At 69.3% G+C, this 55,680-nt stretch carries 52 protein-coding genes (1 of these 52 only partly in view); 33 read left to right on the forward strand and 19 right to left on the reverse strand.

Annotated features, from left to right (window positions below):
* Window positions 1–236: 236 nt before the first annotated feature.
* Complete coding sequence (locus tag C8P66_RS11520) at window positions 237–1,847, reverse strand: ABC transporter substrate-binding protein (RefSeq protein ID WP_111398549.1); 1,611 nt, start codon at window positions 1,845–1,847, stop codon at window positions 237–239.
* 155 nt (window positions 1,848–2,002) lie between these two features.
* Here C8P66_RS11520 and C8P66_RS11525 point away from each other — a divergent pair, with 155 nt between their 5' ends.
* Complete coding sequence (locus C8P66_RS11525; RefSeq protein ID WP_111398418.1) at window positions 2,003–3,190, forward strand: M20 family metallopeptidase; 1,188 nt, start codon at window positions 2,003–2,005, stop codon at window positions 3,188–3,190.
* A 68-nt stretch (window positions 3,191–3,258) separates the two neighbouring features.
* Entirely contained in the window at window positions 3,259–5,217 is a 1,959-nt protein-coding gene (gene parE / locus C8P66_RS11530; protein WP_111398419.1) for a DNA topoisomerase IV subunit B, read from the forward strand.
* Window positions 5,218–5,232: 15 nt separating this feature from the next.
* Here parE and C8P66_RS11535 read toward each other — a convergent pair whose 3' ends face one another.
* Entirely contained in the window at window positions 5,233–5,451 is a 219-nt protein-coding gene (locus C8P66_RS11535; RefSeq protein WP_111398420.1) for a hypothetical protein, read from the reverse strand.
* A gap of 101 nt (window positions 5,452–5,552) precedes the next feature.
* Here C8P66_RS11535 and C8P66_RS11540 point away from each other — a divergent pair, with 101 nt between their 5' ends.
* Complete coding sequence (locus C8P66_RS11540; RefSeq protein WP_111398421.1) at window positions 5,553–6,125, forward strand: HD domain-containing protein; 573 nt, start codon at window positions 5,553–5,555, stop codon at window positions 6,123–6,125.
* Between the two features lie 68 nt (window positions 6,126–6,193).
* Here the strand turns inward: C8P66_RS11540 and C8P66_RS11545 are convergent, their stop codons facing one another.
* Genes C8P66_RS11545 through C8P66_RS11555 form a run of 3 tightly spaced genes read right to left on the reverse strand, consistent with a single transcriptional unit; the run spans window position 6,194 to window position 9,139 of the window.
* Window positions 6,194–7,681, reverse strand: a complete 1,488-nt coding sequence (locus C8P66_RS11545; RefSeq protein WP_111398422.1) for a tripartite tricarboxylate transporter permease — start codon at window positions 7,679–7,681, stop codon at window positions 6,194–6,196.
* Between the two features lie 4 nt (window positions 7,682–7,685).
* Window positions 7,686–8,171 carry a tripartite tricarboxylate transporter TctB family protein gene (locus C8P66_RS11550; RefSeq protein WP_245903446.1) on the reverse strand — a complete coding sequence of 162 codons (486 nt, stop codon included), beginning with the start codon at window positions 8,169–8,171 and terminating at the stop codon, window positions 7,686–7,688.
* Window positions 8,168–9,139 carry a Bug family tripartite tricarboxylate transporter substrate binding protein gene (locus C8P66_RS11555; protein ID WP_245903448.1) on the reverse strand — a complete coding sequence of 324 codons (972 nt, stop codon included), beginning with the start codon at window positions 9,137–9,139 and terminating at the stop codon, window positions 8,168–8,170. The genes C8P66_RS11550 and C8P66_RS11555 overlap by 4 nt, the downstream gene beginning before the upstream one ends.
* A 155-nt stretch (window positions 9,140–9,294) precedes the next feature.
* On the opposite strand from C8P66_RS11555, the gene C8P66_RS11560 reads away from it, so the two are divergent.
* Genes C8P66_RS11560 through C8P66_RS11570 form a run of 3 tightly spaced genes read left to right on the forward strand, consistent with a single transcriptional unit; the run spans window position 9,295 to window position 12,211 of the window.
* Window positions 9,295–10,770, forward strand: a complete 1,476-nt coding sequence (locus C8P66_RS11560; RefSeq protein WP_111398423.1) for a hypothetical protein — start codon at window positions 9,295–9,297, stop codon at window positions 10,768–10,770.
* A complete protein-coding gene (locus C8P66_RS11565) occupies window positions 10,767–11,588 on the forward strand; it encodes an EF-hand domain-containing protein (protein ID WP_111398424.1) in 822 nt (273 codons plus the stop codon). Before C8P66_RS11560 ends, C8P66_RS11565 begins: the two co-directional genes overlap by 4 nt.
* Entirely contained in the window at window positions 11,588–12,211 is a 624-nt protein-coding gene (locus C8P66_RS11570) for a NeuD/PglB/VioB family sugar acetyltransferase (protein WP_111398425.1), read from the forward strand. Before C8P66_RS11565 ends, C8P66_RS11570 begins: the two co-directional genes overlap by 1 nt.
* Here the strand turns inward: C8P66_RS11570 and C8P66_RS11575 are convergent.
* The 6 genes from C8P66_RS11575 to C8P66_RS11600 form a co-directional block, all read right to left on the reverse strand.
* Window positions 12,204–12,572, reverse strand: coding sequence for a hypothetical protein (locus tag C8P66_RS11575; protein ID WP_111398426.1), 369 nt, complete (start codon window positions 12,570–12,572; stop codon window positions 12,204–12,206). The two genes, C8P66_RS11570 and C8P66_RS11575, sit on opposite strands and share 8 nt — an antisense overlap.
* 39 nt (window positions 12,573–12,611) lie before the next feature.
* A complete protein-coding gene (locus tag C8P66_RS11580) occupies window positions 12,612–14,486 on the reverse strand; it encodes a potassium transporter Kup (RefSeq protein WP_111398427.1) in 1,875 nt (624 codons plus the stop codon).
* A 91-nt stretch (window positions 14,487–14,577) separates the two neighbouring features.
* Entirely contained in the window at window positions 14,578–15,366 is a 789-nt protein-coding gene (locus C8P66_RS11585) for an amino acid ABC transporter ATP-binding protein (protein ID WP_111398428.1), read from the reverse strand.
* Between the two features lie 16 nt (window positions 15,367–15,382).
* Window positions 15,383–16,504, reverse strand: a complete 1,122-nt coding sequence (locus tag C8P66_RS11590; RefSeq protein WP_111398429.1) for an amino acid ABC transporter permease — start codon at window positions 16,502–16,504, stop codon at window positions 15,383–15,385.
* Window positions 16,505–16,508: 4 nt separating this feature from the next.
* Window positions 16,509–17,708, reverse strand: a complete 1,200-nt coding sequence (locus C8P66_RS11595; RefSeq protein WP_111398430.1) for an amino acid ABC transporter permease — start codon at window positions 17,706–17,708, stop codon at window positions 16,509–16,511.
* A 97-nt stretch (window positions 17,709–17,805) separates the two neighbouring features.
* Window positions 17,806–18,843 carry an amino acid ABC transporter substrate-binding protein gene (locus C8P66_RS11600; RefSeq protein WP_111398431.1) on the reverse strand — a complete coding sequence of 346 codons (1,038 nt, stop codon included), beginning with the start codon at window positions 18,841–18,843 and terminating at the stop codon, window positions 17,806–17,808.
* Between the two features lie 217 nt (window positions 18,844–19,060).
* Here C8P66_RS11600 and lhpI point away from each other — a divergent pair, with 217 nt between their 5' ends.
* From lhpI to C8P66_RS11625, 6 genes are all read left to right on the forward strand, one after another.
* Window positions 19,061–19,996, forward strand: coding sequence for a bifunctional Delta(1)-pyrroline-2-carboxylate/Delta(1)-piperideine-2-carboxylate reductase (lhpI, locus tag C8P66_RS11605; protein WP_111398432.1), 936 nt, complete (start codon window positions 19,061–19,063; stop codon window positions 19,994–19,996).
* Window positions 19,997–20,281: 285 nt separating this feature from the next.
* On the forward strand, window positions 20,282–21,301 hold the full coding sequence (locus tag C8P66_RS11610) for a putative 2-aminoethylphosphonate ABC transporter substrate-binding protein (protein WP_111398433.1): 1,020 nt from the start codon (window positions 20,282–20,284) through the stop codon (window positions 21,299–21,301).
* A complete protein-coding gene (locus C8P66_RS11615) occupies window positions 21,301–22,410 on the forward strand; it encodes a putative 2-aminoethylphosphonate ABC transporter ATP-binding protein (RefSeq protein WP_111398434.1) in 1,110 nt (369 codons plus the stop codon). Before C8P66_RS11610 ends, C8P66_RS11615 begins: the two co-directional genes overlap by 1 nt.
* Window positions 22,403–24,127 (forward strand): putative 2-aminoethylphosphonate ABC transporter permease subunit, encoded by a 1,725-nt coding sequence (locus C8P66_RS11620; protein WP_245903449.1) that lies wholly within the window; start codon window positions 22,403–22,405, stop codon window positions 24,125–24,127. Before C8P66_RS11615 ends, C8P66_RS11620 begins: the two co-directional genes overlap by 8 nt.
* Window positions 24,128–24,140: 13 nt before the next feature.
* Window positions 24,141–24,278 (forward strand): hypothetical protein, encoded by a 138-nt coding sequence (locus tag C8P66_RS23860; RefSeq protein WP_158537217.1) that lies wholly within the window; start codon window positions 24,141–24,143, stop codon window positions 24,276–24,278.
* A gap of 49 nt (window positions 24,279–24,327) precedes the next feature.
* On the forward strand, window positions 24,328–25,569 hold the full coding sequence (locus tag C8P66_RS11625; protein WP_111398552.1) for a class I SAM-dependent methyltransferase: 1,242 nt from the start codon (window positions 24,328–24,330) through the stop codon (window positions 25,567–25,569).
* 137 nt (window positions 25,570–25,706) lie between these two features.
* Here the strand turns inward: C8P66_RS11625 and C8P66_RS11630 are convergent, their stop codons facing one another.
* Complete coding sequence (locus C8P66_RS11630) at window positions 25,707–26,108, reverse strand: DUF3775 domain-containing protein (RefSeq protein ID WP_111398436.1); 402 nt, start codon at window positions 26,106–26,108, stop codon at window positions 25,707–25,709.
* A 121-nt stretch (window positions 26,109–26,229) separates the two neighbouring features.
* On the opposite strand from C8P66_RS11630, the gene C8P66_RS11635 reads away from it, so the two are divergent.
* Entirely contained in the window at window positions 26,230–26,592 is a 363-nt protein-coding gene (locus C8P66_RS11635; RefSeq protein WP_146422824.1) for a hypothetical protein, read from the forward strand.
* 10 nt (window positions 26,593–26,602) lie between these two features.
* On the opposite strand, the gene C8P66_RS11640 is transcribed toward C8P66_RS11635, so the two are convergent.
* Window positions 26,603–27,412 carry a substrate-binding periplasmic protein gene (locus tag C8P66_RS11640; RefSeq protein WP_158537218.1) on the reverse strand — a complete coding sequence of 270 codons (810 nt, stop codon included), beginning with the start codon at window positions 27,410–27,412 and terminating at the stop codon, window positions 26,603–26,605.
* A gap of 70 nt (window positions 27,413–27,482) precedes the next feature.
* Between C8P66_RS11640 and C8P66_RS11645 the strand changes: the two genes are divergently transcribed.
* The 4 genes from C8P66_RS11645 to C8P66_RS11655 all read left to right on the forward strand — a co-directional run bounded on the left by C8P66_RS11645 (window position 27,483) and on the right by C8P66_RS11655 (window position 32,326).
* Window positions 27,483–30,101 (forward strand): hybrid sensor histidine kinase/response regulator, encoded by a 2,619-nt coding sequence (locus C8P66_RS11645; RefSeq protein WP_158537219.1) that lies wholly within the window; start codon window positions 27,483–27,485, stop codon window positions 30,099–30,101.
* Window positions 30,102–30,244: 143 nt separating this feature from the next.
* Window positions 30,245–31,111: a fatty acid desaturase gene (locus C8P66_RS11650; protein ID WP_158537220.1), complete on the forward strand. Its 867-nt coding sequence runs from the start codon at window positions 30,245–30,247 to the stop codon at window positions 31,109–31,111.
* 65 nt (window positions 31,112–31,176) lie between these two features.
* Window positions 31,177–31,329 carry a hypothetical protein gene (locus C8P66_RS23995; protein ID WP_170141573.1) on the forward strand — a complete coding sequence of 51 codons (153 nt, stop codon included), beginning with the start codon at window positions 31,177–31,179 and terminating at the stop codon, window positions 31,327–31,329.
* A gap of 1 nt (window position 31,330) precedes the next feature.
* A complete protein-coding gene (locus tag C8P66_RS11655; protein WP_211314122.1) occupies window positions 31,331–32,326 on the forward strand; it encodes an alpha/beta fold hydrolase in 996 nt (331 codons plus the stop codon).
* Here the strand turns inward: C8P66_RS11655 and C8P66_RS11660 are convergent, their stop codons facing one another.
* Window positions 32,327–33,034, reverse strand: coding sequence for a CatB-related O-acetyltransferase (locus C8P66_RS11660; protein ID WP_111398441.1), 708 nt, complete (start codon window positions 33,032–33,034; stop codon window positions 32,327–32,329).
* Window positions 33,035–33,465: 431 nt separating this feature from the next.
* On the opposite strand from C8P66_RS11660, the gene C8P66_RS11665 reads away from it, so the two are divergent.
* The 6 genes from C8P66_RS11665 to C8P66_RS11690 all read left to right on the forward strand — a co-directional run bounded on the left by C8P66_RS11665 (window position 33,466) and on the right by C8P66_RS11690 (window position 37,710).
* Window positions 33,466–34,338 carry an amidohydrolase family protein gene (locus C8P66_RS11665; protein WP_111398442.1) on the forward strand — a complete coding sequence of 291 codons (873 nt, stop codon included), beginning with the start codon at window positions 33,466–33,468 and terminating at the stop codon, window positions 34,336–34,338.
* A 98-nt stretch (window positions 34,339–34,436) separates the two neighbouring features.
* Window positions 34,437–35,363, forward strand: a complete 927-nt coding sequence (locus C8P66_RS11670) for a tetratricopeptide repeat protein (RefSeq protein WP_111398443.1) — start codon at window positions 34,437–34,439, stop codon at window positions 35,361–35,363.
* A 71-nt stretch (window positions 35,364–35,434) separates the two neighbouring features.
* Window positions 35,435–36,094, forward strand: coding sequence for an LON peptidase substrate-binding domain-containing protein (locus tag C8P66_RS11675; protein ID WP_111398444.1), 660 nt, complete (start codon window positions 35,435–35,437; stop codon window positions 36,092–36,094).
* Window positions 36,095–36,110: 16 nt separating this feature from the next.
* Complete coding sequence (locus C8P66_RS11680) at window positions 36,111–36,311, forward strand: Trm112 family protein (RefSeq protein ID WP_111398445.1); 201 nt, start codon at window positions 36,111–36,113, stop codon at window positions 36,309–36,311.
* Window positions 36,311–36,679 carry a gamma-butyrobetaine hydroxylase-like domain-containing protein gene (locus tag C8P66_RS11685; protein ID WP_111398446.1) on the forward strand — a complete coding sequence of 123 codons (369 nt, stop codon included), beginning with the start codon at window positions 36,311–36,313 and terminating at the stop codon, window positions 36,677–36,679. The genes C8P66_RS11680 and C8P66_RS11685 overlap by 1 nt, the downstream gene beginning before the upstream one ends.
* Before the next feature lie 20 nt (window positions 36,680–36,699).
* On the forward strand, window positions 36,700–37,710 hold the full coding sequence (locus tag C8P66_RS11690; RefSeq protein ID WP_111398447.1) for a S1C family serine protease: 1,011 nt from the start codon (window positions 36,700–36,702) through the stop codon (window positions 37,708–37,710).
* A gap of 3 nt (window positions 37,711–37,713) precedes the next feature.
* Here the strand turns inward: C8P66_RS11690 and C8P66_RS11695 are convergent, their stop codons facing one another.
* Both C8P66_RS11695 and fsa read right to left on the reverse strand, forming a co-directional pair.
* Window positions 37,714–38,886 carry a multidrug effflux MFS transporter gene (locus tag C8P66_RS11695; protein ID WP_111398448.1) on the reverse strand — a complete coding sequence of 391 codons (1,173 nt, stop codon included), beginning with the start codon at window positions 38,884–38,886 and terminating at the stop codon, window positions 37,714–37,716.
* Entirely contained in the window at window positions 38,883–39,539 is a 657-nt protein-coding gene (fsa, locus tag C8P66_RS11700; protein WP_111398449.1) for a fructose-6-phosphate aldolase, read from the reverse strand. The genes C8P66_RS11695 and fsa overlap by 4 nt, the downstream gene beginning before the upstream one ends.
* Before the next feature lie 40 nt (window positions 39,540–39,579).
* Here fsa and C8P66_RS11705 point away from each other — a divergent pair, with 40 nt between their 5' ends.
* Genes C8P66_RS11705 through C8P66_RS11715 form a run of 3 tightly spaced genes read left to right on the forward strand, consistent with a single transcriptional unit; the run spans window position 39,580 to window position 44,073 of the window.
* The gene (locus tag C8P66_RS11705) at window positions 39,580–41,814 is read left to right on the forward strand and encodes a primosomal protein N' (protein ID WP_111398450.1); all 2,235 of its coding nucleotides are present in this window, start codon (window positions 39,580–39,582) and stop codon (window positions 41,812–41,814) included.
* A 46-nt stretch (window positions 41,815–41,860) separates the two neighbouring features.
* Complete coding sequence (locus C8P66_RS11710) at window positions 41,861–42,829, forward strand: D-2-hydroxyacid dehydrogenase (RefSeq protein WP_111398451.1); 969 nt, start codon at window positions 41,861–41,863, stop codon at window positions 42,827–42,829.
* Window positions 42,830–42,831: 2 nt separating this feature from the next.
* Complete coding sequence (locus C8P66_RS11715) at window positions 42,832–44,073, forward strand: selenocysteine synthase (RefSeq protein ID WP_111398452.1); 1,242 nt, start codon at window positions 42,832–42,834, stop codon at window positions 44,071–44,073.
* Here C8P66_RS11715 and C8P66_RS11720 read toward each other — a convergent pair.
* Complete coding sequence (locus C8P66_RS11720; protein WP_111398453.1) at window positions 44,013–45,440, reverse strand: M20 family metallopeptidase; 1,428 nt, start codon at window positions 45,438–45,440, stop codon at window positions 44,013–44,015. The genes C8P66_RS11715 and C8P66_RS11720 overlap by 61 nt on opposite strands.
* A 109-nt stretch (window positions 45,441–45,549) precedes the next feature.
* Here C8P66_RS11720 and C8P66_RS11725 point away from each other — a divergent pair, with 109 nt between their 5' ends.
* Genes C8P66_RS11725 through C8P66_RS11745 form a run of 5 tightly spaced genes read left to right on the forward strand, consistent with a single transcriptional unit; the run spans window position 45,550 to window position 50,600 of the window.
* The gene (locus tag C8P66_RS11725; protein ID WP_111398454.1) at window positions 45,550–47,142 is read left to right on the forward strand and encodes an ABC transporter substrate-binding protein; all 1,593 of its coding nucleotides are present in this window, start codon (window positions 45,550–45,552) and stop codon (window positions 47,140–47,142) included.
* Entirely contained in the window at window positions 47,139–48,149 is a 1,011-nt protein-coding gene (locus C8P66_RS11730; RefSeq protein WP_111398455.1) for an ABC transporter permease, read from the forward strand. Before C8P66_RS11725 ends, C8P66_RS11730 begins: the two co-directional genes overlap by 4 nt.
* Window positions 48,146–49,039: a nickel transporter permease gene (gene nikC, locus C8P66_RS11735; RefSeq protein ID WP_111398456.1), complete on the forward strand. Its 894-nt coding sequence runs from the start codon at window positions 48,146–48,148 to the stop codon at window positions 49,037–49,039. The genes C8P66_RS11730 and nikC overlap by 4 nt, the downstream gene beginning before the upstream one ends.
* Window positions 49,036–49,872 carry an ABC transporter ATP-binding protein gene (locus C8P66_RS11740; RefSeq protein WP_111398457.1) on the forward strand — a complete coding sequence of 279 codons (837 nt, stop codon included), beginning with the start codon at window positions 49,036–49,038 and terminating at the stop codon, window positions 49,870–49,872. Before nikC ends, C8P66_RS11740 begins: the two co-directional genes overlap by 4 nt.
* On the forward strand, window positions 49,869–50,600 hold the full coding sequence (locus C8P66_RS11745; protein WP_111398458.1) for an ABC transporter ATP-binding protein: 732 nt from the start codon (window positions 49,869–49,871) through the stop codon (window positions 50,598–50,600). The genes C8P66_RS11740 and C8P66_RS11745 overlap by 4 nt, the downstream gene beginning before the upstream one ends.
* Window positions 50,601–50,603: 3 nt before the next feature.
* Here the strand turns inward: C8P66_RS11745 and C8P66_RS11750 are convergent, their stop codons facing one another.
* Window positions 50,604–52,307, reverse strand: a complete 1,704-nt coding sequence (locus C8P66_RS11750) for a DEAD/DEAH box helicase (RefSeq protein WP_111398459.1) — start codon at window positions 52,305–52,307, stop codon at window positions 50,604–50,606.
* A 251-nt stretch (window positions 52,308–52,558) separates the two neighbouring features.
* The gene (locus tag C8P66_RS11755) at window positions 52,559–53,017 is read right to left on the reverse strand and encodes a MarR family winged helix-turn-helix transcriptional regulator (RefSeq protein WP_158537221.1); all 459 of its coding nucleotides are present in this window, start codon (window positions 53,015–53,017) and stop codon (window positions 52,559–52,561) included.
* A 171-nt stretch (window positions 53,018–53,188) separates the two neighbouring features.
* Between C8P66_RS11755 and C8P66_RS11760 the strand changes: the two genes are divergently transcribed.
* Together C8P66_RS11760 and mmsB are read left to right on the forward strand one after the other, a co-directional pair.
* Window positions 53,189–54,793, forward strand: a complete 1,605-nt coding sequence (locus C8P66_RS11760; protein WP_111398461.1) for an alkaline phosphatase D family protein — start codon at window positions 53,189–53,191, stop codon at window positions 54,791–54,793.
* A gap of 39 nt (window positions 54,794–54,832) precedes the next feature.
* Window positions 54,833–55,680: the 5' portion of a 3-hydroxyisobutyrate dehydrogenase gene (mmsB, locus tag C8P66_RS11765; RefSeq protein WP_111398462.1), read on the forward strand. 22 nt of this gene lie beyond the right edge of the window; only the first 848 of its 870 coding nucleotides appear in the window; it begins with the start codon at window positions 54,833–54,835; its stop codon lies off the right edge, out of view.

The following is a 55,680-nucleotide window of genomic DNA, read 5'->3' on the forward strand; positions in this document are numbered from 1 at the left end:
AAACACCTGCTGCGCAAGGCCGCCGCGCGCACCAGCGACGCCGTCTGCGCTACCATCGGCACTCTCCTCGACACCTACACACCCGCGGAATGCACCAACTATTTCACCCATTCAGGATACAATCGAACCTAAACGCATCCCGCTCTAGCCTATGCCGGTGCCACGACGGGGGGTCTGGGGCCTCAGGCCCCAGCGGGGTGCCAAAAAGCGCCTGGGGGCGGCGCCCCTGGCCTTTTTCACCCCCAGTTGCGCGCCGAGAAATCCATCCCGAACGACTTGGACGCCCGCCAGGGCAATTCCTTGCGCTTGCCCGTGAAGTTCGCGGTCTGGAACAGCACCGTATAGGCGGGGTCTTCCCGTTCGGTCAGCGTCAGCAGCCGGCGGAAGGTGGCGCGGCGGCGCTCCAGGTCGGTTTCGACCTGCATCGCGTCCAGCAGCTTGGGCGCCTCGTCATTCTGCCATTGCCCGCTGGCCCAGGTCTGCCCGCCGGGGCCATAGACCGACATCGGCGCCACCGGATCGTTGAAGGTCGCGGTATTGGAATTGTCGCAGAGCCCGCGCCCGGGGAAGCGCCCGAGGATCTGGCCCCAGTTCTCCTTCATCTCGATCTGCACATTCAGCCCGGCCTGGCGCCAGCCTTCCAGCAGGATCTGCGACGATGCCACCTGCGCGGTGTAGTAGTTGTTCAGCAGTTGGTAGGGGATCGCCTCGCCGCGGTAATTGGCTTCGGCCAGCAGCCGGCGGGCTTCGGCGACATCGAAGCGCGGCGCCTCCCAGTCGCCTAGGTACATGTCGCCATAGACCTCCCATTGCAGCCCCTTCGGCACCTGGGTGCGGCCGCCCCAGAGACTGTCCACGATCGACTGGCGGTCGATGGAATGGGACATGGCGCGGCGCACCAGCGGGTTGGCGAGGACGGGATGGGTCTTGTCCCAGACGATCAGCCGGTTGTTGTTGATCGGCCCGCCGACGACCTCATGGCGGGGGCTGCGTTCGATGCCCTGGATCTGGTCCGGCGGCAGGTCGCAGATGAAGTCCCAGTCGCCCGCCAGCAGCCCGGCGACGCGGGCGGCGACATCCGGCACCTCGACGAAGCGGATGCGGCGCAGCGGCGGGCGGCCGCCCCAGTATTGGTCATGGGCTTCCAGCACCAGATCCTGGCCGGGGCGGAAGGACACCACGCGATAGGGCCCGGTCCCGACCGGCTTGCGCGCCCAGTCGAGCCAGCTCTCCGCCTGGGCGAAGGCCGCGCGGGAGAAGATGGCGCCGGTGGTGCGGGTCAGCCGGCCTTCCAGCGTGACATCGGGGACGGCGTTGACGAAGCGGACGGTGTGGCGGTCCACCACCTCCATGCGCTCGAAATTCGGGTAATGGGCGCGGCTGATGGCCACGGCCTCGGGCGGCGGGGTCTTGCCGCCGGAGCCCGCGGTGGTGGAGACGAAAAGCCCGCGATTGTCGGTCGGCAGCCCAGTCCACATGCGCTCCTTGCCGAAGGTGAAGGCGACGTCTTCCGCCTCCATGGTGCGGCCGTCGTGCATCACGACAGTCTCGCGCAACGTCAGCTCCAGGGTCTTGGCATCGATGCGGCGCCAGGCGGTGGCGAGGACGGGTTCGGCCCGCTGCGTGTCCAGCCAGTCGATCCCGATCAATGGCTCGGAGAAGACCGGCATGATGCGGAAACCAACGTTGGATTGCTCGCGCATCGGCTCCAGCGTGCCGGAGATGCTGACGATCTGCACCGCGACGGTGATGCTGGGCCTGGTATCGGGCGCGGCATTCTGGGCGATGGCGAAGTGCGGCAGCGCCGCCGCGCCCGCGGTGCCGAGGAGAAGATTGCGTCGAAGCATGCAGGCAAACCCCATCGAGAATACGGGGCCTCTTCTGGAACCTGCATGTGTGGTGCGGATGACGGGGGCGTGACGAATCCCTTTCAATGCCCCCGCCTTCCCAAGGGCGGCATGAGGTGCGAGGTCTTGCGCTGCCCCCCAGAGGAGTCTCCGGCATGACCGCATCCGCCCCCGAAGCCGCCATCACCGCCTGGCTCGCCACGCAACAGGAGGCGATGCTCGCGCTGTTGGAGCGCATGGTGAACACCGATGGCGGCTCCTACGACAAGGCCGGCGTCGATGCGGTCGGCGCCATCGTGCAGGGCTTCTGCGCCGAGCACGGCATTCCGGTCGAGACGGTGCCCGGCACGCTCTATGGCGACTGCCTGCGCGCCACCGTTGCCGGCGGGCATGCGCTGGCCGCCGGCAACCAGCAGCGGAACATCGTGATGATGGGCCATCGCGACACCGTCTTCCCCAAGGGCGAGCCCAGCCGCCGCCCCTTCGCCATCGCCGATGGCATGGCGAGCGGCCCCGGCGTCTGCGACATGAAGGCGGGGCTGGTGATGAACCTCTTCGTCCTCGCCGCCTTCCAGAAATTCGGCGGCGCCCCCGGCCCGCTGGTGGGGCTGTTCACCGGCGATGAGGAGATCGGCTCGCCCGAGGGCCGCGCGGTGATCGAGGCCGAGGCCTGCGGCGCCCGCGTCGTCTTCAACAGCGAGCCCGGGCGGCCGACCGGGGCGGTGGTGACGGGGCGCAAGGGTGGCGTCTTCATGATCATGGACATCGAGGGCCGCGCCGCCCATTCGGGGGGCAACTTCGAGGCCGGCATCAGCGCCATCGGCGAACTGGCCCAAAAAATCATCGCGATCCATGCGCTGACCGATCTCAAGCGGGGCATCACGCTGAACGTCGGGCTGGTGTCCGGGGGGCAGAGCGTGAACACGGTGGCGCCCTCGGCCCAGGGCCAGATCGACCTGCGTTACATCCACCCCGAGGACCGGGCGGAGATCGTCGGCAAGATCGAGGCGATCGTCGCCCAATCCTTCGTCCCCGGCACCAGGGCAAAGCTCGCCATCCGCGGCGAATTCCTGCCGCTGACCCAGAGTCCGGCCGCCGCGAAGCTGTTCGAAATCTACAAGACGGCGGCAAGCGAGAGCGGCTTCACCCCCACCGGCGAGTTTTCCGGCGGCTGCGCCGACAGCGGCTTCACCGCCGCCCAAGGGGCGCCGACGATCTGCGCGGTCGGCCCGGTCGGCGGCAAGGCGCATAGCCCGGACGAGTTCCTGGTGGTGGCCAGCTTCGTCCCCCGCGCCCAGGCCGCGGCGCGGGCGATCTTCCGCCTCGACTCGGCGGGGCTGTAGCCGGATGCGCCGGGTCGCGGCTATGGTGCCCGGCCGCGACCGGAACATCTTATGAACACGGACCATCCATGAGCGACCTTTTTGCCCGCCAGGCCACCGCCGAGGCTGCCTATTCCGCCAAGGACATCGAGGTCCTGGAAGGGCTGGAACCCGTCCGCCGCCGCCCTGGCATGTACATCGGCGGCGTGGATGAGAATGCGCTCCATCACCTCGCCGCCGAGATCATCGACAATGCGATGGATGAGGCCGTCGCCGGCCACGCCAGCCGCATCGAGGTGACCTTGGAGGCGAACAACTGGCTCACCGTCCGCGACAATGGCCGCGGCATCCCGACCGACCCGCACCCGAAATTCCCCAAGCAGTCGGCGCTGGAGGTGATCCTCACCACGCTGCATTCGGGCGGCAAATTCTCGGGCAAGGCCTATGCGACCTCGGGCGGGTTGCATGGCGTGGGGTCGAGCGTGGTGAACGCGCTGTCGGAGCGGATGGAGGTGGAGGTTGCTCGCGAGCGCACCCTCTTCACGATGGTGTTCGCCCGCGGCAAGCCGGTGGGCGCGCTGGTCAATGCCGGGCCGGTGCAGAACCGCCGCGGCACCACCATCCGGTTCCGGCCCGACGAGCAGATCTTCGGGACGCAGCAGTTCAAGCCGGCGCGGCTGTTCCGCTTCTGCCGCTCCAAGGCCTATCTATATAAGGGTGTGACCATCCGCTGGGCCTGCGCCGAGCCGGATGCCGAAACCCCCGCCCAGGCCGATCTGCATTTCCCCGGCGGGCTGTCGGATTATCTGGCCGGGGCGGTCGAAGGCCGCCGCGCCGTGGTGCCGGCCCCCTGGGCGGGCGAGGCCAATTTCTCCGACGGCCAGGGCCGGGCCGAATGGGCGATGACCTGGCTGGACCAGGGCGAGGGGTTCCTGTCCCTCTACGCCAACACCATCCCGACGCCGCAGGGCGGCACGCATGAGGCGGGGCTGCGCGCGGCGTTGGTGAAGGGCCTGCGCGCCTATGGCGAGCTGAAGAAAGACAAGCGCGCCGCCACCATCACCGCCGAGGATGTGTTCGGCGGCCTCGCGGGGATGCTCTCGGTCTTCCTGCGCGACCCGCAGTTCCAGGGGCAGACCAAGGACAAGCTGACCAATGCGGATGCCACCCGCCAGGTGGAATCAGCACTTCGCGACCGCTTCGACCATTGGCTGACCGGCGATCCGGCCTCGGCCGACAATCTCCTGGCCTATGCGATCGAGCGCGCCGAGGACCGCATCCGCCGTCGCGAGCAGAAGGAAACCCCGCGCAAGACCGCGACGCGCAAACTGCGGCTGCCGGGCAAGCTCGCGGATTGCGCCAAGGAGGGGATCGAGGGCACCGAGCTGTTCCTGGTCGAGGGCGACAGCGCCGGCGGCAGCGCCAAGCAGGCGCGCGACCGCGAGACCCAGGCCGTGCTGCCGCTGCGGGGCAAGATCCTGAACGTTGCTTCGGCGACGGTCGAGAAGCTGCGGCAGAACCAGGAGCTGAAGGATCTGATCGAGGCACTGGGCTGCGGGGTCGGCGATCGCTTCGACATCGCCCGGCTGCGGTACGGGCGCGTGGTGATCATGACCGACGCCGATGTGGATGGGGCGCATATCGCCGCTTTGCTGATGACCTTCTTCTACCGGGAGTTGCCGGAGCTGGTGAAGCAGGGCCGGGTGTTCCTGGCGCAGCCGCCGCTCTACCGGCTGCAGTCGGGTGGCAAGTCGGTCTATGCGATGAATGACGCGGATCGGGAACGGCTGATGAAATCGGCCTTCAAACCGAGCCAGAAGGTGGAGGTGAGCCGGTTCAAGGGCCTCGGCGAGATGCCGGCTGCCACGCTCAAGGAAACCACCATGGACCGCGCCCGCCGCAGCCTGTTGCAGGTGGTGTTGCCGCCGGAGGACCGCGCCCGGACCAATGAGCTGGTGGAATCCCTGATGGGCCGCAAGCCGGAGCTGCGCTTCCGCTTCATTCAGGAGAATGCCGCGAGCATGGATGCCGAGGCGGTGGACGCCTAAAATACAACTGTAATGCTAGCGGTCCGCCAGCAGCGTCTGCCCGGCCGGGGTGACCAGGACGCGGCCGCCGGCGTCGATCCGCACCAGCCCGGGAACCAGCGCATCTTCCCAGATCGTCAGCCTGGGGCAGGAGCTGCGCCAGCCCTCCATCACCGCGTCATAGTCGCGCGGGGCGGCGGCGAGCCAGCCGAGGAACTGGCGGGTCAGGTGATCGGCAGCGGTGGACGCGGACATGATCGGCCTCCGGGTCGGGGCGCCAATTTTGCCCCTGGCATCGGCACGCGCCAAGAACGAAGTGTAGCCGACTGTTCCACCCTCAGCCGAATCGGGCAGCCATGCCGTCCCAGACCTTCCTTGCCGTGTTGCAGGCCGCCAGCTTCGCGGCCCGCGTCCATACCACGCATCGCCGCAAGGGCACGGCGGCCGAGCCCTATGTGAACCATGTGCTGGAGGTGGCGCAGATCCTGGCCGAACATGGCGCGCCGGAGGAGGCGATCATCGCGGCACTGCTGCACGACACGGTCGAGGACAGCGACGCGGACCCCGATCCGATCACCCATGAGCGCCTGGTCGCGGAATTCGGCCCGACCGTGGCCGAGCTGGTGGCCGAGGTCACGGACGACAAATCCCTGCCCAAGGAGGCCCGCAAGGCGCTGCAGATCCGCCATGCCCCCAAGGCGTCGGACCCGGCGAAGATGCTGAAGCTGGCCGACAAGATCTCCAACCTGCGGGCCGTCACCGCCCATCCCCCGGCCGGGTGGCCGCATGGGCGGCTGGTGGAATACGTCGGCTGGGCCGGGCGCGTCGCCGAGGGGCTGCGCGGCGTCAACCCGGGGCTGGAGGCGCTGTTCGATGCGACCTACCGGCAGGCGCTGGTCTCACTTGCCGAGGCAAGCCGCCCCGGCTGAGAGGTTTGACCATCGGCGTCCGCTGCGGCTGGACAAAGCTCGTGCCGTTCGAGGCGCGAGGCTGAAATCTACCGCCGCACCAGCCCCCAGATCCGCGGCCCAACCAGCGCCAGCACCGCGATGGCAAGCAGCGTCGCGGAGGCAGGACGGGTGAGGAAGGTCGTCCAGTCGCCCTGGCTGATGACCAACGCCTGCCGCATCGCCTGTTCCGCCATCGGCCCCAGGATCATGCCGATCACCACCGGCGCGGTCGGGAAGTCGAATCGTCGCATGAACATCGCGATGATGCCGATGCCGTAGAGCAGCACAAGGTCGGTGACGCTGTTGCTGATGCCATAGGTGCCGATGGTCGCGAAGACGAGGATGCCGGCGTAAAGCTGCGGCGTCGGCACCTTCAGGATCTGCACCCAGAGCCCGACCAGCGGCAGGTTCAGCACCACCAGCATGACATTGGCGATGAACAGGCTGGCGATCAGCGTCCAGACCAGATCCGCCTGCTGCACGAACAGCATCGGCCCCGGCTGGATGCCATAGGATTGGAAGGCGCTCAGCATGATCGCCGCGGTCGCCGAGGTCGGCAGGCCGAGCGTCAGCATCGGCACCAGCACGCCGGCGGCGGCGGCATTGTTCGCGGCCTCCGGCCCCGCCACGCCCTCGATCGCGCCGGTGGTGCCGAATTCATGCGCGAACTCCGGCTTCACCAGCTTCCGCTCGGCGTAATAGGACAGCATGGTCGGCATCTCGGTGCCGCCCGCCGGCAGCACGCCGAAGGGAAAGCCGAGGCCCGCGCCGCGCATCCAGGGCCAGAAGCTGCGTTTCCAATCGGCCTTGGACAGCATGATGCTGCCGACCGGCTGGATCACCTGCTCGCCCACGACATGGCGCCAGGCGAGGTAGAGCGTCTCGCCCACCGCGAAGAGCCCGACCGCGACCAGCACGACATTCACCCCGTCCAGCACCTCGGTCACGCCGAAGGTCAGGCGCGGCTGGCCGGATTGCAGGTCGATGCCCACCAGCCCCAGCATCAGCCCGAAGGCCAGCGAGGTCAGCCCCCGCAGCGCCGAGCCGCCCAGCACCGCCGAGACGGTCACGAAGCACAGCACCATCAGACAGAAGTATTCGGCCGGCCCCAGCCGCAGCGCGTATTCGACGATGACCGGCCCGAGGAAGGTGATCCCCAAGGTGCCGATGGTGCCCGCGAAGAAGGAGCCGATGGCGGCGGTCGCCAGCGCCGGCCCGGCGCGGCCGCTCTTGGCCATCTTGGCGCCTTCGAGCGAGGTGATGATGGAGCCCGACTCGCCCGGCGTGTTCAGCAGGATCGAGGTGGTGCTGCCGCCATACATCGCGCCGTAGAACACGCCGCAGAACAGGATGAAGGCGCCGGTCGCACTCACCTGGTAGGTGATCGGCAACAGCAGCGCGATGGTCAGCGCCGGCCCGATCCCCGGCAGCACGCCGATCGCGGTGCCGAGGAAACAGCCCAGGATCGCCCAGCCGAGATTGGCGAAGCTCAATGCATGGGCGAAGCCGCCCATCAGATTGTTGAAGCTGTCCATGGCGCTACAGCACCCCTTCGAGGATGCCGGCGCCGATGTTCACCCCCAGCAGCCGGTCGAACATCATGAAGGCGGCGATGCAGACCGCGGCCCCGATCAACAGATCCCGCAGCGGCCGACGGCTGCCGAAGGCGGCGGCGACCAGCACGAACTGCGCCGTCGCCGCGATGACGAAGCCGAGCCATTCGATCAGCGCCAGATTGGCGAGCAGCCCGGCGAAGAGCAGCCCCAGCGCCCGCCAATTGGTCGGCGCCGGGTTCTGCATGTCCTCAAGCGTATGGCTCCAGCCGCCGCGCAGTGCCGCGAGGCAGAGACCCACCCCCAACGCGAGCATCAGCACCGCGACGAGGTAGGGCACGAAGCTCGGCCCGACCTGCCCGTAGAGCGGGGAGGCCGGCACCACCATCGCCTGCCACATCGCCAGGATGCCGAGACCGAGCACAAACACCGCCGCGCCCAGATCGGCGCGGGCGGATGGGCGCAAGGTCACGTGACGAGCCCGACCTCGCGCAGCACGGCCAGGGTATCGGTCTCGTCCTTGCGCAGGAAGTCGGCGAAGGCCTCGTCCTTGAGGAAGGCATCGTCCCAGCCGCGGGTGGTCATGATGTCCTGCCACTGCGGCGAGGCATGCAGCGTGGTCAAATAATCGACCAGCGCCGCCCGCTGCGCGGGGTTGATGCCGGGCGCGCCGAACACGCCGCGCCAATTGCCGATGACGACGTCGATGCCGCTTTCCTTCAAGGTCGGCACGCCATCCAGGCTGCGGGTGTCGCCGGTGGTCGCCAGGGCGCGCAGGCGGCCGGCCTTCACCTGTTCGGAGAATTCGGACACGCCGGAGATGCCGGCCTTGACCTGGGCGCCAAGCAGCGCCGCCTGGGCCGGCCCGCCGCCCGCGAAGGCGACGTAGGAGGCATCCCGCGCCGAACGCCCGACCGTCTTCAACATCAGCCCGAGGGTGATGTGGTCGATGCCGCCGGCGCTGCCGCCGCAGGTCGCGACCGCGCCGGGGTTGGCGCGATAGGCCGCCATCAGCCCGGCGATGTCACGGAACTCGGAGGAGGCGGGCACCACGATGATGCCCGGCTCCGTCGTCATCCGGGCGAGCGGGGTCACATCCTTCAACCCGACCGGGGCGCGGTTGGCGAGCACGGCGCCGACCATCACGGCGCCGCCAATGAACAGCGCATCCGCCCGCCCGCGCTTCTGGCTGACGAAGCGCGGCAGGCCGACGGTGCCGCCGGCGCCGCCGACATTCTCGAACTGGAAGGTGCCGACCAGCCCGGCGGCGCGGGAAGCCTGCTCCATGGCACGGCCGAGGCCGTCCCAACCGCCGCCGGGACCGGCGGGCACGAAGACGCTGAGGCTGGGGAACAGCTCGGCAGCCGTGGCGGGGCGGCCAAGGGCGATTGCCGCGGGGGCGGCGAGGGAGGCGGCAAGCAGCGTGCGACGGCGCATCATGGGGGCTGAACCTTATCCTCGGGAGCGGCACAACCAGCCGCATTGTTGTCAGGATATGCGCCGCTCCGGCCGCGCCGCAAAGCCCCTCGCATCGCGTCTTGCACGGCGCTTTGCCTTGCCGCACATGCTGCGCCCGCACACTGGATTTCCGCACCATGTCCCACCCCGCCCGACGCCTGCCGCCGTGGCTTTTCCTGGCCGTGGCGCTGCTCCTGCCTGCCCTGGCCCTGGCCCAGCCAGCCAGCCGCGCCGTGGGGGAGCGGGAGGCGGTGATCGCCAATGAAACCGGGCTTGGGATACGCGAACTCTACGTGCGGCCGGCGAATGGGGCCGACCCCGGGCCGGAGCGGCTGAGCAACGAGGTGGTGCTTCCCGGCACCAGCTTCCGCGCCCGGCTTGGGCGCCAGGCCAATTGCAGCTTCGATATCCGTGCCGTGTTCATGGACAACAGCGTGGTCGAGCGCCGCGCGGTCGATCTCTGCCGCAATTCCCGCGTCATCTATGGCGACCCGAGCGCGCCGCTGCGCGAGGCGATGATCACGAACTTCACCGACCTCTCGATCCAGTACCTTTACGCCGCCCCGCCCGGTGCGGCCGACCGTGGCCCCGACCGGCTGGGCAATGAGGTGATCGGCGCCGGTGACAGCTTCCGCATGCGGCTTGGCCGCCGGCGCGACTGCATCTTCGACATGGTCGCGGTCTTCGAGGATGAGACCGAGGAGCAGCGCGACCGGCAGGACCTCTGCCGCAGCCAGCGCGTCAGCTTCGGCGACCCGAGCGTGCCGCTGCGCGAGGTGACCATCAGCAACGAGGGGCAGGCGGCGATCCAGCGCCTCTTCGCTTCGCCGCCGGAAGCCGGGCAGCCCGGCCCCGACCGGCTGGTCGAGGGCGAGTTGGCACCCGGCGACTCCTACCGCATCCGCATCCGCGGCCGCGCCTGCGTGGTGGATATCCGCGCCGAATACGATGGCTATGACGCCGAGACCCAGACCGCCGTCGACATCTGCGCGATCAGCCGCGTCGCCTTCGACGGCAGCCTGCGGCCGCGCCGGGAGGCGCGGCCGATCACCCTGGTCAACCGCCATGGCGCGACGGTGCGGGAGGCCTATGTCTCGCTGACCGCCGCCGAGGACTGGGGCGAGGACCGCTTGGGCGAAACCGTGCTGGAACGGGGCCGGCGCCTGCCCTTCACCATCGCCGCGGACTGCCAGGTCGATATCCGCGTCGTCTTCGCCAATGGCGCCGCCGAGGAGCGGCGCGAGGTGGATATCTGCACCAACCCCGTGGTGGTGCTTCGCCCGGGCTGGACGGTCGCCGAGACGCTGGATGCCGATGTGGCCGAACCCGCCACCGCGCCCCCTGCCCCGCTGCCGCCGCCCACCCCCGGCAGCATCCGCATCCGGAACCAAAGCAGCGTGCCGATGGTGCAGCTGTTCACCGATGCCCCCGGCACCCCGCGCGGGCCGGACCGGCTGGGCGCCACCGTCCTCGGCGCCGGCGAGACGCTGGACTTCCACCCTCCTGAGGGTGTCGGTTGCCTCGCGGACCTGTTCGCGGTCTTCCGCGATGGGCAGGAGGTGGCGCGCCCCGCGCTCGACCTCTGCGCCGGCCAGGAGGTGAGCCTGCCATGATCCGAGCCCTTGTCGCGGCGATGCTGGTCTCCGTCCCAGCACTGGCCCAGGGCACGCCCGAGGCGCTGCGCGGCTCCTGGTTCGGCCCGGACTGCGCCGCCCCGCGCAGCATGCTGCACATCACCGCCCGGGCTGCGGCGACGCTGCCACTGGAGGGGGCGGCGGCGCTGCTGCGCTTCATCGCCATCGACGAGGCGGGCGGCTGGACCATCGGCAGCGGTGAGGGCGCGACACCCCCCCGCCTCGCGCTGCGGCCGGCGGGCGAGGGGCTCGAGACCGTCGAGCCCAGCCGCAAGACCCGTGACGACCGCCTGCCGGGCGGTGCGCCGGTGACGATTTGGCACCGCTGCCCCACGCCGCCCGGCAGCTTCGCGATCCTGCATGGCGAGGGTCTGGCCTTCATGGGCACGCTGGAGCGGATCGAGGCGGGCTGCGGCGGCCCGGCTGAGCCCTGCCTCGCCGCCCTGCTCGCGGCCGGGGACCTGACCGGCGACGGGCTTTTGAGCTCGGCCGAGGTCGCGCGACTGCTGCGTGGTGCGGCCTGGGTGGTGGCGGCCCAGGGCGGCGCCGATACCCAGACCCTGGCGATGACCAATGGCGCCGCCGGCCTCGGCGGATTGCTGGCGGCGCGGCTGCTGGTGGAGAGCCTGGATTACGACGGCGACGGCCGGATCTCGGCCGCCGAGCTGCGGCAGGACCGCGCGCCCCTGCCGAGCGGCGCGGGCGATGCCGCGGGCCGCCCCATCCCCACCGAGGGGATGACCGAGGGCGCGGGGCTGCTGCTGCGCGGCGTGATGGAGGGGGTGGTCTCGCGCTGATGGTGCGGCTGGTCCTGGTCGGCGCCGGCGGTCATGCGCGGGTGGTGCTGGAGTTGCTGCGCGCCGCGGGGTGGTTCGAGGTCGTGGGCGTCATCGATGCCCGGCCCGATGCCGCCCCCATCGGCGGCCTGCCGATCCTGGGCGGCGAGGAGGTGCTGCCGCGTCTGCGGGCCGAGGGCATCGCCCAGGCGCTGATCGCCATCGGCGACAATGTGGCGCGGGACCGGCTGGGCACGCGGCTCGCGGCCCTGGGCTTCTCGTTTCCGGTCGCGGTGCATCCCGCGGCGCTGGTCGCGCCCAGCGCCCGGCTGGGGGCGGGGGTGGTCGTCATGGCGCGGGCGGTGGTCGGCACCGATGCGACGGTCGAGGACCTGGCCATCATCAATACCGGCGCGATCCTGGAGCATGACGGGCGCGTGGGCCGCGCCGCGCATCTGGCCCCCGGATCGATCCTGGCCGGCGGCGTGCGCATCGGGGCGCGGACCCTGGTCGGCGTGGGCGCGGCACTCTGCCCCGGGGTTGCGATCGGCGCCGATGCGGTGGTGGGCGCCGGGGCGGCGGTGGTCGCGGATGTGCCGCAGGGCGCCCGGGTCGGGGGCGTGCCGGCGCGGCGGATCAGTTGACGGCGACAATCCGCCAGGCGGTGTCCCGCCCGCTGCGTCCGGTAAGGGTCAGGATTTCGCCCGGGCGCCAGCGGCCGTCGTAGCGGATGAGGGCGGCGAGCGGCGCGTCATCCGCCCCGGCCCCATCTTCATCCTGGAAGTGGATGCGCCAGCCGGACTCTTCATCGTATTGCACATCGCCCACCTCCACCGGATCGCCGGGGCGGTAGCGGCGCGCGGGCCAGGGGGTGGGGTCGGCGGCCCAGGCGGCGGGGTCCGGCCGGCCGTCGCGGTCCAGCGCCAGATCAAGCTCGAACCGGTGATCCGGGCTTCCCTGCGGATGCTGCGGCCCGGAGGCCAGGACCAAGGTGACGGTCGGCAAGGCGGCAACTCCTTCATCCAGCGCGCGGCCGTCGAACCTTCAGATGGCGACGCGCACGCCGAGCTCCACCACGCGATCGGACGGTATCCGGAAGAACTCGGTGGCGGGCACGGCGTTGCGGCTGAGCACCGAGAAAACCCATTGGCGCCACCGCGGCATCTTCGGCACCACCGCCGCCACCAAGGTTTCGCGGCCGAGGAAGTAGGACGCCTGCATGGCCTCGAAATCCACACCTTCCTCGCGCAGCGTCTCCAGTTCGCGCGGAATATTGGGGCTTTCCTGGAAGCCATAGTGCAGCATGACGCGATGGATGCCGGGGGCAAGCTCGGCCACCTCGCGCCGGACCACCGCCTCGGGCACGTCCTCGTTGATGACGGTGACGAAGAGCACCCGCTCGTGCAGCACCTTGTTGTGCTTGAGGTTGTGCAGCAGCGCATTCGGCACGTAATCGGCCTGCCCCGTCATGAAGACCGCGATGCCGGGCACCCGTATGATGGATTTGGACTGCGGCAGACGCGCGAGGAAGGATTTCAGCGGCAGGCTGTCCTGGCGGAAGCGGGCGAACAGCAGATCCCGCCCGCGCTTCCATGTCGTCATCATCGTGAACAGCAGCGCGCCGAGGACCAAGGGCACCCAGCCGCCATCGGGGATCTTCAGCACGTTGGAGATGAAGAAGGCCGCATCCAGCGCGCACAGCGGCACGAACACCGCAAGAACCAGCGGCCAGGACCAGCCGAAGGTGCGGCGGAACACCAGCGTCGCCAGGATTGAGGTGCAGATGAAGGTGCCGGTCACCGCGATGCCATAGGCGGCGGCCAGGTTGTCGCTGGTGCGGAAGGCGCCGACCAGGACCAGCACGCCGACCAGCAGGGCGAAATTGATCTGCGGCAGATAGATCTGACCTTCCTCGGTCTCGCTGGTGTGGCGCACCTCCAGCCGCGGCAGCCAGCCGAGCTGCACGCATTGCCGGGCGATGGAATAGGCGCCCGAGATCATCGCCTGGCTGGCGATGATGGTGGCGGCCGTCGCCAGGATCACCAGCGGCAGGCGAGCCCATTCCGGGGCGAGCAGGAAGAAGGGGTTTTCGATCGAGGCCGGATTGGACAGCAGCAGCGCCCCCTGGCCGAAGTAGTTCAGCGCGAGGCAGGGCAGCACGAAGGCAATCCAGGCGATGCGGATCGGCCGGGCGCCGAAATGGCCCATGTCGGCGTAGAGCGCCTCCGCCCCCGTCACCGCCAGCACCACCGAGCCCAAAGCGATGAAGGCCGCGAATTTGTAGGTGATGCAGAACTGCACCGCGAAATGCGGCGAGAGCGCGCCCAGGATTTCCGGCGCCTGGGCAATCTCGATCAGCCCGAGCAGCCCGATGACCGAGAACCACACCGCGCAGACCGGCCCGAACACCACGCCCATGCTGTGGGTGCCGCGGTACTGGACGAAGAACAGGATGAGCAGCACCACGACCGAGATCGGCAGCACCACCTCCTCGAAGCCGGGGGAGATGATCTTCAGCCCCTCGACCGCCGAAAGCACCGAGATCGCCGGGGTGATCACCCCATCGCCGAAGAACAGGCAGGCGCCGGCGACGCCGATCGCGCCCACCGCGAAGCGGCCATTGGCGGTGGTCATGGTCCGCTGGGCCAGCGCCGTCAGGGCCAGGATACCGCCCTCGCCCCTGTTGTCGGCGCGCATGACGAAGAGGACGTATTTGACCGTGACCACCAGGATCAGCGACCAGAAGATCAGGCTGAGCAGCCCCAGGATCTCCCAGCGCTCAAGCCCGTTGTCGCTGAAATGCAGGGCCGCCGCCCGCATCGCATAGAGCGGGCTGGTGCCGATGTCGCCATAGACCACCCCCAGGACGCCCAGAAGAACAGCGCGATTGAGCGGACGCGGGGCCTGCGTTTGGGTCATTCCAGAGTCTCAGAGGGTTGGGGGCGCATCCTGCGGCGGCAGCCATAGGCCGAGCCCGGCCAAGGGCGCAAGCGCGTGGGCTCCCGGCCCCTCAATGCCCCCGTAGGATCTGGCTGAGGAAGAGGCGCAGGCGGTCGGTCTTGGGCGTCTCGAACATCTCGGTGGGGGTCCCCGATTCCACGATCTCGCCGCGGTCCATGAACACCACGCGGTCAGCGACCTGGCGGGCGAAGCCCATCTCATGCGTCACGCAGACCATGGTCATGCCGCTGTCGGCCAGGCCCACCATGGTGTCCAGGACCTCCTTGATCATCTCGGGGTCGAGCGCGCTGGTCGGCTCGTCGAACAGCATGATCTTGGGCTGCATGCAGAGCGCGCGGGCGATGGCCACGCGCTGCTGCTGGCCGCCGGAAAGCTGGCCCGGGTATTTCTTCGCCTGCTCGGGGATCTTCACCCGTTCGAGGTAGGACATCGCCAGCGCCTCGGCCTCGGCCTTCGGCGTCTTGCGGACCCAGATCGGCGCGAGGGTGCAGTTCTCGAGGATCGTCAGATGCGGGAACAGGTTGAAGGACTGGAAGACCATGCCGACCTCGCGCCGGATCGCATCCAGGCTGCGCAGATCGTCGGTCAGCTCATTCCCTTCGACGATGATGCGGCCTTCCTGGTGCTGTTCCAGCCGGTTGATGCAGCGGATCAACGTGGATTTGCCCGAGCCGGAGGGGCCGCAGATGACGACCCGCTCACCGTTCCCGACGTTGAGCGTCACGTCGCGCAGCACATGCAGGCTGCCGAACCACTTGTTGACCTTGTCCATGACAATGGCCGGCGGGGCGTCGGGGCGGGCGAGGGAGGCGAGATGGGCCTCGGCTGTGGCGCTCATGAATGGATCTCCGGGGTCAACGACGGCGGTTGTTCAGCGTGGCCTCGAGGCTTTGGCTGTATCTCGACATGGCAAAGCAGAAGCAGAAGTAGATCAGGGCGATGAAGATGTAGACCTCGACGCCGAAACCCTGCCACGCGGGCTCGACGATCGCCGTCTTGCCGGCGGTCAGCAGGTCGAAGATGCCGATGATCAGCACCAGCGACGTGTCCTTGAAGAAGCCGATGAAGGTGTTGACCAGGGGCGGGATCACCGTCCGCAGCGCCTGCGGCAGCACGATCAGCCCGGTCTTCTGCCAATAGGACAGGCCCATGGCATCGGCGGCCTCGTATTGCCCCTTGGGCAGCGCCTGCAACCCGGCGCGAACGACCTCGGCCAGATAGGCGGCGGCGAAGAGGATGATCGCGACCTGCGCGCGCAGCAGCTTGTCGATGTTCATGCCGTCCGGCAGGAACAGCGGAAACATGACGCTGGCCATGAACAGCAGGCTGATCAGCGGCACGCCGCGGATCAGCTCGACATAGACGATGCAGATCATCTTGATCGCCGGCATCTTCGACCGCCGGCCGAGCGCCACCAGGATCGACAGCGGAAAGGCGAAGGCGATGCCGAAGGTCGAGAGGATCAGCGTGATCGGCAGCCCACCCCAGCGTTCCTGCGGCACGAAGCTCATGCTGAGGACGCCGCCCCACATCAGCACCCCGATCACGGCCAGGGTCACGATCCAGATCAGGCCAAGCTCCGCCCGCCAGAACCGGCGCATGGCGCTGACGATGTAGAGGCCGATGAACAGCAGGCAGACCAGCAGCGGCCGCCACTGCTCCTCATACGGGTAGGTGCCGAAGAGGATGAAGCGGTGCTTCTCGGTGATCACCGCCCAGCAGGCGCCGACCCCCTTGAGGTCCCGGCAGGCCTGGGTCTGGTTGTTCGGCACCGACCAGATCGCGTTGACGAAGGCCCAGTCGATGAAGCCGAGCGCCCAGGTGATGATGAAATAGGCGAGCAGCAAAGTGACGGCGGTCGAGGCCCAGCCTGAGAACAGGTTGGCGCGCGCCCAGGCCCAGGGCCCGGTGGTGCTGATCGGGGCGCGGCGCGATGCCGTGGGGGTCGGCACGGGGCCGGCGGTGATGTCGCTCATCGCCTTACCTTTCCACCAGCGTGATGCGTGCGTTGTACCAGTTCATGAACAGGCTGATCGACAGGCTGATCGTCAGGTACACGCCCATGATGATCGCGATGCCCTCGATCGCCTGCCCGGTCTGGTTCAGCGTCGTGTTCGCGATGCTGACGATGTCCTGGTAGCCGATGGCGACGGCCAGCGAGGAGTTCTTCGTCAGGTTCAGGAACTGGCTCGTCATCGGCGGCACGATCACGCGCAGCGCCTGCGGCAGCACGATGCGGTTCAGCACCTGGCCGCGATGCAGGCCAAGCGCCTGTGCCGCCTCCCACTGCCCCTGGTGCACGGCGAGGATGCCGGCGCGCACGATCTCGGCGATGAAGCCGGCGGTATAGGTGACGAGCCCGATCAGCAGCGCGAAGTATTCCGGCGAGACATTCAGCCCGCCCGAGAAATTGAACCCGCGCAGGGCGGGGATGTCGGTGGTGAAGGGCGCGCCCAGCACCAGCCACACCGCGATCGGCAGGCCGAGCAGCAGGCCCAGGGCCCAGGGCCACAACGCCCGCGGCTGGCCATCGGCATATTGCTTCGCCCGCAATTGCTTCGCCACGAACCACAGCGCGACGCAGCCGATCACGAACGCACCGAAGGCGGCGGTATGCGCGCTCTCCCAGTGGAAGAAAGGCAGCTTGAGGCCGCGGTTCGAAAGGAACACGCCGGTCGCCGGATTGATCGCCTGGCGCGGCCCGGGCAGCGATTGCAGGATCGTGTACCAGAACAGCAGTTGCAGCAGCAGCGGCACGTCGCGGATCACTTCGACGTAGATCGTGGCGATGCGGCCGACCAGCCAGTTCTTGGACAGGCGCGCGATGCCGATCACGGTGCCGAAGATCGTGGCGAGCACGACGCCCACCACCGCGACATTCAGCGTGTTCAGCACGCCGACCGTGAGCGCGCGCAGATAGGTGTCCCGCGGGGTATAGGAGATCAGGCTTTCGCCGATCGGCAACCCTGCCTCGCGGCCGAGGAAGCCGAAGCCGGTCGCGATGCGACGGACTTCGAGGTTGTGCTGCGTATTGCGGACCAGCCACCAGATGACGAAGACGATCGCGCTGACGATCAGCACCTGCCACACGATGGCGCGGAACCGTTCATCCGCCCAGGAAAGCCGCAAACCTTTCTTCGGAGGGGCGCGAAGAAGGCGCGGATCGATTGTGCTGCTCATCGGACTGCCCTCACCGCTGAACTTTCAGCCCGTATGGCGCGCCGGGGCGCGCCATGGGCGAAGGGGGCCGGCGCTGAATGCCGCCGGCCCCAACGGATCACCGGAACGGCGGCGAGTATTGCAGCCCGCCCGGCGTGGTCCAAAGCGCATTCGGGCCGCGCTGGATGCCGATCGGGGTCAGGTTACGGGCGAAGACCTCGCCGTAGTTGCCCGTCGTCTTCAGCACCGACACGACCCAGTTCGGCTGAAGGCCGAGCATCTGCCCAAGCTCGCCGTTCTTGCCCAGCATGCGCTGGACCTCGGGGCGCGGATCGCTCGCCGCCGCCTGATCGACATTCGCGGCGGTCAGGCCGAATTCCTCGGCGCCGAGCAGGGCGAAATGCGTCCAGCGGACGATGTCGGCGAATCGCTGGTCGCCGTGGCGCACCAGGGGGCCAAGCGGCTCCTTGCTGATGACGTCGGGCAGGATGACGTGGTCGGCCGGGCGCGGCTGCACCGCGCGCGTGGCCGCGAGGCCCGAGACGTCGGTGGTGTAGGCGTCGCAGCGGTTGGAGGTATAGGCGCCGACGACTTCCTCGATGCGCTCGATGACCACCGGGCGGAATTCGATCCGGTTCGACCGGGCCCAGTCCGTGAGGTTCTGTTCCGTCGTCGTGCCCGGCTGCACGCAGATGGTGGCGCCGTTGAGTTCACGGGCGGAGGTGAGGCCGAGGCTCGCCTTCACCATGAAGCCCTGGCCGTCATAGAAGGTGATGCCGGCGAAATCGAAGCCGAGCGAGGTGTCGCGCGACAGGGTCCAGGTGGTGTTGCGCACCAGCACATCGACTTCACCCGACTGCAGCGCCGTGAAGCGGCTCTGCGCCGTCAACGGCACGTAGCGGACCTTGGTCCCGTCGCCGAGGATCGCGGCGGCAATGGCGCGGCAATAATCGACGTCGAAGCCGCGCCAGACACCTTGGCTATCCGGCTGCGCGAAGCCGGCGAGGCCGGTGTTCACGCCACAGATCAGGTTCCCGCGGGAGCGGATGGTGTCGAGCATCGAGGTTGGCGTCTGCGCCTGGACCGGCGCGGACAGCGCGAGGCCGCCGAGGAGGACGGCGGCACCAACCGCCTTGGAAAGATGGCGCAGGGGCATAATAATGTGATCTCCCGATTTTGTTCTGATGCCCGGCCCAAAGCACTGGCCGGACGCCTTCCGTTGCCCATGCTGCGCCATGACTTCGCCACAATCAACTTTGCTCTCAGGTTAGCAACGGTTGCCCTTGCCGCTCCACCTCTGTGCAAGAAGTCCTAGCAATCCTTGGGCCAGGGCGCCTCTTCCCGCCCCGGCGGGGGGATGCGACACCTTGCGGATGATCATGCTCGATGCCGAAGCGGTCGCCGCCCGCCTGCCCTGGGACGCGCTGGAACAGGCCCTGCGCGCCATGTTCCTGGACGGTTGTTCCGCCCCCCTGCGCCACCGCCACGGGCTGGCCGATGGCACCCTGCTGCTGATGCCGGCCTGGACCGCGGGCGGGCATACCGGGGTGAAGATCGTCCATGTCATGCCGGGCAATACCGCGCTGCGGCTGCCCTCCGTCCATGCTGCCTATCTGCTCAGCGACGGCAACACCGGCCAGCCTTTGGCGATGCTGGACGGCGGGGCGCTGACCGACCGGCGCACGGCGGGCGCCAGCGTGCTGGCCGCGGGCTACCTGGCCCGGCCGGACAGCCGCCGCCTGCTCATCCTGGGCGCGGGGCGCGTCGCCCATGCCCTGGCCGAAGCCTATGCCCACCGCTTCGACCTCACCGACATCGCCTTGTGGTCCCCGAGCGGGACCAGCGCGCGCCGCCTCGCCGCCAGCCTCGCGGCCACGGGGCTGCCGGCGCGGGCGGTCGCCTCCTCCGACCCCACGGGCCACGACATCGTTGCGGCGGCGACCCTGTCGACCACGCCGCTCATCACGGCCGATGCGGTCGCGCCCGGCACCCATATCGATCTGATCGGCGCCTTCCGCCCCGACATGCGCGAGGCCGATGCAGCCCTGCTCGCCCGCGCGACCCTGGTCGTGGACACCCGCGCCGGTGCCATGGCCGAGGCCGGCGACATCCTCCAGGCGATCGCGGAGGGCGCGATCACCGCGGCGCATGTGGTCGCCGAACTGGCGGACCTCTGCCGCGCCACCCATCCCGGCCGGCGGACTGCCCAGGAGATCACCATCTTCAAATCGGTGGGCTGGGCCGGGGAGGATCTGGCCGCGGCCATCCTGGCGGTCACGCCTGTGGACAAGTCTGTGGGCGAGGTGTGAACCCGGCTTTGGCTGAATCTAAGAGACGATCCCTAATTCATTGATCCACAACGCTTAAAGCGTCGCCTTTTTATGTGGATGTTCGCTTGTCGCCCCTGTGGGTTTCCACAGGTGGCAGCTGTGCGGCAAAGCAAGGCAGACCGGAGCGCCGCTGCCGATTTCCGCGCCAGCGCAGGCCCACCACATTCCGTCATCGAACGTAAACCTGATTGTCACACCGACATCACTGGCCGCAGGCTAGGCCTCGCGTGGCCGATCGCGGCCCCATCGCCGAGGAACGACCCGATGCTCCGCCGAATCGCCATCGCCACCCTGCTGGCCTTGTCCCTTCCTGCCCTGGCCCAGGCCCAGAGCCGCACCCGCCTCACCGTCTATACCGCGCTCGAAAACGAGCAGCTGGGGCCGTTGAAGGCGCTGGCCGAAGCCGCGGTGCCGAGCATCGAGATCGCCTGGGTGCGGGATTCCACCGGCGTCATCACCGCGCGCCTGCTGGCCGAGCGGGCCAATCCGCGGGCGGATGTGATCTGGGGCGTCTCGGTCTATTCGCTGTTGCAGATGGAAGGGTTCGACATGCTCGAACCCTATACGCCGCCGGGTGCTAGCGCCCTGCGCCCGAACATGCGCAGCGACCGCAGCCCGATGACCTGGACCGGCATGGATGCCTTCGTCTCCGCCATCTGCTTCAACACGGTGGTGGCGCAGCAGCGCAACCTGCCGCGGCCCTCGACCTGGGCGGATCTGCTGAACCCGGCCTACCAGGGCCAGATCGTGATGCCGAACCCGGCCAGCAGCGGCACCGGCTTCCTGACCATCGCCGGCTGGATGGGCGGCATGGGGGAGGCCCCGGCCTGGGACTACATGACGCGGCTGCACAACAACATCCAGGTCTATACCCATAGCGGCAGCGCGCCCTGCAACAATGCCGCGCGCGGCGAATACGGCGTCGGCCTGTCCTTCGACATGCGGGCCGTGACCCTGAAGAACCAGGGCGCGCCGATCGAGATCATCGTGCCGACCGACGGCGTCGGCTACGACCTCGAAGCCACCGCCATCCACCACGGCACCGCGCATCTGGACGCCGCCAAGGCCCTGGTCAACTGGGCCGTCTCCCGCCCCGCGATGGAGGCCTATGGCCGCTGGTACGCGCTGCTGGCGCTGCCGGGGGTGACCCCGGTCGTGCAGAACTACCCGAGCGAATTCGCCGAACGCCTGGTCGCGGCCGATTTCCGCGCCGTCGCCACGCAGCGCGACCGTATCCTGCGCGAATGGACCAGCCGCTTCGACGGCAAATCCGCGCCACGGTAATGGTAGGCTCGGGCGCCACCGCAACCCTCGCCGCGGGGCAGGCGCCGCCGATCACCGGCACGCCCTATCTCGTGGTCGAGCATGTGGCGAAGCGCTTCGGCAGCTTCGCCGCCCTGCGCGACGTCTCGCTGACGGTCGAGGCCGGGGAGTTCGTGTGCTTCCTCGGCCCCTCCGGCTGCGGCAAGACCACGCTGCTGCGCGCCATCGCCGGGCTCGATCCGGCCAGCGAAGGCCGCATCACCCAGGGCGGGCGGGACATCACCGGCCTGCCGCCCTCGGCGCGGGATTTCGGGATCGTCTTCCAGTCCTATGCGCTGTTCCCGAACCTCTCGGTCACCGACAACGTCGGCTACGGGCTGCGCGGCGCGCTCTGGCCGAAGGCGCGGCGGCGGGACCGGGTGGCGGAGCTGCTGTCGCTGGTGGGGTTGACCGACCACGCCCGCAAATATCCCTCGCAGCTTTCGGGCGGGCAGCAGCAGCGGGTCGCTTTGGCCCGCGCGCTGGCGCCGGAACCCGGGCTGCTGTTGCTGGACGAGCCGCTCTCGGCGCTGGATGCCCAGGTGCGCCACCATCTGCGCGGGGAGATCCGCGCGCTGCAACGCCGCCTGGGCGTGACCACGATCATGGTCACCCATGACCAGGAGGAGGCGATGGCGATCGCCGACCGCATCGTCGTCATGAACAACGGGCTGATCGAGCAGGTCGGCACGCCGGAGGCGGTGTATCGCCGCCCCGCCTCCGCCTTCGTCGCCGGCTTCGTCGGCCGCAGCAGCCAGTTCGACGCGGTGATGGAGGAGCGCGGCCTGCGGACCGCCGACGGTCATCTGCTGCCCACCCCGATCCTGGCACCGGTCGGCACCACGCTGCGCGTCTTCGTCCGGCCGGAGGATGTGCGGCTCTCCGCCGCGACCGGCACGGGGCTTTCGGCCCAGGTGACGGCGCTGGAATACCTCGGCCCGGTCTGCCGGCTGGCGCTGGAGGATGGCCGGCTGCGGCTGGAGGCCGAGGCCAGCCCCGACGAGATACGCGACATCGGCGCGCAGCCGATGGTGCGGCTCGGCGTCAGCCTGCCGCCGTCGCGGCTGCTGTTGTTCTCCTCCGATGCCTGAAGGCATGGCGGCGGTGGCGATGCCCGCGGCCGCGCGCCCCGTCACCCGGGTCCGGCGGCGGCTGTCGGGCGATCAGATCGCGATGCGCTGGACCTTGGTGCTGGCGGGGCTGGCACTGGTGGTGGTGCTCGCCGCCCCGATGGCGATGCTGCTGAGCCGGGCCTTCGAGGATGCATCCGGCGCCTGGGTCGGCCTCGCCAATTTCGCGACCTATGCGACCACGCCGACGCTTGCGGCCTCGGCCTGGCACAGCGTCTGGACGGCGGCGGTCACCGCCATCGTGGTGGTGCCGCTGGCCTTCACCTTCGCCTATGGGCTGACGCGCAGCCGCATCCCCGGGCGGGGCCTGTTCCGCGCGGTGATGATGGTGCCGATCCTCGCCCCCTCGCTGTTGCCTGCGCTGTCGCTGATCATGCTGTTCGGCAACCAGGGGCTGCTGAAATCCTGGCTGTTCGGCGGCTCCATCTACGGCCCGCCGGGGATCATCGCCGCACAGATCTTCGCCTGCTTCCCGCATGCGACCATCATCCTCGCGGTCGCGCTCACCACCGCCGATGCGCGGCTGTACGAGGCAGCCGACGTGCTGCGCGCCGGGCGCATCCGCACCTTCCTGACCGTGACCCTGCCGGGGGCGGCCTATGGGCTGGTTTCGGCCGGGGTGGTCGTCTTCACGCTGGTGGTCACCGATTTCGGCATTCCGAAGGTGATCGGCGGCTCGTTCAACGTGCTGGCGACCGATGTCTACAAGCAGGTGGTCGGGCAGCATAACTTCAACATGGGGGCCGTGGTCGGCATCGTGCTGCTGATCCCGGCGGTGGCCGGCTTCTGGCTGGAACGCTGGGCGCGCAAGCGCCGGGCCGCGACCATCTCCGGCCGCGCCGTGACCTATGTGCCGAAACCCCGGCTGGCGCGGGACCTGCCGCTGCTGCTGTTCTGCACCGGCATCGCCGCCGTGCTGGTCGGCATCGTCGCCATCGCCTTCTGGTCCAGCCTGATCCGCTTCTGGCCCTGGAACCTGTCGCTGACCTGGGACAACTACGAGTTCGGGCGGTTCGACACGGCGGGCTGGGGCTCGGTGCTGACCTCGCTGCAAATGGCGGCCTGGGCCGCGGCACTCGGCACGCCGGTGATCTTCGTCACCGCCTGGCTGGTCGAGCGCACCCCGGCCGCGGGATTCTTGCGCGGGACTGTTGGGTTTTTGGCGACCGCGCCATTGGCGATCCCGGGGCTGGTGTTGGGGCTCGCCTATATCCTGTTCTTCAACCACCCCTCGAACCCGCTGAACCTGTTCTATGGCGGCATGGCGATCCTGGCGCTGAACAGCGTCGTGCATTTCTGGACGGTTGGGCACCTGACCGCGACCACCGCGCTGCGCCAGTTGGACCCGGAGTTCGAGGCCGCCTCGGCCAGCCTCAAGGTGCCGGTCTGGAGCACCTTCGCCCGCGTCACCGTGCCGATCTGCCTCCCGGCGGGGCTGGAGATCGCGGCCTATATCTTCGTCAATGCGATGACGACGGTGAGTGCGGTGATCTTCCTCTATGGCGCCGACTACAAACCCGCCGCCGTCGCCGCCGTGCAGATGGAGGAATCCGGCCAGACCAGTGCGGCCGCCGGCATGGCCTGCGTCATCCTCGCGGTGGCGCTGGCGGTCAAGACCGTGCAGGTCGTGGTCTCCGCCATTCTCGACCGGACGACCCAGGCCTGGCGCCGCAGATAGGCGCGCAACCGATTTGATCCGCTGGCGTTCTCCGCAAGAGGCGCGCAACGGTGCCGCCGTTGCTGGGAGTAAAGTTATGAATGGCATCATCTACATCGTGGGTCTCGTCGTCGTCGTCGTCGCGGTGCTGAGCTTCTTCGGCCTGCGCTGAGCGCGACCGCCCCCTCGACGTGCCGCCCCGGCTGCGGCACGAGACGGGGATGAGCGACGCCGCCGACCAAGCCCTTTCCGACCAGTATGAGGCCTACCCCTACCCTGCCCGCGATCCGCGGGACGAGGCCAAGCGGCTTGTGGTGGGCAGCCCCTCGCATCTGGCCGAGGTCGATCACTGGATTTTCGGGGCACGGCGCCCCGCCGCGGCCCCGTTGCGCGCCCTGATGGCGGGCGGCGGGTCGGGCGATGGCACGCTGATGCTGGCCCAGCATCTTGCCTCCCGTGGCCGGCCCGGCGAGGTGACGTGGCTCGACCGTTCGTCAGCCGCGCGGCGCGTGGCGGAGGCCCGGGCGAAGCTCCGGGGGCTGGAGAATATCCGCTTCGTCGCGGGATCGCTGCTGGATCTGCCGGAGCTTGGCCTCGGCGCCTTCGACTACATCGATTGCTGCGGCGTGCTGCATCATCTGCCCGACCCGGCGGCCGGGCTGCGCAGCCTCGCCGGCGCCCTGGCGCCCGGCGGTGGCATCGGGCTGATGGTCTATGCGCCGCATGGGCGCACCGGCGTCTATATGCTGCAGGATGCGTTGCGCCTGCTGGCCCCGCCCGAGGAGAGCCCCGCGAGCCGCGTGGACATCGCCCGCCGGGTCTGGAAGCATCTGCCCGAAACCGCCTGGCTGCGGCACAATCCCCTGATCGACGATCATCTGAAGGGCGGCGATGCCGGTCTGTATGACCTGCTGCTGAACCCGCGCGACCGGGCCTTCACCGTGCCCCAGCTCGCGGCGCTGATCGAGGGCGCGGGGCTGCGCCTGCGCTGCCTGGTCGAACCCCTGCGCTACGACCCCGACACCTGGCTGCCCGACCCCCGCCTGCGCGAACGCAGCCAGGGGCTGGGGCTGGTCGAGCGCGCGGCGCTGGCCGAGGCGTTGACCGGCAACATGGGCATCCACATCGCCTATTGCGTCCGCGCCGAGGACCCGGTGGCCGAGGCCGACTGGACCGACCCCGAGGCCATCCCGCTGCTGCGCGAACTCGATGGCCCCACGCTGGCGCGCGGCCTGCCGGGGAATGACGTGCTGACGATCACCTTCGACGGGCTGCGCGTGCCGGTGGCGCTGCCCCGGCTCAGCCGGGCGATCCTGGCACGGGTGGATGGGCGCCGGCGCATCGGCGAGATCGCGGATGAGCTGGCGGCGACGGGAACGTCGCGCGAGGTCTTCGGGCGGGAGTTCGCGCAGCTTGCGCGGCAGTTGGAACGGCTGAACCGGCTGTTGCTGGCCGCGCGGTAATCGGCGCCCGGCAGGCTGCCGGGAAGAAAGGACCGAGGGGCGTCGCCCCAGCGGAAGCCTGATATTTCCTGGCCGGAGGGCGCGGGAGGGCGACGCCCTCCCGCTTCTACCGTCACAAGGCGCTTTTCAGCGGCCTGCTAGCGCTCGATTTCCTCGGCCGCGATGCCGAAGGCGGCGAGCCCTTCGCCCAGCAGATCGCCAAGCATGTCCATGGTCAGCAAATAGGTCGCGGTATCCTTCCCGGCACCGCGTTCGGCGGCAACCTTCAGGGCCTCTTCCCACTCCTCGGCCTCATAATCGCCGCGCCCAACCCAGGCGAGAGCGATCAGCGCCGTCTGCTCTTCTTCGTTCAACTCGGAGATGAAGGCGGAGAGGCTTTCCTCGTCCAGTTCCGCATCGCTGCCATCGGGCTCGTCGGCGTCCTCATCGGCGTCCGTCTCGTCCTCTTCCTGGATGGCATGCGCATGGTCGATGACAATCGCCACCGTCTCCAGGCTTACGCGAAGGTCGAATTCCTCATCTTCGGGGTCAACGGCCATGGTGAGCTCCTAACAAGAACGGGGCATGAAACCACCCAAGCCCGGCAGCGCTATCGCATTGGTGTTCACCCCCCGGCAAGGGTCTGGGTGCATGATGAACGCGCGGACCAGGAGGTCGGCGATGATGCGAAACGACGAAAGAGGGATGGCGCGGCGATGGCTCGGCGGCGGCTTGGTCGCTGTCGTGCTCGGCATTGCCGCGACCTGCGTGCCCTCCGCCCTCCCCGCCGCCGCCGGGGATGATCGCGGCGCGGCCCGCGTGATCCTTGCCGCCGGCAGGGGTGCGGCGCCGGCGCCGGACGCCATGGCCGACGATGTCTGCGACACACCCGGGCCCAGGCCCATGCATCATGTAGCCTTCAACCTCAGCGAGCCTGAGGATCCCGACGCGGTCGCCTCGCTCCAGCGGGCCCTTCAACTCTGCGTGCGGTCAGCCCCGCGCCCTGGCGCGCCGGAAGTGCGCGGCCCGATCCGCCGCGGATAGCCCTTCGCGGTCAGTACATGACGATCGGCGACAGCGAATAGCGCGCCGCGATGCGGGCGAGCGTGCCATCCATCTTCGCCGCGGTCAGGAAGGTGTTCACCTCATCCAGCCAGGCGCGTTCCTGCCGCGCCACGGCATAGGCGTAGAGCGTGTCCCCGAACCGGCCCGGCGGGCTCAGCACCCGGGCCCAGGCGTGGGTCTCCGTCATCCGCCGCGTATAGGGGTAGTCGGACATGAAGGCGTCGGCCCGGCCGGAGAGCACCTCCGCCTCACGCGTCGCGGGCTGGCGCACCACCAGCAGCTCCGCCGCCGTCAGCGTGTCGCGCATCAGGCTTTCCATGAAGGTCCCGGCCGCCACCGCCACCACATTGCCCGCACGGTCGAGGTCGGCCCAGGCGCCCACGCGGGGATTCTCCCGCGTCGTCACCGCATAAACGGCGCTGGAGAGGTAGGGCTTGCTGAAGGCCATCTGCCGCGCACGGTCCGCCGTGACGCCGACACCCATCATCGCGATGTCGCAGTCGCCCTTCTCGAGCCGATCCGCGAATTCGACGAAATTCGTCTCCACGAAGCGCAGCGGCGTCCCCAACCGCGCGGCAAAGGCCTGCGCCATCTCGACATCGAGCCCCTCCAGATCGCCGCTCCGGGGGTTCCGCCATGAGATGGCGTAATATTCCGGCCAGATACAGACCAGCAGCGCCCCCCTCTGGCGGATCAGCGTCAGCCGCTCGGGCGCGGGCGTGGGGGGCAGTGCTGCGGGTGCGGCCGGGGGCGCGGGCGCAAAGGGGGCGGGGGCGGGGCTGCCGCCCCCCTGCGCCATCGCCTCCGGTGGCGATGATATGCCGAATGCCCCTATCAGGATCAGGGCGCCTGCTGCGATAAGCGTCGCAATGTTCGGCCGCATCAGCCAGTCCTCCACCCGGATTCGCCGTTTCTTCGGCCTACGCCCGGCCCCAAGCCGGCCGCGGGAGCCGAAGCCCTGGCTGCTGTTCGCCGCGGCAGCCTTTGTCGTGGGTATCAGCCTCGCGGCTATCTACGGCGTTTTGACCCATCGCGGCCAGCAGGACGCTCTTGTTGAGGCCGAGCGCCTGACCCAGGGCGTCGCGGCGAGCCTTGCCGACCAGCTTGGCCGCGCGAGCCAGACGGTCGAGGTGGTGCTGACCGAGCTTTCGGATCGCGCCGCCGAACATGACCCGGTCGAGGTCGCCCGGGCGATGGGCCAGCGGATGCGCGCGGTGCCGCAGCTGCGCGCCGCCTTCCTGGCCAACAGCGACGGCATCGTCACCGCCTCGACCGAGGACCGCCTGCGCCAGTGGAACATCTCGGACCGTGAATGGTTCCGCGTGATGCGGCTCGGGCTTTCGACGGTGCGGCTCGGCGCACCGGAGCCCGCGCGCTACCTCGCAACCAACCCCAACCGCCCGGTGTCGCAGACGCGTATCTGGTCGATCCCGCTGGTCCGCGCCATCCGCAGCCCGCGCGGCGAGTTCAACGGCGTCGCGGTGGCGCTGTTGAACCCCGATGATCTGGTCGCCATCGCGCGGCAGGCGGCGGATGCCTATGGCGTCACCATCCGCATCTCCTCGATCAACGGGCTGCTGCTCGCGCGATCCGATCGCAGCGTCGAGGGGATCGGCGAGCTGCGTGCCTCCGCCTGGCCCTTCCGTGAATTCCTGCCGCGCCGGGAGTCCGGCACCTGGTCCGGCCGAGACCAGGATGGGCAGGATGTCGTCGCCTCCTTCAACATGACCCGCCAGGGGCTGTTCCTGGTCGAGGTCGCACGCTCCCGCGCCGCCGCCGTCGCCACCGCCAATGAGCTCGGCCGGTTCCTGCTGGCCGGCTCCTCCATCGCCGCCTCCATCATCCTCGCCTCGCTCTGGCTGATGTTCCGCCAGGCGCAGGAGATGAAGACCCAAGGCCTCGTTCTGGTGCAAAGCGAGCAGGCCGCCCGCGCCGCGACCCGCGCCAAGGAGGAATTCCTGGCCGCGATGAGCCATGAGATCCGCACCCCGATGAACGGGGTGATGGGCATGACCGGATTGCTGCTCGACACCCAGCTGGAGCCGCTGCAACGACGCTATGCCGAGACCATCGGCAGCAGCGCCGAGCATCTGCTGATGGTGCTGAACGACATCCTCGACTTCTCCAAGCTGGAGGCCGGGATGATCGAGCATGAGGCGATCCCCTTCGCGATCGAGGCGGAGATGGCGACGATCGTCGAGCTCTTCGCCCCCAAGGCCGCGGCCCGCGGCGTCGAGCTGGTGGTGGCGCTGGATCAGGCGCTGCCACCGCGGCTGGTGGGCGACCCCGGGCGGTTCCGCCAGATCGTCTTCAACCTCATCGGCAATGCCATCAAATTCACCGAAAGCGGCTGGATCGAGGTCGCGCTCAGCGCCGATCCGGTCGCTGACCGCGCCGGCCAGTGGTCGCTGCGCTGCACCGTCAGCGACACCGGGATCGGCATCCGGATGGAGCAGGTGCCGCTGCTGTTCGACCGCTTCACCCAGGCCGATGCGTCGATCACCCGCAAATACGGCGGCACCGGGCTCGGGTTGGCCATCTGCAAGCGACTGGCGGAGCAGATGGGCGGCACCATCGATGCCATGCCCCGCGCGGGTGGCGGCAGCGTCTTCACCTTCAACATCCTGGTCGGGCGCGCCCCGGACACGGCGCCGCCGGCGATGGGGCTGGATGGGCGGCGAATCCTCATCGTCGACGACCTGGAGATCAACCGCGAGATCATGATGCGCCAGATCGCCGCCATGGGGGCGCGGCCGAGCGTCGCCGCCGATGCGGCGCAGGCGATGGCCGCGCTGCGGACGGCGGCCCAGGAGGACGCGCCCTTCGCCGCGGTGGTGCTGGATGGGCAGATGCCCGGGGTGGATGGGCAGGAGCTTGCCCGCCACATCCGCGCCGAGCCCAGGATCGGCACCCCGGCCCTGGTGCTCTGCTCCTCCGGCATCGGCGTGACGCGGGAGATGAGCCAGTCGGGGCTGGTCGATGCCGTGCTGCTGAAGCCGGCCCTGCCGACGCGCCTGCGCGATTCGCTGCTGCATGCGCTGCGGCTGGTGGAGCCGCCGCCGAGCGAGCGCAACCACGCGCCCGAGCCCGACGCCAATGCCCCGCCGCGCATGCGTATCCTGCTGGTCGAGGACAATGCGACCAACCAGCTGGTGATGAAGACCATCCTCGCCCGCGCGCATTGCCATGTGGATGTGGCCTCCGACGGGGCGGAGGGCGTCGCCCAGGCCCGGCGGCTGCCCTATGACGCGATCCTGATGGACCTGCAGATGCCGGTCATGGACGGGCTGGAAGCCACGCGCGAAATCCGCCGTGGCGCCGGCCCGAACCGCCGCACCCGCATCGTCGGGCTGACCGCCAATGTCGGCGCCGAATACGAGCGCCAGTGCAAGGAGGCGGGCATGGATGACTACATGGCCAAGCCGGTGCAGCGCCCGGCGCTGTTGATCATGCTCGGCCTCGCACCCGGGGTCCATGCCGCCCAATAATTGGGCAGATCACGCGCCAGGGGCCGCATTGGCCCAAGGGTTTCGCTGGCATGGGCCGGAGGGCGCGCTATCCTTCCGGGCTTCCGCGCCGGAGGCCGCCGTCCATGCCCGCCCCCGCCCCCAGGGCGCCTCTGCCGCGCGAGATGATGCATCTTGCCGCCCGTTCGGATGCGCCGGGGCTGTGGCGGCTCGGGTTCCATCTTGCTGCCCTCGGGGCCGCGGGCTGGCTGGTCGCAATGGCGCCGTGGTGGGCGGTGCCGCCAGCGATCCTGCTGCTCGGCACCGTCATGGCGACGCTCTTCGCGCCGATGCATGAGACGGTGCACCACACCGCCTTCCGCAGCCGCTGGCTGAATGCCGCGGTCGGCTGGGTCGCGGCGGCGCCGGGGCTGTATGACTGGCATTTCTACCGCGCCTTCCATTTGGCCCACCACCGCCACACCCAGGACCCGGAACATGACCCCGAGCTGATCTCAGGCGGGCCGCCCGGGGAGATGCGGGCCTATGTGCTGCGCCTCCTCGGCCTGCCCTATTGGCGGTTCCGCTTCCGGCTGATCGCGGATGCCTGGGCCGGCGACATGTCCGCCTACCCCTATATCCATCCCGATGCGGCGCCCCGCGTCATCGCCAGCATCCGGGCCATGAGCCTGGTGGTGGGCGGGGGCTGCCACCTCGCCGCGCTGGCCTTCGGCTGGCAGGCGCCGCTGCTGTTCTATGTGCTGCCGGCGCTGGCCGGGCAGCCGGTGCTGCGCGCCTATCTGCTGACCGAGCACACCGGCTGCTCGCAGGACCGCAACGGGCTGACCAATACCCGGACGATGCTGACCTCGGCCCCGGTGCGGCTGCTGATGTGGGACATGCCCTTCCACGCCGAGCACCACCTCTACCCCTTCATCCCCTTCCACCGCCTGGCGGCGGCGCATGCGCTGCTGCGGGGCAAGTTCGCGCATGTGGGCGATGGCTATGTGCGCTGGCACCTGCGCTTCCTGCGGGCCCTGCGCGCCGGTTGATCCGGCGGGCTTGCGCGGCGGGGCCGCCGGGGGCGAGGCTGGACCGTCTTCAGGAGGCGTGTGGAATGTGGGGCAGGCTGATCCTGGTGGTCTCGGGGGCGATCGCGGCACTGTTTGTCTCGCGGGACGCCGATAATTTCCTGGTGATCAGCGCCATGGTCGGGGTCGTGCTGATCGCGGCCGTGGTGCTGATCCTGGCCCTGGCGCGACGGAAGTAGCATGGACGACATGGATTGGCCGCGCGCGACCGGCAGCCTCGACCTCGGTGACCTGCCGCTGCGCGGGGGCGGCGTGCTGCGGGATGCGCGCCTTGCCTGGCGCAGCCATGGCCGGCTGAACGCCGCGCGGGACAATGTGGTGCTCTACCCCACCTCCTATTCCGCGCATGGGGCGGATCTGGAGTGGCTGATCGGGCCCGAGGGCGTGCTCGACCCCGGGCGCTGGTTCATCGTGATCCCTGAGATGTTCGGCAATGGGGTGTCCTCCTCGCCCTCCAACGCCGAAGGCTATCCGGCGCTGGTGACGGCCTGGGACAATGTCGCGGCCCAGGTGCTGCTGCTGCGGGAGGTCTGGGGCATCACCCGGCTGCATGCCGTCTATGGCTGGTCGATGGGCGCGCAGCAGGCCTACCACTGGGCGGCAGCCTATCCGGAGGCGGTGGCGCGCGCGGTGGTGGTCTGCGGCAGCGCGCGGACGGCGGTGCATAACCGCATCTTCCTCAAATCGCTGATGGCGGTGCTGGAGGCCGCGCCGGAATACGATGGCGCCGGCGGGTTCTCCACCCCCCCGCGCCTGGCGCTGCGCGCCTTCGGCCGCATCTATGCGACCATGGCGCTGTCGCAGGATTTCTATCGTGCCGGTCTGCATGGCGGCGGCGACCTCGACACCTACCTGCATGATGGCTGGGAGGCGCGCTACCACCAGCGCCACGCCGCCGATTTGCTGGCGCAGCTGCGCTGCTGGGAGGCGGGGGATATCGCGCCGGGCGGGGACCTGCCGGCGGCGCTTGCCGCCATCACCGCCCGGGTGCTGTTGATGCCGGGGGAGACGGATCTGTATTTCCGGGTCGCCGACAATGCCGCGGAACTCGCGCATCTGCGGGCGGGGCGGCTGGTGCCGATCCCCTCGATCTGGGGGCACCGGGCGGGGAATCCGGCGACCACCCCCCCGGATGCGGCATTCCTGCGCGCCATGGTCAGGGATTTTCTGCTGTGATCAGCTGAGTGCCTTCAGTTCAGCCCATAGATGAAATTTGGGAGGCTCCCACGACGGCAGCTCATGGCCATTTTGCCGGCGATAGGCAGACACGAATGACACGGCATCAGTGAATGGAAATGCAGATATCTGCTTTATGCTGAGGCGCCACCATTGAATATCCAGTAATTCATCCACGATTTCCTGTGGAAATCGCATTCGAATCAATTGTGCCGGAACACCACCGACAATTGAATAAGGTAAAACATCGCGTGTTACCACAGATCTCGCCGCAATAATCGATCCATGTCCGATCGTTATGCCTCTGGCCAGCCATACTTCCTCGCCAATCCAAACATCGTGGCCAATTGAAGGCTGCGCCTTATTGTTTAATTTTGCGGTTGGCAGATTTGCAAGCCCCTCATCCCGCATTACTTCTTTCATTTGATGAACATTGCGATCGTACGCGAACAATCCCGTACCAAGACTTTCTATGGGATGGGCAAATCCAGCAACGGTCACATTTTGTGCGATTGAACAGTAACGCCCAATCTGGACTCCTGGCAGAAACGGGCTATTCGAATAGCTATGGGCTTGCATTTCAAATATATTTGTTCGTATGTTATAAGTTATGTATGGTTCCAGCATCAATTTTTTAGGAACCACAATGTAATCATTTACTCTAATCCAGCCAAAATTATTACCGCGAGATGGCGCATTAAGCGACATGAATATTTTGTTATCAAAAAATATGTCGATTATTTTCTGGTTAATCAGAAAATTTTCTCTCTATACTGTGTGTTTCACTCATTTTTAGCTCCAGATCACGAAATATTGATATTACTACACAATAATTGCGCTGATCAAAGGCAACGTTCCACGATTTTTTCGGTAAAATTCCCACTCACCCCAGGATATATGCTACAGTATTGTCCAGCCATAATTTGCATTTCAGCCGCACGTATTGCTTGAACCACCATGATCTGACGAACGCCTGACGCATTTTGGCGGAGCGCCCGCTCCTTTGGAAGACATTTCGTAGTCAAAATGGTCCCGCAGGCCGGCTGGACCCCGAACCGGGATGCCTCCATCACCCAGCAGGCGTCACATCCGCCCCGAGCCCGGCCTCCACCGCCTCTCCAGACACCAAGGCGTCCGCCATGAAAACCTGCAAAGCCCCCGATCCCGACACGCTGACCCCGGCCTTCAGGCTGCCGCCCGGGTCCTGCGATTCGCATTGCCACGTATTCGGACCGGCCGATGTGTTCCCCTATGCGCCGGACCGCGCCTACACCCCGCCCGACGCGCCCTTCGAGGGCTTGCAGAAGCTGCACCGCATCCTCGGCATCGACCGCGCGGTGATCGTCCATGCCTCCTGCCACGGCACGGACATGACGGTGACGCTCGACGGGATCGCCCGCAGCGGCGGCACCATGCGCGGCGTCGCGGTGGTGGATGGCGATATCACCGCCGCCGAACTCCAGCGCCTGCACGCGGGCGGGATGCGCGGCGTGCGCTTCAACTTCGTGCGCCACCTGGGCGGCATGCCCGACATGGATGTGATGGACCGGGTGCTGGCGCTGGCCGAGCCGCTCGGCTGGCATGTCGTGCTGCATCTGGACGCGCAGGACATCGTGGATCTCGCCCCGCGCATCGAGCGCATCCGCGTGCCCTTCGTGATCGACCACATGGGCCGGGTCCAGGCCACCAAGGGGCTGGAGCAGGAGCCGTTCAAGCGCCTGCTCGGGCTGATGGAGAACCCCCTCGCCTGGGTGAAGATCTGCGGGTCGGAGCGGGTCTCGGCCGGGCGCGCGCCCTTCGAGGATGCGATCCCCTTCGCCCAGGCGCTGCTCGCCGCCGCCCCGGACCGCTGCCTCTGGGGCACCGACTGGCCGCATCCGAACATCGCCCATGACATGCCCAATGATGGCGCGCTGGTCGATCTGCTGGCCCGCTTCACCGATGACCAGGCGGTGCTGCACAAGGTGCTGGTGGAGAACCCGACCCGGCTCTACTGGCCCGAGACGCTGTAGCGGCCAGTGGCGGTTTGATCCGGGCGGGTTGCTTCCCGCCCCCCGGGGGGACATGTAGGGGCCAAGAAATCGCCCCTCACTTGTCGGATCGCCATCCCATGCTGCTCGACCCCAGCGCCTCCGCCGCGCCCGGCCCCGATCCCGTCAAGGACGGGGATCAGCGGACCTTCATGCAGGACGTCGTCCAGGCCAGCCAGGAGGTCCCCATCCTGGTGGATTTCTGGGCCACCTGGTGCGGCCCCTGCAAGGCCCTGACCCCGGCGCTGGAGAAGGCCACCCGCGCCTCCGGCGGCAAGGTCCGCCTGGTCAAGATCGACATCGACAAGAACCAGCAGCTGGTCCAGCAGCTCGCCCAGATGGGCCTGCCGCTGCAATCGGTGCCGACGGTCGTCGCCTTCTGGCAGGGCCAGATCCTGGACATGTTCCAGGGCGCGCTGCCGGAAAGCGAGGTGAAGAAGTTCATCGATGCGTTGCTGAAGGCGGCCGGCGGCGCCTCCCCCGCCGCCGACCTGCTGGCCGAGGCCAAGACCGCCATCGAGGCCGGCGATTTCCAAGGCGCCCTGGAATTCTACGGCGCCCTGGCCCAGGCCGAGCCCGAGAACCCCGAGGCCCTGGCCGGCGTCGCCCGCTGCCTGATGATGCTGGACGAGGAGGAGCAGGCGCTGGCCGTGCTCGACGCCGCACCGGAAAAGATCGCGACCCATGCGGACATCGCTTCGGTCCGCACGGCCATCGAGCTCGCCATCGTCGGCCGTGCCGCGCGGGAGAAAACCGCGGAATTCGAGGCCCGCCTCGCCGCCGATCCGAACGACCACGCGGCCCGCATCGACCTCGCCATCGCCCTGAATGCGATGGACCAGAGGGAAGCCGCGACAGATGCCCTGCTTGACGCCATGAAACGCGATAGCACCTGGGGTGAACAAGCCGCCCGCAAGCAGCTGCTGAAGTTCTTCGAAGCCTGGGGTTTCGACGATCCGGCGGCCAAGGCGGGGCGGCGCAAGCTTTCCGCGATCCTGTTCCGCTGACCAGCGGGGCGGCGTGGGCCGGGGATGAGACCGATCCCCGGCAGAGAGCCCGATCGAAGGGTGCCTGACCCATGCCGGCCTTTACCACGACCCTATCCGACCTGCCCGACGAGATCCCTGTCTTCCCGCTGACCGGGGCGCTGCTGCTGCCGCGGGGGCGGCTGCCGCTGAACATCTTCGAGCCGCGCTACCTCGCGATGATCGAGGATGCGCTCGGCGCCGGGCGGGTCATCGGGATGATCCAGCCGGATGGTTCGGGCCATCGCGGGCCGAACGGGCCCAGCCTGTATCGCGTCGGCTGCCTGGGCCGGATCTCCTCCTTCTCGGAAACCGAGGATGGGCGCTTCCTGGTGACGCTGACCGGCGTGCTGCGCTTCGCCCTCGCGGGGGAGAGGGAGATGCGCCTCGGCTATCGCCGGGTCCGCGCGGAGTATGCGGCCTATGCCGCGGATCTGGACGCCGAGCCGGCGGCCCCGCTCGACCGGCCGGCCTTGCTCGGCGCGCTGCGGCCCTTCTTCAAAGCGCGGCAGATCGACGCCAATTGGGATGCGATCGAACACACCGCCGATGCCACGCTGGTCACCACCCTGTGCATGGTCTGCCCCTTCGACCCGCGCGAGAAGCAGGCGCTGTTGGAAGCCCCTGCCCCCGCCGAGCGCGCGTCCATGCTAGTGGCCTTGTTGCAGATGGACGCGCATGGCGGGGCCGACCCGGAAAGCCGGCCAAGCTGACGATGGAGCATGGGTCATGACCGACGAAACACCGCCGAAACACAGCCCGGTCGATCCGCGGCTTTTGGAAATCCTGGTCTGCCCGGTCACCAAGGGGCCGCTGCGCTATGATCGCGAGGCCGGGGAGCTGATCAGCGACCAGGCCGGGCTCGCCTATCCGATCCGCGACGGCATTCCGATCATGCTGCCGGACGAAGCCCGCCGCCTGGACGGCTGATGGACCACCCTGTCACGGAATTGCGGCTGCGGACGGCCGAGAAGGTGCTGGACGTCGCCTTCGCCGATGGCGCGCGGTTCAGCCTGCCGGCGGAATATCTGCGGGTCGAGAGCCCCTCGGCCGAGGTGCAGGGCCATGGCCCCGGCCAGAAGACCATCATCGCCGGGCGCCGCCATGTGAACATCATGCGGCTGGACCCGGTCGGGCATTACGCGGTGCGGATCGTGTTCGACGACCTGCACGACAGCGGCATCTACCCCTGGGCGACCCTGCGACGCCTGGGCGAGCGGCAGGCCGAGATCTGGGCCGCCTATGAAGCCGCGCTGGCCGAACGCGGGCTGTCGCGCGACCCGCCGAAGCGGCGATAACAACCCCCAGGAACCTCCCCATGCGCGCCCTGCTGCTTTGCCTCGCCCTGCTGCTGCCGGCCGGCCCCCTCGGCGCGCAGACCGCCGAGCCCTTCCGCATCCTCAACCGCACCGGCCAGCCGGCGACCGCACTCTACGCCGTGCGGGCGGGGCGGACGGACTGGGGCGGCAACCTGCTGACGCATGGGCCGCTGCCGGATGGTGGCGGCTTCCGGCTGCGGCCCAATGCCGATGCCGGCTGCCGCTTCGACCTGCGGCTGGTGCTGGCCGATGGCAAGGAAGCCCTGGTGCGGGGGCAGGAGGTTTGCGTCGAGCGCCAGATCATCCTGGATGCCGCCGCCGCGCGGGCGATCCGCTCGGGGGCCGCGGCCAATCCTCAGGCGCCGAACCGCCAGGCGCGGGCCAGCACCGGCACCGGCTTTACCGTCGCGCTCGATGCGATCCTGACCAATCACCACGTGGTGGAAACCTGCAATCGCATCCTCGTCCGCACCCCGGATGGGCGGTTCCTGGGCGCCACGCCGCCGGCGCGGGTGGACCGCCGGCTGGATCTGGCGCTGCTGACGGTGCCGGGGCTGGACCTGCCGCCGCTGGCCTTCCGCAGCACACCCGCGATCCGGCGTGGCGAGGGGGTGGTGGCCTATGGGTTTCCGCTGTCCGGGCTGCTGTCCTCCGACGCCAAGCTGACGCGGGGCGAGGTGAACGGGCTGAACGGGCTGCGCGACGACGCGACCCAGATGCAGATCAGCGCCGAGGTGCAGCCCGGCAACTCCGGCGGCCCGCTGCTGGATATGCAAGGGCATGTGGTGGGCGTGGTGGTGGCCAAGCTCAACGCCCAGGCGGTGGCGCGGCAGACCGGGGATATCGCCCAGAATGTGAATTTTGCCATCAAGGGCAGCGAGGCGCTGGGGTTTCTGCGCACGTTGAATGTGGCGCCGGTGCTGGCGGAGAGCCGGGGGGCGGAACGGAGCACACCGGATATCGGGGATATCGCGCAGGGATCGACGGTGTTTGTGCGGTGTGAGCGGTAGCCTCTACACCGTCACCCGCCGCACCCCCCGCAACGCCAGATTCCCCCCGACCCCACAAGCCGCCATCACCGCCATGGTCCCGATCCCGGCGCCGCCCTCGATCACCCCCACCAGCGCCGTCATCGCCGCGCCGAACCCCATCTGCAGCGCCCCGATCAGCCCGCTGGCGGTCCCGGCAAAGGTCGGGCGGACGCTGACCGCCGCCGCGATGGTATTGGGCTGGCCCATGCCATTGCCGAAGCCCACCACCGCCATCGGCGCGAAGAACAGCCACAGGCTGCCCGGCACCAGCAGCACCAGCGCGAGCCCGGCCACCGCGCCGATGGTGGTGATGGCCAGCGCCACGCTGATCATCCGCATCGAGCCCAGCCGCATCGACAGCCGCCCCGCCGCGAAGGACCCCGCCATGAAGGCGACCGACACGCCGACGAAGGCATAGGCGTAATCCTGCGGGCTGCGCCCCATGCCCTGCACCACCACGAAGGGCGCGCCGCCCATGAAGGCGAAGAACACGCCCGAGGTGCAGCAGTTCACAGCACCCAGCCAACGGAACTCCGGCACCGCCAGCAGCCCGCCGTAGGCGCGCAGCACGCCGGCGATCCCCGCCATCGGGGTGGGGCTGGCCAAGGTCTCGGGCAGGCGGAACCAGGTAGCGGCCGCGACCAGCGCGCCATAGCCGAAGCAGATCAGCATCCCCGCCCGCCAGCCGAGCGTCGCATCCATCCAGGCACCGAGCAGCGGCGCGAGCATCGGCGCCGCACTCATCGCCATGAGGACATAGGCGAGCACGCTGGCGGCGCGGTCGCGCGGATAGACATCGCGGATCATCGCGCGCCCGAGCACCATGCCCGCACAGCCGCCCATGGCCTGCATCACCCGCGCCACCGCCAGCCCGCCGATGGACTGCGCCGAGGCCGCGGCGAGGGTCGCGACCAGATAGATCGCAAGCCCGACCAGCAACACCGGCCGCCGCCCGAAGCGGTCCGAGGCCGTGCCGTAGAACATCTGCCCCAGCGCCACCCCCGCGAGGTACAGCGTCAAGGTCAGCTGCACCGCCGCGTTGCTGGCGCCGAACTGCTCGCCCAGCCGCGGCAGCGAGGGCACCAGCACCTGCATGGTGAAGGGGCCGATGGCCGTCATCGCCACCAGCAGCCAGGTGGCGGGTGTTGGTTTCACAGGATGCTTTGGCCGGTCTTCTTCCAATCGGCGAGGAAGGCCTCAAGCCCACGATCGGTCAGCGGGTGCCTGTAGAGCTGGCGGATCACCGACGGCGGCAGGGTCGAGACATGGGCGCCCAGCTTGGCGGCCTCGACCAGATGGATCGGATGGCGGATGGAGGCGACCAGCACCTCGGTTCGCAGGTTGGGGTAGTTGCGGTAGATGGTCATGATGTCAGCGATCAGCTTCATGCCGTCCTGCGCGATATCATCCAGCCGGCCGACGAAGGGCGAGACGAAACTCGCGCCAGCCTTGGCCGCCAGCAGCGCCTGGGCGGGGGAGAAGCACAGCGTGACGTTGACCAGGGTGCCCTCGCTCGTGAAGGCCTTGCAGGCGCGCAGGCCGGCTTCGGTCAGCGGCACCTTGATGCAGACGTTCTTGGCGATGTCGCGCAGGAACTTGCCCTCGGCCAGCATGCCCTCGAAATCGGTCGCGGTGACCTCGGCGCTGACGGGACCTGGGGTGATGGCGCAGATCTCGGCGATGACCTCGGCCATCTTGCGGCCGGATTTGGCGATGATGGAGGGGTTGGTGGTGACCCCATCGACCATGCCGGCCTCGGTCAGTGCCTTGATGTCCGCGATATCGGCGGTATCGACGAAGAATTTCATGGGGGGTCTCCGGAGGATGGGCTCAGGCCGGGCATAGCGGATGGCAGGCGCCCGGCGAACCCCCGTTCACGTGAAAGCAGCATCGCTGCTACCGGAGGATGTACCGCGCCGCATCCGCGTGCTGCTGCCGCTGCCGCTCGCGGGCGCCTATGATTACCGCGTGCCGGAGGGGCTGGCCGTGCCGCCGCCCGGCAGTTTCGTCGAGGTGCCGCTCGGCGGGCGCGAGGTCGCAGGCGTGGTCTGGGATGGGGAGGCCGATCCCACCCTGCCCGCCTCGCGGCTGAAGCCGCTCCTCCGCGTCTTCGACTGCCCGGCGATGACCGCACCGCTGCGGCGCCTGGTGGATTGGATCGCGAGCTACACCCTCTCGCCCCCCGGCGCCGTGCTGCGGATGACGATGAGCGCGCCCTCGGCCCTGGAGCCCGCCGCCCCCACCGCCGGCTGGCGCCGCGCCGATCCGCCGCCCCCCGCCGCGCGCATCAGCCCCGCACGCGCCCGCGTGCTGGCGCTGGTCGCCGATGGCGCCCCCCATGCGGGCGGGCTGCTGGCGGAGGCCGCGGGCGTCGGCCCCGGTGTGGTGCGGGGCATGGCCTCGGCCGGGTTGCTGGAACCGGCGCTGCTCCCGCCCGATGCGCGCTTCGCCCGCCCCGACCCCGCGCATCAGGGCTCGGTGCTGACCGAGGGGCAGGCCGATGCCGCCCGCGCGCTGCGCGCGGCCGTCGCCGAGCATGGCTTCTCCGTCACTTTGCTCGCCGGCGTCACCGGCTCGGGCAAGACCGAGGTCTATCTGGAAGCGGTGGCCGAGGCGCTGCGCGCCGGGCGGCAGGCGCTGGTGCTGCTGCCGGAAATCGCGCTCTCCACCCAATGGCTCGACCGTTTTTCCGCGCGCTTCGGCTGCGCGCCGGCGCTGTGGCATTCGGAACTGACCCCGCGCACCCGGCGCGACACCTGGCGCGCGGTGGCGGAGGGGGCGGCGCCAGTCGTGGTCGGCGCGCGCTCGGCGCTGTTCCTGCCCTTCCCCGACCTCGGCACCATCATCGTCGATGAGGAGCACGAGACCTCCTTCAAGCAGGAGGAAGGCGTCGTCTATTCCGCCCGCGACATGGCGGTGGTGCGGGCGCGGCTCACCCGGGCGGCGGCGGTGCTGGTCAGCGCCACGCCCAGCCTGGAAACCCTGACCAATGCCGAGGCCGGGCGCTACCGCCTACTGCATCTGCCCTTGCGCCATGGCGCGGCGGGGCTGCCGCAGGTCTCGGCGATCGATCTGCGGACCTGCCCGCCCGAACGCGGGCGTTTCCTCTCGCCCGCATTGGTCGAGGCGGTGAACGCGACCATCGCCCGCGGCGAACAGGCGATGCTGTTCCTGAACCGGCGCGGCTATGCGCCGCTGACGCTGTGCCGCGCCTGCGGGCACCGCATGCGCTGCCCGAACTGCACCGCCTGGCTGGTCGAGCACCGGCTGCAACGCCGGCTGCAATGCCACCATTGCGGCCATGCCGAACCGATCCCCCCCGCCTGCCCGGCCTGCGGTGCGGAGGGCACGCTGGCCGCCGTCGGCCCCGGCGTGGAGCGGGTGCAGGAGGAAGCGGCCGAGGTCTTCCCCGATGCAAGGCGCATCGTCATGGCCTCCGACACCATCGCCGGCCCCGCGGCGGCCAGCGAGGCGGCGCGGCGCATCGTGGATCGCGAGGTCGATCTGATCATCGGCACCCAGATCGTCGCCAAGGGCTGGAACTTTCCTGACCTGACCTTGGTCGGCGTGGTCGATGCCGATCTCGGGCTGGCGGGCGGCGACCTGCGCGCGGCGGAGCGCACGGTGCAGTTGCTGCACCAGGTCTCGGGCCGCGCCGGCCGCGCCGATGCGCCGGGGCATGTGCTGCTGCAAACCTGGAACCCCGAGCATCCGGTGATGCAGGCGCTGATCGGCGGCGACCTCGATGCCTTCATGCGGGCCGAGGCGGACCAGCGCCGCCCCGGCCACTGGCCGCCCTTCGGACGCCTCGCCGCGCTGATCGTCAGCAGCGAGGATGAGGCGGCGGCGGATCGCGCCGCGCGCGACCTCGGCCGCGCCGCGCCGCAGGGCGATGGCTTCGAGGTGCTGGGCCCCGCGCCAGCGCCCTTGGCCCTGCTGCGCGGGCGGCACCGGCGGCGGCTGCTGCTGAAGGCGCGGCGGGATATCGCGGTGCAGCCGATCCTGCATGAATGGCTGGCGCGGGTGCCGGTCTCGAACCAGGTGCGGGTGCAGGTGGATGTGGACCCGGTGGGGTTCCTTTAGCCGCTGCCGATGTTTATCCCTGCCCGATCCCCGATCGAGGCGCCCCATGTTCCCCTCCAAATCCGACCTGACCATCTGCTTCGCCCACCCGGCCTATCGGTTTCAGGAGCGTTTCGAGGCGCTCGGCACCGGGCTGCGCATCATCCAGGTGCGAGATCGCGCCAGCCTGGAGCAGCGCCTGGGCGAGGCGGATGTGCTGGTCATCTCCGGATTGTGGAAGAACGATTTGATCCCCTTGGCCACGAAGTTGCGCTTCGTGCAGTCGGTCAGCGCCGGCGTGGACCAGTATGGGCAGGACGCGTTCCGCGCCGCCGGCATCCGCCTCGCCAGCGCCCAGGGCGCCAATGTCCGCGCGGTGTCCGAGCATGCGATGTCGCTGATCCTCGCCCTCGCCCGCCGCCTGCCGGAGGCGCGCGACAACCAGGCCCGCAAATTCTGGCGCGGCATGGTCGGCGATTTGTCGCTGCGTGAGGATGAGCTGGGCGGCAAGACCCTGCTCGTCGTCGGCATCGGCGGCATCGGCGGCAGGCTCGCGCGGCTTGCCAAGGCCTTCGACATGAACGTCATCGGCATCCGCCGTGACCCGGCCGGCGGACTGAACGGCGCGGATGAAGTCCACGCGCTGAGCGCCTTGAAGGATCAGATCCCCCGCGCCGATTACGTCGCGCTGACCTGCCCGCTGACGCCCGAGACCACCGGCATCATCAATGCCGAGACCCTGGCGCTGATGAAGCCGTCGTCCTTCCTCATCAACGTGGCGCGCGGAAAAGTCTGCGTGGAGGCGGATGTCGCCGATGTCATGGCGCGCGGCGCCATCGCCGGCGCTGGGCTCGACACCTTCGAGGGTGAGCCGCTCTCGCCCGACAGCCCGCTCTGGACGATGCCGAATGTGATCATCACCCCGCATAGTGCCGGCGAGACCCGCCGCTACGAGGACAATGTCATCGCGCTGCTGCTGGAGAACCTGGACCGGCTGGGGCGTGGCGAGACGGTGCTGAAGAACCAGATCGTCTGACCATGGACTATGCCGCCCTCGGCGTGGTGCCGGTGATCAACGCCTTCGGCACCAACACCCGGCTTTCGGGCGGCGTGCTGGCACCGGCGGTGGTGGCGGCGATGGCGGCGGCCAGCACCGCCACGGTGGATATGCTGGACCTGCAGGCCGCCGCCAGCCGCGTCATCGCCGGGGTGACGGGGGCGGAGGCCGGGATCGTGACCAGCGGCGCCTCGGCCGGCATCCTCCTGGGGGCGGCGGCGTGCCTGGCGGGGCTGGATCTTGGCGCGATGCAGCGCCTGCCCGATACCAGGGGCATGGCGCGCGAGATCGTCGCGATCCGCAGCCAGCGCAACATGTATGACCGCGCGCTGCGCGTGGCTGGCGCGCGGATCGTGGAGGTCGGCATCCCCGACCGCTTCTCCGGCCCCGGCGTGCGCGATGCGGCGGCGTGGGAGGTCGCGCAGGCGATCCGCCCCGGCCGCACCGCCGCGATCTATTATCTGGCAGGGCCGCACAGCGAACCCTCGCTGCCCGAGATCGTCGCGGTCGCCCGCGCGCATGGGCTGCCGGTGCTGGTGGATGCCGCGGCGCAACTGCCGCCCGCGACCAACCTGCGCCGCTTCCTCGAGGAAGGCGCCGATCTGGTCGCCTTCAGCGGCGGCAAGGCGATCGGCGGGCCGCAGGCCAGCGGCATATTGTGCGGGCGGCGGGATCTGGTCGCCTCGGCGCTGGTGCAGATGCTGGACCTGGACCTGCCCGAGGATCAGTTCGAGGTGCCGCCGGAATTCGCCCCGCTGGAGGCCCTCGGCGGGCTGCCGCATCACGGCATCGGCCGCTCCTGCAAGGTGGGCAAGGAGGAGGTGATGGGGCTGCTGACCGCGCTTGTCGCCTTCGCCACCGCCGAACCGGCGGAACGCACCGAGATCTGGACCGCGCGGTTGCAGCGGCTGAAGCGGCGGATCGGGCCTTTGCCGGGGCTGTCGTTGGTCGCCGATGGCGCCAAGCCCGGGCTGCCCCTGCTGGAACTGCGCTTCGGCGATGCGGCGCGGGCCGCCGCCGTGGAGGCCGCCTGCCGCGCGCATAGCCCGGCGGTACATCTGGACGCCGGGCGCCTCCGCCAGGGCATCCTGGCGGTGAACCCGATCGCCTTGCTGGACCGCGACCTGCCGGAGCTGGCCGCGGCCCTGCGTCTGGCCTGTGGCTACTCCGCCAGCGACATCCCCAACGCCGGCTTCACATCGGCGGGCAGCGGGCAGACATAGGGGCTTTCCGCCATGCGGGCCGCGTGCTCGGCCTTGGCGCGGGCGATCAGCTCCGGGTTCTTCAGCGCATCCACCGCGGTGCCGGCCATGATCTTGGCGACATGCACCATGCCGGCATGCGCCGCCGGGTTCTTGCCCTGCGCCGTCAACTGCCAGGAATGGCCGGGCGTGCCGATCGCATAGGTCGCGCCCCGCGCCTGCACGGTCGGCACCTTCCAGGACACGTCACCGACGTCGGTCGAGCCGACGCCGGTGCCGCCGGCGCTCGCACCCATCGGCACGATGGCGTCGCACAGCGTCAGGCCCTTCTGCACCTTCAGGCCGTGGCGGCGGAAGGCGGCGGCGATGTCGTCCGAGGTCAGGGTCTTCTGGATCTCGGCGGCGAAGGCGCGATCCTCATCGGTGAACTGCGGCGGGCCGAGGCGATCGAAGTTCTCCTGCATCGCCTGCTCCATCGGCCCATTGCCGACAAGGTTGGACACCGCGCTGATGACCTGCGTGGTGACCGTCGTGCCGGTCATCAGCGCCGCACCCTCGGCGATCTTGCGGACCCGTTCCACCACCGGGGTCAGCGTCGCCAGATCCACGGCGCGGATCAAATAGCGGACCTTGGCCGAGGACTGCACCACGTTCGGCGCGATGCCGCCGGCGTTCAGATAGGCGTAGTGCAGGCGGCAGTCGGAGGGGATGTGCTCGCGCAGGTAGTTCGCGCCGACGCTCATCAACTCGACCGCGTCCAGCGCCGAACGGCCCAGATGCGGTGCGCCCGCGGCATGGGCGGCACGGCCGGCGAAGGTGAAGTCGATGCGGGTATTGGCCAGCGACTCGGCCTCGTTCACGCCGGAAAAGGCGGCCGGGTGCCAGGAGATCGCGATGTCCACATCGTCGAAGGCGCCTTCGCGGACCATGAAGCCCTTGGCGGCGCCGCCTTCCTCGGCGGGGCAGCCGTAGTAGCGCACGCGGCCCGGCAGGCCGTTCTCGGCCAGCCAGTCCTTGACCGCGGCGGCGGCCATCAGGCTCGCGGAGCCCAGCAGGTTGTGGCCGCAGCCATGGCCGCTGCCATCGCCCGGCACCGGGCGGTGCTCGGCGACGCCGGCTTCCTGGCTGAGGCCCGGCAGCGCGTCGTATTCGCCGAGGATGGCGATGACGGGACCGCCCTCACCGGCCTCGCCCATCACCGCGGTCGGGATGCCGGCGACGTTCTGGGTGACGCGGAAGCCCTCGGCCTCCAGCATGGTGGTGTGTTCGGCGCAGGAGCGGGTCTCGGCGTAGCAAAGCTCCGGCATGCCCCAGACCCGGTCGGCGAGGCCGACATAGGGGTCGCGCCGGGCGTCGACATGCTGCCAGATGGTTTCGGTATTCTTCATCGCCGGGCTCCTTGGAAGGCGCCAAGTTTTCGCACGGGCGGGTGCGTTGCGGAAGCTGGCGCGGGGGGGCGTGGCGGGGTTAGCCTCGCCCATTCCCGGAGACCCAGCCATGCTCGACCGTCGCAGCTTCCTTGCCGCCACCGCCGGCGGCGCCCTGCTGAACTACAGCAGCATCGCCCACGCGCAGTCCCCCACCGGCGCCATCGTCATGGCCAAGGTGATCGACGACATGACCAGCCTCGATCCGCATGAATCCTTCGAATATTCGGGCAATGAGGTCTGCGGGAACGTCTACCAGAAGCTGGTGAACACCCCGAACAGCGATCCGGGGCGGCTGATGGGGGAGCTGGCCGAATCCTGGGAGGTGTCGCCCGACGCCAAGACCTTCACCTTCAAGATGCGGCAGGGGGCGAAATTCTCCTCCGGCGCCGCGGTGACGGCCGAGGATGCGGCGTTTTCCCTGCAACGCGCGGTGATCCTGAACAAATCGCCGGCCTTCATCATCAACCAATTCGGCTTCACCAAGGACAATGTGGCGCGGCTGATCCGGGCGAGCGACCCGGCCACCCTGGTCATCACCCTGGAGGCCCCGACCAGCCCGAGCTTCTTCCTCTATTGCCTCTCGGCCAATGTTGGCAGCGTGGTGGAGAAGGCCGTCGCCTTGCAGCGCCAGCAGGGCGAGGATCTGGGCAATGCCTGGATGAAGCAGAATTCGGCGGGGTCGGGCGCCTATCGGCTGGTGTCCTGGCGGGCCAGCGAATCGGTGACCCTGGACGCCAACCCTCATGCCGCGACACCCCCGCGCACCCGCCGTTTCCTGATCCGCCATATCGCCGACCCCTCGGCGCAGTTCCTGGGCTTGCAGCAGGGCGATTACGACATCGCGCGGGACCTGGGCTCGGACCAGATCCGCGGGCTTCAGGGCAGCACCGCCTTCAAGCTGCTGACCAATCGCCGCGCCAGCCTGATGTATCTGGCGATGAACCAGAAGAACGCGAACCTCGCCAAGCCGCAGGTGCGGCAGGCGGTGAAATGGGCGATCGACTACGCCGGAATCCAGACCAATCTGGTGCCCTTCACCTTCGCGGTGCACCAGACCTTCCTGCCCGAGGGCTTCCCCTCGGCGGTGAACGACACGCCGTTCCACCAGGATGTCGCCCGCGCCAAGGCGTTGCTGGCCGAGGCCGGGCTGCCGGACGGCTTCGAGGTGACGATCGACGTCCAGGCGTCCCAGCCCTATGCCGATATCGCCCAGGCGGTGCAGGCGAACCTCGCCGCCGTCGGCATCCGTGCCCGCGTGCTGCCGGGCGAGCAGCGCGCCGTCATCACCAAGACCCGCGCGCGCCAGCATGAGATGGCGCTGCTGCGCTGGGGGGCGGATTACTTCGATCCGCACACCAATGCCGAGACCTTCTGCATGAACCCCGACAATGCCGATGGCGCGCGCAACCGCACCCTCGCCTGGCGGTCCTCCTGGCAGAACGAGGATCTGACCGCGCGTGCCGTCGCGGCGGTGAAGGAGACGGACACGGCCAAGCGCTCCGAGATGTACGCCGCCCTGCAACGCGACCACCAGGCGCAAAGCCCCTTCGCGATCATGCTGCAGGAGATCGAGGTGGTGGCGATGCGCGCCAATCTGACGGGCTTCGATCTCGGGCCGATGTCGGATCGCGGCAACTACCGCAACACCGCGAAGGGGTGACGTCGCGGCTGCGCGCGCTGGCGGCGACGGCCGCCAGCGTCCCGATCACTTTGTTCGGCCTCGCGGTCGTCACCTTCCTGATCGGGCGGGTGGTGCCGATCGACCCGGTGCTGGCGATCGTCGGCGACCGGGCGCCGCAGGATGTGGTGGAGCGGGCACGGCTGGAACTGGGGCTGGACCAGCCCCTGCTGGTGCAGTTCTGGCACTACCTCGGCCAGATCCTCTCGGGGGATCTGGGACGGTCGGTGATGACCGCCAATCCGGTGACGCAGGACATCGCGCGCTACTTCCCCGCGACCTTCGAACTGGCCACGGCGGCGATCATCCTGGCGGTGCTGATCGGGGTGCCGCTCGGCGTGCTGGCGGCGACGCGGCAGGATTCCTGGATCGATCAGGCGGTGCGGCTGTTTTGCCTCGCCGGGCATTCCGTGCCGGTCTTCGTGCTCGCGCTGCTGTCGCTGATGGTGTTTTACGCGACGTTGCATTGGGCGCCGGGTCCGGGCCGGCAGGGCATTCTGTTCGAGGATATGGTCGATATCCGCACCGGGCTGCTGACCGTGGATACGGCGCTGGCCGGGGATTGGCCGGCGTTTCGCGATGCGCTGTGGCATCTGGCGCAGCCGGCGGGCGTGCTGGCGCTGTTCTCGCTGGCCTATATCGCGCGGATGACGCGGGCCTTCATGCTGGCGGAGCTGCGCCAGGAATACATCACCACGGCCCGGGCCAAGGGGCTGTCGCCGCTGCGCATCGTCTGGCGCCATGCCTTCGGCAATGTGCTGGTGCCTTTGGTGACCGTGCTCTTCCTCACCTATGCCGGGCTGCTGGAAGGTGCCGTGCTGACCGAGACGATCTTCGCCTGGCCGGGGCTTGGGCAATATCTGACCGTGTCGCTGCTGAACGCGGACATGAACGCGGTGCTGGGCGCGACCCTGGTCGTCGGGCTGATCTATGTGGCGCTGAACCTGCTGGCCGATTTCCTCTATCGCGTGATGGATCCCCGGGTGTGACGACGCGGGCCTGGTTGCTCTCCGACACGCCGGCCTCGCGCCGGCAGGCGGTCTGGGGCCGGCGCTACCAGGGCTGGCTGGCGCTGAAGCGGAACCCGCTGGCGGTGGCGGGCCTCGTCATCGTGCTGCTGATGCTGGCGATGGCGGCGGCGGCACCGATCCTCGCGACGCATGATCCGGGCGCGCAGAACCTCGCGAACCGGCTGCAACCGCCCTCGGCGGCGCATTGGTTCGGCACGGATGAGCTGGGGCGCGATGTCTGGTCGCGGGTGCTGTTCGGCGGGCGGCTGACGCTTGGGATGGTGGTGGCGGTGGTCGCGCTGGTCGCCCCCATCGGGCTGATCCTGGGCGCGGTCGCGGGCTATGCGGGGGGCTGGCTCGACCGGGTGCTGATGCGGGTGACGGATGTCTTCCTCGCCTTCCCCCGGCTGATCCTGGCGCTGGCCTTCGTCGCGGCGATGAAGCCGGGGGTGGAAAGTGCCGTCATCGCCATCGCGCTGACCGCCTGGCCGCCCTATGCGCGGCTGGCGCGGGCCGAGACGCTGATGGTCCGCAACGCCGATTACATCGCGGCGGTGCGGCTGACCGGGGCCTCGGGGGCGCGGATCGTGCTGCGGCATGTGCTGCCGATGTGCCTGGGCTCGCTGGTGGTGCGGGTCACGCTGGACATGTCCTCGATCATCCTGACGGCGGCGGGGCTTGGCTTCCTGGGGCTCGGGGCGCAGCCGCCGCTGGCGGAATGGGGGACGATGATCGCGACCGGGCGGCGCTTCATCCTGGAACAATGGTGGGTGCCGCTGGTCCCCGGCGTCGCGATTTTTCTCATCTCGCTGGCCTTCAACCTGCTGGGCGATGGCCTGCGCGACGTGCTGGACCCGAAGCAGCGATGAGCCAGCCCTTGGTCACGATCGACGACCTGCACGTCGATTTTCCCGGCCGCAACGGCTGGCAGCCGGCGGTGCGGGGGGTATCGCTGAATCTGGGCCGCGAAAAGCTCGCTATCGTCGGGGAATCCGGCTCGGGCAAATCCGTCACCGGCCGGGCGCTGATGCGGCTGCTGCCGCCGGCCGCACGGGTCCGCGCCGCCGCCCTGCGCTTCGATGGCATCGATGTGCTCAACGCCCCTGAACGCCGGATGCGCGACCTGCGCGGCGGCCGCATCGGGCTGATCCTGCAGGACCCGAAATACGCGCTGAACCCGGTGATGACCGCAGGCCAACAGATCGCCGAGGCCCTGCGCGCGCATCAGCGGATCGGAAGGCGGGAGGCGGCCGAGCGCGCCATCACCTTGCTGGAACAGGTGCAGATCCGCGACCCCGGCCGCGTCGCCCGCGCCTATCCGCATGAGCTGTCGGGCGGCATGGGCCAGCGGGTGATGATCGCCATGATGCTGGCCCCCGGCCCGGACCTGCTGATCGCCGACGAGCCGACCAGCGCGCTGGACGCCAGCGTGCAGGCCGAGATCCTGCGCCTGCTGGACGAGTTGGTGGAGCAGCGCGGCATGGCGCTGATCCTCATCAGCCATGACCTGCCTCTGGTCTCGCGCTTCTGCGACAAGGTGGTGGTGATGGTGGGCGGCCGCGTGGTGGAACAACTGGCCGCGCGCGACCTGGCCCAGGCGAGCCATCCCTATACGCGCGGGCTGCTGGACTGCCTGCCCTCGCTGACCCATCCCCGGGCGCGGTTGCCGGTGCTGACGCGCGACCCGGCCTGGTTCGCATGATCACGGCCGAGGCGCTGCACGTCCGCTTCGGCGCCGTGCATGCGGTGCGCGGCGTGTCGCTGCGCGTTGACCCCGGCGAGAGCTTCGGCCTGGTCGGCGAGTCCGGCTCGGGCAAATCGACCGTGCTGCGGGCGCTGGCGGGGCTGACGCCGGTGTCGGAAGGCCGCCTGGTCATCGACGGGCAGGATCTGGCGCGCGGCCGCGACCGCGCCTTCTTCCGCAAGGTGCAGATGGTCTTTCAGGACCCCTATGGCTCGCTGCATCCGCGCCAGACGATCGACCGCATCCTGGCCGAACCCTTGCTGGTGCACGGGCTGCCGGAGGCGCGGATCGCCCGGGCGCTGGAGGAGGTCGCGCTCTCCCCCGCCCTGCGCTACCGCTTCCCGCACCAGCTTTCGGGCGGGCAGCGGCAGCGGGTGGCGATCGCGCGCGCGCTGATCGCCGACCCTTCGGTGCTGCTGCTGGATGAACCGACCAGCGCGCTGGATGTGAGCGTGCAGGCCGAGGTGCTGAACCTGCTGGCCGATATCCGCGCCGCGCGGCAGCTCACCTTCATCCTGGTCTCCCACAACCTGCCGGTCGTGGCGCATCTCTGCGGGCGGATCGCGGTGATGCAGGGGGGGCAGATCGTCGAGACGCTCGATGAGGCGAGCCTGCGCGCAGGCATCGCCTCGCACCCGCATACGCGGGAGCTGATCGCGCTCTCGCGCGACCTCGAAGGCGCCTGACGCTTACCGCTGCGGGCGCGGCCCGCGGGTCGGGGGCGAGCGGCGCGGCGGGGCCGCGGCCACGGGGCCGGCGGCCCGCACCGGCTCGGCCGGCTCGATCGTGATATGCGCGTCATCCTCGCCCGGACGGCCCGCCGCGTGAAAGAAGCGCTCGGCGGCGTAGGAGGCGACCTCGAAGCGCGTCTCACGCTCCATGATGCGGATGCGGCCGATTTCCTCACGCGTCACATGCCCGCGGCGGCAGAGGAAGGGCAGCACCCAGCGCGGATCGGCATTCTGGTTGCGGCCGAGGTTCATGCGGAACCAGATGCCCTCGACCGCTTCCTGCGGCGGGCCTTGGTGGGCGGCCGGGCGGGCGGCATTGTCGCGGTCGCGCGGCGCGGGGCGTTCGTCGATGCCGGCCAGTTCCTCGGGGGCCGGCAAAGGCGCGCGCATCACATGGACCAGAAGGGCGGCCAACGCCTCGGGCGACCGGCCTTCCAGCAGGGTCTTGCCCAGGGCCAGATCCTCGGCGTCGGGCTCCTCGGCCAACATGCCGATGGCATTGGCGACGATGCGCTCGCCGTCCTTGGCATGGATGGATTCGGCGGTGGGCGCCGGCATCCAGGTCGCCTTCAGGCGGGCGGCGAGCAACAGGCGCTCGGCGGAGCGGCGCCGGTTGTGCGGCACCATCATCGCGCTGATGCCTTTTCGGCCCGCGCGGCCGGTGCGGCCGCTGCGATGGAGCAGGGTCTCCGGGTCCTTCGGCAGTTCGGCGTGGATCACCAGGGCGAGGTCGGGCAAGTCGATGCCGCGGGCGGCCACATCCGTCGCCACACAAACCCGCGCCCGGCCATCGCGCAGCCCCTGCATGGCGCGGGTGCGCTCGGCCTGGGACAGCTCGCCCGAGAGCGCCACGGCGGCAAAGCCGCGCTCCACGAGGTTGGCATGCAGCCGGTTCACCGCGGCGCGGGTGGTGCAGAACACCAGCGTGCTGCGGCTGTCGTAGTAGCGCAGGGCGTTGACCACGGCGCGCTCGACCTCATGCGGGGCGATCAGCAGCGCCTGGTAGTCGATGTCGCCATGCTGGTCGCCCTCGCCGGAGGCGGCGATGCGCATCGCATCGCGCTGATAGCCCTTGGCCAGGGCCGCGATGGCGCGGGGCACCGTCGCGGAGAACAGCAAGGTGCGGCGGCTGGACGGGGTGGTTTCGAGAATAGCTTCCAGATCCTCGCGGAAGCCGAGGTCGAGCATCTCATCCGCCTCGTCCAGCACCACCACCTTCATGGCGGCGGGGCGAAGCTGGCCGCGCTCCAGATGGTCGCGCAGACGGCCGGGCGTGCCGACGACGATATGGGCACCCTGGGCCAGGGCCCGGCGCTCGGAGACGGGATCGACCCCGCCGACGCAGACCACGACCCGGCCGCCGGCGCGGGCATAGAGCCAGGCGAGTTCGGTCTGCACCTGCATCGCGAGTTCGCGGGTGGGCGCCACGACCAGGGCGAGCGGCATGCCCGGGGGCGGCAGGCGCTCCAGGTCGCCCAGGATCTCGGCGGCCATCGCAACACCATAGGCAACGGTCTTGCCAGAGCCGGTCTGGGCGGAAACGAGCAGATCGCGGCCGAGGGTCTCGGGCTGCAGCACGGCGTTCTGAACCGAGGTGGGTTCGGCATAGCCGCGCTCGGCAAGGGCTGCGAGCAGCGGCGGGGAAAGTACGGGAAAGGGCATGGAGGCGTCCTAGAGCAGCTTCTTGCGGGGGAACGCCAAGCGTCCGGGCCCGGCCGGTGAAGCGGCCAAATCGTCGGTCAATCACAGGGCACGACGAGCTGCCGAGTGTCGCGGACGGCGTCGTGGGCGGAGGGGAGGCAGGCACGGCACTCCCGGCCGCACGCCCCTTCGCGTCGGCAAGCGCATAGGCCGTGCGGCGGCAAAGGGGAAGCCTTGGTTTTGCTGGGCTGGCGCCCCGCTGACGCGGGGGGTTAGGGTTCGCTCGGCGACCGCTGGCCGCGCTGGCTGCGGGCGGCGGCCACCAGCCGGTCCAGCATCTGCATGAATTGCTCGGCTTCGGAGGGTGCGAGGTCGCGCAGCAGATGCATGTCCAATGCGCGATCATGCGGCGACATCGCGGCGCACAGCTCCTCGCCCTGCACCGTCAGGCGCAGTGCCTGGCGGCGGATATCGCCGGGGGCGGTCTTCCGCGAGAGGTAGCCGCCGCGCTCCAGCACGCGCACGGCGCGGCTGATCGCCATCTTGTCGAGGCCCAGCTCCTGCGCCAGCTCGCTGCCGGAAATGCCGGGCTGGTCGCGCACGCTGAGGAGCACCCGCCATTCGGGGAGGCTGATGCCCCAGCGGTGCTCATGCACGCGCGCGAAAGGCTTCGCCGCCAGGCTGACGAGAAGGAGAAGCCGCGACAGCGCAGGCGCGTCTGCCGACGACAAGGTCGGTGCTTGCATATCCACGAGAATCACCTTGCCATGCCGCGGGTAACATTATCGCGAGAAATACATTAAATCCTAGTTATTTATCGCGCTGCGGACCGCTGTGCGCCCTGCGGTGAAATTGATCCCAATGTCATGCCCAATCCTGCGGCAACCGGACACACTGGGTCCATGGACAGCCTTCACCGTCATATCCTCGACCTGGACCGTCGCGGCCTGCTGCGGGGCGCGACCGCCCTTGCCGCCTTGGCCGCGATCGGCCCCGCCCGCGCCCAGATGGTGGCGGAGGCGGGGCGCGATCCCTTCACCCTCGGCGTCGCCAGCGGCGATCCCTGGCCGGATGGTGTGGTGCTCTGGACCCGCCTCGCGCCCGAACCGCTGGCCCCGATGGGCGGGCTGCTGCCTGTCGCGCGGCCGGTTGGCTGGGAGGTCGCGAAGGATGACGGCTTCACCCGCATCGTCCAAAGCGGCATCGCGCTGGCGCGGCCCGAGCTGGGATTCGCGGTGCATGTCGAGGTCACGGGCCTCGCCCCTGCCCGCCCCTATTGGTACCGCTTTCGGGCGGGGGCGGCGGTCTCGGGTATCGGCCGCACCCGCACCGCCCCCACGCCCGACGCCATGCCCGACCGCTTTCGCGTGGTGAATGCCGGCTGCCAGCATTGGGAGCACGGCCATTTCACCGCCTGGCGCCACATCGCCGAGGAACCCGATCTGGATGTAGTTTTTCATTACGGAGACTACATCTATGAATACGCCGGGCGGCAGCCTGGATCACGCGGCTGGGGCCCAGCCATCCGTAGCCATGCCGGGGCGGAGACCTACACGCTTGAGAATTACAGGCAGCGTTACGCACAATATCATACCGATCCAGACCTGATTGCCGCCCACGCCGCCCACCCCTTCATCGTGAGTTTCGATGACCATGAGGTGGACAACAACTGGGCCGGCCGCATCAGCGAGGAGGATGGCTCCGCCCGCCGCCCCGTCGCGGTGCCGCCCGAGATCTTCGCCCTGCGCAAGGCCGCCGCCTTCCAGGCCTGGTATGAGGCGATGCCCGTCCGCGCCTCCATGCTGCCGCGCGGCGACACCATCGGGGCGCATCGCCGGCTGCGCTTCGGCCGGCTCGCGACCCTGCATGCGCTGGACACCCGCCAATACCGCGACGACCAGCCCTGCGGCGATGTGACCGGGCGGCCCTGCGATGCCGTCCTGCGGCCCGATGCCCAGATGCTGGGCGCGGCGCAGGAGGCCTGGCTGCTGGACGGGCTGGCCGAGCGCCCCGCCACCTGGGAGATCCTGGCGCAGCAGGTGATGATGATGCGGCGCGAGCTGCCCAATGACGCCATCAGCATGGACAAGTGGGACGCCTATCCCGCCGCCCGCACGCGGCTGCTGACCGGCCTGCGCGACCGCCGCATTTCCAATGCCGTGGTGCTGAGCGGGGATGTCCACACCGCCTGGGCCGGAAGCGTCACCGCCGAGGACGGCTCTGCCATCGCCACCGAATTCACCGCCCCGTCCGTCACCAGCGAGGGCGATGGCAGCGAGATCCAGAACAGCACGCCCGAGATCCTGCGCCGCAACCCCCACATCGCCTTCTTCAACAACCGCCGCGGCTACACCCTGCATGAGGCGACGCCGGGGCATGAGGCGACGCCGGGGCGGATGGAGACGGTGTTCCGCGCCGTCCCCTTCGTCACCCGCCCCGATGCCCCGCGCGAGGACAAGGCGCGTTTCGTGCAGGAAACCGGGCAGGTGACGTTGCATCGCGCCTGATTCGGGATTGGGGTAGCGCCCAATCACGGAGACACGGACATGGCACGCATCGGCTTCGTCGGCTTGGGCAATATGGGCGGCCCCATGGCCCGCAACCTTGCCAAGGCCGGGCATGAGGTCCGCGCCTTCGACCTTTCGGCAGCGGCCATGGCGGCGGCCACCGGCTGCACCCCCGCGGCCTCAGCCGCCGAGGCGGCGACGGGGGCGGATTTCGTCATCACCATGCTGCCGGCCGGGCGGCATGTGCGGGATGCCTGGCTCGGCGCCGGCGGGATGGCGGCGGCGGCGGCCCCGGGCGCGGTGCTGATCGATTGCTCGACCATCGACGTCGCCACGGCGCGGGAGGTCGCGACCGGCCTGCCGATGCTGGATGCCCCGGTCTCGGGCGGCACCATGGGGGCGGAGAATGCCACGCTGACCTTCATGGTCGGCGGCCCCGATGGGGCCTTCGCGGCGGCCGAGCCGATCCTGCAGGCCATGGGCCGCAGCATCGTGCATTGCGGCGAGTCGGGTGCGGGACAGGCGGCCAAGGCCTGCAACAACATGCTGCTGGCGATCAGCATGATCGGCACCGCCGAGGCCTTCGTGCTCGCGGAAAAACTCGGCCTGTCGCATCAGGCGCTGTTCGATGTCGCCTCGAAATCCTCGGGCCAGTGCTGGGCGCTGACGACCTATTGCCCGGTCCCCGGCCCGGTCCCGGGCAGCCCGGCCAATCGCGACTACGCGCCGGGGTTCGCGGGTGCGCTGATGGAGAAGGACCTCGGCCTCGCGCAGCAGGCGGCGCAGGAGACGGGGGCGGCGACTCCGCTCGGGGCGCATGCGCTGGAGCTGTACCGTCGCTTCGTCGCCGAAGGCGGCGCGCAGACGGATTTTTCCGGGATCATCCG

The organism is Humitalea rosea (genome assembly GCF_003253705.1).
GTDB classification, from domain to species: Bacteria; Pseudomonadota; Alphaproteobacteria; order Acetobacterales; family Acetobacteraceae; genus Humitalea; species Humitalea rosea.

Excerpts from the sequence above, each read along its gene's own strand:
- C8P66_RS11520 (WP_111398549.1), bottom strand. The coding sequence starts at position 1,847 with ATGCTTCGACGCAATCTTCTCCTCGGCACCGCGGGCGCGGCGGCGCTG.
- C8P66_RS11525 (WP_111398418.1), top strand. The coding sequence starts at position 2,003 with ATGACCGCATCCGCCCCCGAAGCCGCCATCACCGCCTGGCTCGCCACG.
- parE (WP_111398419.1), top strand. The coding sequence starts at position 3,259 with ATGAGCGACCTTTTTGCCCGCCAGGCCACCGCCGAGGCTGCCTATTCC.
- C8P66_RS11535 (WP_111398420.1), bottom strand. The coding sequence starts at position 5,451 with ATGTCCGCGTCCACCGCTGCCGATCACCTGACCCGCCAGTTCCTCGGC.
- C8P66_RS11540 (WP_111398421.1), top strand. The coding sequence starts at position 5,553 with ATGCCGTCCCAGACCTTCCTTGCCGTGTTGCAGGCCGCCAGCTTCGCG.
- C8P66_RS11545 (WP_111398422.1), bottom strand. The coding sequence starts at position 7,681 with ATGGACAGCTTCAACAATCTGATGGGCGGCTTCGCCCATGCATTGAGC.
- C8P66_RS11555 (WP_245903448.1), bottom strand. The coding sequence starts at position 9,139 with ATGATGCGCCGTCGCACGCTGCTTGCCGCCTCCCTCGCCGCCCCCGCG.
- C8P66_RS11560 (WP_111398423.1), top strand. The coding sequence starts at position 9,295 with ATGTCCCACCCCGCCCGACGCCTGCCGCCGTGGCTTTTCCTGGCCGTG.
- C8P66_RS11565 (WP_111398424.1), top strand. The coding sequence starts at position 10,767 with ATGATCCGAGCCCTTGTCGCGGCGATGCTGGTCTCCGTCCCAGCACTG.
- C8P66_RS11570 (WP_111398425.1), top strand. The coding sequence starts at position 11,588 with ATGGTGCGGCTGGTCCTGGTCGGCGCCGGCGGTCATGCGCGGGTGGTG.
- C8P66_RS11580 (WP_111398427.1), bottom strand. The coding sequence starts at position 14,486 with ATGACCCAAACGCAGGCCCCGCGTCCGCTCAATCGCGCTGTTCTTCTG.
- C8P66_RS11585 (WP_111398428.1), bottom strand. The coding sequence starts at position 15,366 with ATGAGCGCCACAGCCGAGGCCCATCTCGCCTCCCTCGCCCGCCCCGAC.
- C8P66_RS11590 (WP_111398429.1), bottom strand. The coding sequence starts at position 16,504 with ATGAGCGACATCACCGCCGGCCCCGTGCCGACCCCCACGGCATCGCGC.
- C8P66_RS11595 (WP_111398430.1), bottom strand. The coding sequence starts at position 17,708 with ATGAGCAGCACAATCGATCCGCGCCTTCTTCGCGCCCCTCCGAAGAAA.
- C8P66_RS11600 (WP_111398431.1), bottom strand. The coding sequence starts at position 18,843 with ATGCCCCTGCGCCATCTTTCCAAGGCGGTTGGTGCCGCCGTCCTCCTC.
- lhpI (WP_111398432.1), top strand. The coding sequence starts at position 19,061 with ATGATCATGCTCGATGCCGAAGCGGTCGCCGCCCGCCTGCCCTGGGAC.
- C8P66_RS11610 (WP_111398433.1), top strand. The coding sequence starts at position 20,282 with ATGCTCCGCCGAATCGCCATCGCCACCCTGCTGGCCTTGTCCCTTCCT.
- C8P66_RS11615 (WP_111398434.1), top strand. The coding sequence starts at position 21,301 with ATGGTAGGCTCGGGCGCCACCGCAACCCTCGCCGCGGGGCAGGCGCCG.
- C8P66_RS11620 (WP_245903449.1), top strand. The coding sequence starts at position 22,403 with ATGCCTGAAGGCATGGCGGCGGTGGCGATGCCCGCGGCCGCGCGCCCC.
- C8P66_RS11625 (WP_111398552.1), top strand. The coding sequence starts at position 24,328 with ATGAGCGACGCCGCCGACCAAGCCCTTTCCGACCAGTATGAGGCCTAC.
- C8P66_RS11630 (WP_111398436.1), bottom strand. The coding sequence starts at position 26,108 with ATGGCCGTTGACCCCGAAGATGAGGAATTCGACCTTCGCGTAAGCCTG.
- C8P66_RS11635 (WP_146422824.1), top strand. The coding sequence starts at position 26,230 with ATGATGCGAAACGACGAAAGAGGGATGGCGCGGCGATGGCTCGGCGGC.
- C8P66_RS11640 (WP_158537218.1), bottom strand. The coding sequence starts at position 27,412 with ATGGCGCAGGGGGGCGGCAGCCCCGCCCCCGCCCCCTTTGCGCCCGCG.
- C8P66_RS11645 (WP_158537219.1), top strand. The coding sequence starts at position 27,483 with ATGTTCGGCCGCATCAGCCAGTCCTCCACCCGGATTCGCCGTTTCTTC.
- C8P66_RS11650 (WP_158537220.1), top strand. The coding sequence starts at position 30,245 with ATGATGCATCTTGCCGCCCGTTCGGATGCGCCGGGGCTGTGGCGGCTC.
- C8P66_RS23995 (WP_170141573.1), top strand. The coding sequence starts at position 31,177 with ATGTGGGGCAGGCTGATCCTGGTGGTCTCGGGGGCGATCGCGGCACTG.
- C8P66_RS11655 (WP_211314122.1), top strand. The coding sequence starts at position 31,331 with ATGGACGACATGGATTGGCCGCGCGCGACCGGCAGCCTCGACCTCGGT.
- C8P66_RS11660 (WP_111398441.1), bottom strand. The coding sequence starts at position 33,034 with ATGTCGCTTAATGCGCCATCTCGCGGTAATAATTTTGGCTGGATTAGA.
- C8P66_RS11665 (WP_111398442.1), top strand. The coding sequence starts at position 33,466 with ATGAAAACCTGCAAAGCCCCCGATCCCGACACGCTGACCCCGGCCTTC.
- C8P66_RS11670 (WP_111398443.1), top strand. The coding sequence starts at position 34,437 with ATGCTGCTCGACCCCAGCGCCTCCGCCGCGCCCGGCCCCGATCCCGTC.
- C8P66_RS11675 (WP_111398444.1), top strand. The coding sequence starts at position 35,435 with ATGCCGGCCTTTACCACGACCCTATCCGACCTGCCCGACGAGATCCCT.
- C8P66_RS11680 (WP_111398445.1), top strand. The coding sequence starts at position 36,111 with ATGACCGACGAAACACCGCCGAAACACAGCCCGGTCGATCCGCGGCTT.
- C8P66_RS11685 (WP_111398446.1), top strand. The coding sequence starts at position 36,311 with ATGGACCACCCTGTCACGGAATTGCGGCTGCGGACGGCCGAGAAGGTG.
- C8P66_RS11690 (WP_111398447.1), top strand. The coding sequence starts at position 36,700 with ATGCGCGCCCTGCTGCTTTGCCTCGCCCTGCTGCTGCCGGCCGGCCCC.
- fsa (WP_111398449.1), bottom strand. The coding sequence starts at position 39,539 with ATGAAATTCTTCGTCGATACCGCCGATATCGCGGACATCAAGGCACTG.
- C8P66_RS11705 (WP_111398450.1), top strand. The coding sequence starts at position 39,580 with ATGGCAGGCGCCCGGCGAACCCCCGTTCACGTGAAAGCAGCATCGCTG.
- C8P66_RS11710 (WP_111398451.1), top strand. The coding sequence starts at position 41,861 with ATGTTCCCCTCCAAATCCGACCTGACCATCTGCTTCGCCCACCCGGCC.
- C8P66_RS11715 (WP_111398452.1), top strand. The coding sequence starts at position 42,832 with ATGGACTATGCCGCCCTCGGCGTGGTGCCGGTGATCAACGCCTTCGGC.
- C8P66_RS11720 (WP_111398453.1), bottom strand. The coding sequence starts at position 45,440 with ATGAAGAATACCGAAACCATCTGGCAGCATGTCGACGCCCGGCGCGAC.
- C8P66_RS11725 (WP_111398454.1), top strand. The coding sequence starts at position 45,550 with ATGCTCGACCGTCGCAGCTTCCTTGCCGCCACCGCCGGCGGCGCCCTG.
- C8P66_RS11740 (WP_111398457.1), top strand. The coding sequence starts at position 49,036 with ATGAGCCAGCCCTTGGTCACGATCGACGACCTGCACGTCGATTTTCCC.
- C8P66_RS11745 (WP_111398458.1), top strand. The coding sequence starts at position 49,869 with ATGATCACGGCCGAGGCGCTGCACGTCCGCTTCGGCGCCGTGCATGCG.
- C8P66_RS11750 (WP_111398459.1), bottom strand. The coding sequence starts at position 52,307 with ATGCCCTTTCCCGTACTTTCCCCGCCGCTGCTCGCAGCCCTTGCCGAG.
- C8P66_RS11760 (WP_111398461.1), top strand. The coding sequence starts at position 53,189 with ATGGACAGCCTTCACCGTCATATCCTCGACCTGGACCGTCGCGGCCTG.